The organism is Streptomyces sp. NPDC005494, assembly GCF_042872025.1.
Lineage (GTDB): Bacteria > Actinomycetota > Actinomycetes > Streptomycetales > Streptomycetaceae > Streptomyces.
On the sequence record NZ_JBIAJR010000002.1, the window covers coordinates 453,892 to 510,602 of the forward strand.

The 56,711-nt window shown below is 70.4% G+C and carries 51 protein-coding genes and 1 pseudogene (2 of these 52 only partly in view); 25 read left to right on the forward strand and 27 right to left on the reverse strand.

The features are described 5' to 3' along the window. The 3 genes from ACFYQ6_RS07805 to ACFYQ6_RS07815 form a co-directional block, all read left to right on the forward strand. Positions 1 to 269, forward strand: the end of a protein-coding gene (locus tag ACFYQ6_RS07805) for a glycosyl hydrolase family 18 protein (protein WP_361572596.1). It extends 841 nt beyond the left edge of the window; 269 of the gene's 1,110 nt are visible here — the last part of the coding sequence; its start codon lies beyond the left edge, outside the window; it ends in the stop codon at positions 267 to 269. Positions 270 to 334: 65 nt separating this feature from the next. Continuing rightward, positions 335 to 1,363 (forward strand): LacI family DNA-binding transcriptional regulator, encoded by a 1,029-nt coding sequence (locus ACFYQ6_RS07810; RefSeq protein WP_361572594.1) that lies wholly within the window; start codon positions 335 to 337, stop codon positions 1,361 to 1,363. Positions 1,364 to 1,422: 59 nt separating this feature from the next. After that, complete coding sequence (locus ACFYQ6_RS07815) at positions 1,423 to 1,836, forward strand: hypothetical protein (RefSeq protein ID WP_361572592.1); 414 nt, start codon at positions 1,423 to 1,425, stop codon at positions 1,834 to 1,836. 107 nt (positions 1,837 to 1,943) lie between these two features. Here the strand turns inward: ACFYQ6_RS07815 and trxA are convergent, their stop codons facing one another. Next, a complete protein-coding gene (gene trxA, locus ACFYQ6_RS07820; protein ID WP_361572590.1) occupies positions 1,944 to 2,336 on the reverse strand; it encodes a thioredoxin in 393 nt (130 codons plus the stop codon). 115 nt (positions 2,337 to 2,451) lie between these two features. Between trxA and ACFYQ6_RS07825 the strand changes: the two genes are divergently transcribed. After that, the gene (locus ACFYQ6_RS07825; RefSeq protein WP_388761483.1) at positions 2,452 to 3,897 is read left to right on the forward strand and encodes a dihydrolipoyl dehydrogenase family protein; all 1,446 of its coding nucleotides are present in this window, start codon (positions 2,452 to 2,454) and stop codon (positions 3,895 to 3,897) included. Between the two features lie 348 nt (positions 3,898 to 4,245). Here ACFYQ6_RS07825 and ACFYQ6_RS07830 read toward each other — a convergent pair whose 3' ends face one another. Then, on the reverse strand, positions 4,246 to 5,676 hold the full coding sequence (locus ACFYQ6_RS07830; RefSeq protein ID WP_361572586.1) for an endo-1,4-beta-xylanase: 1,431 nt from the start codon (positions 5,674 to 5,676) through the stop codon (positions 4,246 to 4,248). 973 nt (positions 5,677 to 6,649) lie between these two features. Between ACFYQ6_RS07830 and ACFYQ6_RS07835 the strand changes: the two genes are divergently transcribed. Then, positions 6,650 to 8,071, forward strand: coding sequence for a non-reducing end alpha-L-arabinofuranosidase family hydrolase (locus ACFYQ6_RS07835; protein ID WP_361572584.1), 1,422 nt, complete (start codon positions 6,650 to 6,652; stop codon positions 8,069 to 8,071). A gap of 319 nt (positions 8,072 to 8,390) precedes the next feature. After that, positions 8,391 to 8,807 (forward strand): GNAT family N-acetyltransferase, encoded by a 417-nt coding sequence (locus ACFYQ6_RS07840; RefSeq protein WP_361572582.1) that lies wholly within the window; start codon positions 8,391 to 8,393, stop codon positions 8,805 to 8,807. Positions 8,808 to 8,868: 61 nt separating this feature from the next. Here the strand turns inward: ACFYQ6_RS07840 and ACFYQ6_RS07845 are convergent, their stop codons facing one another. From ACFYQ6_RS07845 to ACFYQ6_RS07915, 15 genes are all read right to left on the reverse strand, one after another. Further along, positions 8,869 to 10,191 carry an MFS transporter gene (locus ACFYQ6_RS07845; protein ID WP_361572580.1) on the reverse strand — a complete coding sequence of 441 codons (1,323 nt, stop codon included), beginning with the start codon at positions 10,189 to 10,191 and terminating at the stop codon, positions 8,869 to 8,871. A 245-nt stretch (positions 10,192 to 10,436) separates the two neighbouring features. Then, a complete protein-coding gene (locus tag ACFYQ6_RS07850; RefSeq protein WP_361572578.1) occupies positions 10,437 to 11,252 on the reverse strand; it encodes an IclR family transcriptional regulator in 816 nt (271 codons plus the stop codon). Between the two features lie 113 nt (positions 11,253 to 11,365). Then, a complete protein-coding gene (locus ACFYQ6_RS07855; RefSeq protein ID WP_361572576.1) occupies positions 11,366 to 11,815 on the reverse strand; it encodes a MarR family transcriptional regulator in 450 nt (149 codons plus the stop codon). 100 nt (positions 11,816 to 11,915) lie between these two features. Then, entirely contained in the window at positions 11,916 to 12,782 is an 867-nt protein-coding gene (locus ACFYQ6_RS07860) for a fumarylacetoacetate hydrolase family protein (protein WP_388761489.1), read from the reverse strand. A 35-nt stretch (positions 12,783 to 12,817) separates the two neighbouring features. Further along, on the reverse strand, positions 12,818 to 13,858 hold the full coding sequence (locus ACFYQ6_RS07865) for a cupin domain-containing protein (protein ID WP_361572572.1): 1,041 nt from the start codon (positions 13,856 to 13,858) through the stop codon (positions 12,818 to 12,820). Positions 13,859 to 13,881: 23 nt separating this feature from the next. Continuing rightward, on the reverse strand, positions 13,882 to 15,096 hold the full coding sequence (locus tag ACFYQ6_RS07870; RefSeq protein ID WP_361572570.1) for an FAD-dependent oxidoreductase: 1,215 nt from the start codon (positions 15,094 to 15,096) through the stop codon (positions 13,882 to 13,884). Between the two features lie 170 nt (positions 15,097 to 15,266). Beyond that, positions 15,267 to 15,917 carry a CoA transferase subunit B gene (locus ACFYQ6_RS07875; RefSeq protein WP_361572568.1) on the reverse strand — a complete coding sequence of 217 codons (651 nt, stop codon included), beginning with the start codon at positions 15,915 to 15,917 and terminating at the stop codon, positions 15,267 to 15,269. Continuing rightward, positions 15,917 to 16,675: a CoA transferase subunit A gene (locus ACFYQ6_RS07880; RefSeq protein WP_361572566.1), complete on the reverse strand. Its 759-nt coding sequence runs from the start codon at positions 16,673 to 16,675 to the stop codon at positions 15,917 to 15,919. The genes ACFYQ6_RS07875 and ACFYQ6_RS07880 overlap by 1 nt, the downstream gene beginning before the upstream one ends. Positions 16,676 to 16,853: 178 nt before the next feature. Continuing rightward, a complete protein-coding gene (locus tag ACFYQ6_RS07885; RefSeq protein WP_361572564.1) occupies positions 16,854 to 17,597 on the reverse strand; it encodes an SDR family oxidoreductase in 744 nt (247 codons plus the stop codon). Further along, a complete protein-coding gene (locus ACFYQ6_RS07890) occupies positions 17,594 to 18,565 on the reverse strand; it encodes a fumarylacetoacetate hydrolase family protein (protein ID WP_361572562.1) in 972 nt (323 codons plus the stop codon). Before ACFYQ6_RS07890 ends, ACFYQ6_RS07885 begins: the two co-directional genes overlap by 4 nt. Positions 18,566 to 18,858: 293 nt before the next feature. Further along, positions 18,859 to 19,797: a VOC family protein gene (locus ACFYQ6_RS07895; RefSeq protein ID WP_361572560.1), complete on the reverse strand. Its 939-nt coding sequence runs from the start codon at positions 19,795 to 19,797 to the stop codon at positions 18,859 to 18,861. 13 nt (positions 19,798 to 19,810) lie between these two features. Continuing rightward, on the reverse strand, positions 19,811 to 20,866 hold the full coding sequence (locus tag ACFYQ6_RS07900) for an amidohydrolase family protein (protein WP_388761494.1): 1,056 nt from the start codon (positions 20,864 to 20,866) through the stop codon (positions 19,811 to 19,813). Further along, on the reverse strand, positions 20,863 to 21,993 hold the full coding sequence (locus ACFYQ6_RS07905) for an FAD-dependent oxidoreductase (protein ID WP_361572556.1): 1,131 nt from the start codon (positions 21,991 to 21,993) through the stop codon (positions 20,863 to 20,865). Before ACFYQ6_RS07905 ends, ACFYQ6_RS07900 begins: the two co-directional genes overlap by 4 nt. Positions 21,994 to 22,017: 24 nt before the next feature. Continuing rightward, a complete protein-coding gene (locus ACFYQ6_RS07910; RefSeq protein ID WP_388761497.1) occupies positions 22,018 to 22,980 on the reverse strand; it encodes a cyclase family protein in 963 nt (320 codons plus the stop codon). Next, positions 22,977 to 23,975 (reverse strand): fumarylacetoacetate hydrolase family protein, encoded by a 999-nt coding sequence (locus ACFYQ6_RS07915; protein WP_388761500.1) that lies wholly within the window; start codon positions 23,973 to 23,975, stop codon positions 22,977 to 22,979. Before ACFYQ6_RS07915 ends, ACFYQ6_RS07910 begins: the two co-directional genes overlap by 4 nt. Before the next feature lie 128 nt (positions 23,976 to 24,103). On the opposite strand from ACFYQ6_RS07915, the gene ACFYQ6_RS07920 reads away from it, so the two are divergent. Beyond that, positions 24,104 to 25,036 (forward strand): LysR family transcriptional regulator, encoded by a 933-nt coding sequence (locus ACFYQ6_RS07920; protein ID WP_361572550.1) that lies wholly within the window; start codon positions 24,104 to 24,106, stop codon positions 25,034 to 25,036. 223 nt (positions 25,037 to 25,259) lie between these two features. Next, the gene (locus ACFYQ6_RS07925; protein WP_388761503.1) at positions 25,260 to 26,507 is read left to right on the forward strand and encodes an MFS transporter; all 1,248 of its coding nucleotides are present in this window, start codon (positions 25,260 to 25,262) and stop codon (positions 26,505 to 26,507) included. Positions 26,508 to 26,517: 10 nt separating this feature from the next. Here ACFYQ6_RS07925 and ACFYQ6_RS07930 read toward each other — a convergent pair whose 3' ends face one another. Next, the gene (locus ACFYQ6_RS07930; protein ID WP_388761506.1) at positions 26,518 to 27,555 is read right to left on the reverse strand and encodes a LacI family DNA-binding transcriptional regulator; all 1,038 of its coding nucleotides are present in this window, start codon (positions 27,553 to 27,555) and stop codon (positions 26,518 to 26,520) included. Between the two features lie 72 nt (positions 27,556 to 27,627). Then, the gene (locus ACFYQ6_RS07935; RefSeq protein ID WP_388761509.1) at positions 27,628 to 28,638 is read right to left on the reverse strand and encodes a LacI family DNA-binding transcriptional regulator; all 1,011 of its coding nucleotides are present in this window, start codon (positions 28,636 to 28,638) and stop codon (positions 27,628 to 27,630) included. A 289-nt stretch (positions 28,639 to 28,927) separates the two neighbouring features. On the opposite strand from ACFYQ6_RS07935, the gene ACFYQ6_RS07940 reads away from it, so the two are divergent. From ACFYQ6_RS07940 to ACFYQ6_RS07980, 9 genes are all read left to right on the forward strand, one after another. Then, positions 28,928 to 30,247, forward strand: a complete 1,320-nt coding sequence (locus ACFYQ6_RS07940; protein WP_361572544.1) for an extracellular solute-binding protein — start codon at positions 28,928 to 28,930, stop codon at positions 30,245 to 30,247. Between the two features lie 100 nt (positions 30,248 to 30,347). Next, complete coding sequence (locus ACFYQ6_RS07945) at positions 30,348 to 31,232, forward strand: carbohydrate ABC transporter permease (protein WP_388761513.1); 885 nt, start codon at positions 30,348 to 30,350, stop codon at positions 31,230 to 31,232. 5 nt (positions 31,233 to 31,237) lie between these two features. Beyond that, the gene (locus ACFYQ6_RS07950) at positions 31,238 to 32,137 is read left to right on the forward strand and encodes a carbohydrate ABC transporter permease (RefSeq protein ID WP_388761516.1); all 900 of its coding nucleotides are present in this window, start codon (positions 31,238 to 31,240) and stop codon (positions 32,135 to 32,137) included. A 79-nt stretch (positions 32,138 to 32,216) separates the two neighbouring features. Further along, a complete protein-coding gene (locus ACFYQ6_RS07955; RefSeq protein ID WP_388761518.1) occupies positions 32,217 to 34,787 on the forward strand; it encodes a family 78 glycoside hydrolase catalytic domain in 2,571 nt (856 codons plus the stop codon). Positions 34,788 to 35,370: 583 nt separating this feature from the next. Next, complete coding sequence (locus tag ACFYQ6_RS07960) at positions 35,371 to 36,627, forward strand: ABC transporter substrate-binding protein (protein WP_388761521.1); 1,257 nt, start codon at positions 35,371 to 35,373, stop codon at positions 36,625 to 36,627. Between the two features lie 132 nt (positions 36,628 to 36,759). After that, positions 36,760 to 39,234 (forward strand): glycoside hydrolase family 3 protein, encoded by a 2,475-nt coding sequence (locus tag ACFYQ6_RS07965; protein WP_388761524.1) that lies wholly within the window; start codon positions 36,760 to 36,762, stop codon positions 39,232 to 39,234. A 365-nt stretch (positions 39,235 to 39,599) separates the two neighbouring features. Next, positions 39,600 to 40,055 (forward strand): hypothetical protein, encoded by a 456-nt coding sequence (locus ACFYQ6_RS07970; RefSeq protein ID WP_388761527.1) that lies wholly within the window; start codon positions 39,600 to 39,602, stop codon positions 40,053 to 40,055. Positions 40,056 to 40,532: 477 nt separating this feature from the next. Beyond that, entirely contained in the window at positions 40,533 to 40,943 is a 411-nt protein-coding gene (locus ACFYQ6_RS07975) for a VOC family protein (protein WP_361572530.1), read from the forward strand. Positions 40,944 to 41,166: 223 nt separating this feature from the next. Further along, a complete protein-coding gene (locus tag ACFYQ6_RS07980) occupies positions 41,167 to 41,886 on the forward strand; it encodes a DinB family protein (protein ID WP_361572528.1) in 720 nt (239 codons plus the stop codon). A 186-nt stretch (positions 41,887 to 42,072) separates the two neighbouring features. On the opposite strand, the gene ACFYQ6_RS07985 is transcribed toward ACFYQ6_RS07980, so the two are convergent. The 5 genes from ACFYQ6_RS07985 to ACFYQ6_RS08005 form a co-directional block, all read right to left on the reverse strand. Beyond that, positions 42,073 to 42,621, reverse strand: a complete 549-nt coding sequence (locus tag ACFYQ6_RS07985; protein ID WP_388761530.1) for a DoxX family membrane protein — start codon at positions 42,619 to 42,621, stop codon at positions 42,073 to 42,075. Between the two features lie 179 nt (positions 42,622 to 42,800). Continuing rightward, a complete protein-coding gene (locus ACFYQ6_RS07990) occupies positions 42,801 to 43,958 on the reverse strand; it encodes an oxygenase MpaB family protein (RefSeq protein WP_388761533.1) in 1,158 nt (385 codons plus the stop codon). Positions 43,959 to 44,131: 173 nt separating this feature from the next. Next, complete coding sequence (locus tag ACFYQ6_RS07995; RefSeq protein WP_388761536.1) at positions 44,132 to 45,187, reverse strand: polyprenyl synthetase family protein; 1,056 nt, start codon at positions 45,185 to 45,187, stop codon at positions 44,132 to 44,134. Next, a complete protein-coding gene (locus tag ACFYQ6_RS08000) occupies positions 45,177 to 45,455 on the reverse strand; it encodes a polyprenyl synthetase (protein ID WP_361572521.1) in 279 nt (92 codons plus the stop codon). The genes ACFYQ6_RS07995 and ACFYQ6_RS08000 overlap by 11 nt, the downstream gene beginning before the upstream one ends. A gap of 334 nt (positions 45,456 to 45,789) precedes the next feature. Then, positions 45,790 to 46,374, reverse strand: coding sequence for an XRE family transcriptional regulator (locus ACFYQ6_RS08005; protein ID WP_361572518.1), 585 nt, complete (start codon positions 46,372 to 46,374; stop codon positions 45,790 to 45,792). Positions 46,375 to 46,491: 117 nt separating this feature from the next. Here ACFYQ6_RS08005 and ACFYQ6_RS08010 point away from each other — a divergent pair, with 117 nt between their 5' ends. Together ACFYQ6_RS08010 and ACFYQ6_RS08015 are read left to right on the forward strand one after the other, a co-directional pair. Then, positions 46,492 to 47,328 (forward strand): EamA family transporter, encoded by an 837-nt coding sequence (locus ACFYQ6_RS08010; protein ID WP_388761540.1) that lies wholly within the window; start codon positions 46,492 to 46,494, stop codon positions 47,326 to 47,328. Between the two features lie 289 nt (positions 47,329 to 47,617). Further along, positions 47,618 to 48,322 (forward strand): B3/4 domain-containing protein, encoded by a 705-nt coding sequence (locus ACFYQ6_RS08015; protein WP_388761543.1) that lies wholly within the window; start codon positions 47,618 to 47,620, stop codon positions 48,320 to 48,322. Between the two features lie 428 nt (positions 48,323 to 48,750). Here ACFYQ6_RS08015 and ACFYQ6_RS08020 read toward each other — a convergent pair whose 3' ends face one another. From ACFYQ6_RS08020 to ACFYQ6_RS08030, 3 genes are all read right to left on the reverse strand, one after another. After that, positions 48,751 to 49,386 carry a hypothetical protein gene (locus ACFYQ6_RS08020; RefSeq protein ID WP_361572509.1) on the reverse strand — a complete coding sequence of 212 codons (636 nt, stop codon included), beginning with the start codon at positions 49,384 to 49,386 and terminating at the stop codon, positions 48,751 to 48,753. Positions 49,387 to 49,520: 134 nt separating this feature from the next. Next, the gene (locus ACFYQ6_RS08025) at positions 49,521 to 50,105 is read right to left on the reverse strand and encodes a hypothetical protein (RefSeq protein ID WP_361572506.1); all 585 of its coding nucleotides are present in this window, start codon (positions 50,103 to 50,105) and stop codon (positions 49,521 to 49,523) included. Then, positions 50,098 to 50,670, reverse strand: coding sequence for a SigE family RNA polymerase sigma factor (locus tag ACFYQ6_RS08030; RefSeq protein WP_361572503.1), 573 nt, complete (start codon positions 50,668 to 50,670; stop codon positions 50,098 to 50,100). Before ACFYQ6_RS08030 ends, ACFYQ6_RS08025 begins: the two co-directional genes overlap by 8 nt. Before the next feature lie 367 nt (positions 50,671 to 51,037). Between ACFYQ6_RS08030 and ACFYQ6_RS08035 the strand changes: the two genes are divergently transcribed. From ACFYQ6_RS08035 to ACFYQ6_RS08060, 6 genes and pseudogenes are all read left to right on the forward strand, one after another. Further along, positions 51,038 to 52,330: a YeeE/YedE family protein gene (locus ACFYQ6_RS08035; RefSeq protein WP_388761547.1), complete on the forward strand. Its 1,293-nt coding sequence runs from the start codon at positions 51,038 to 51,040 to the stop codon at positions 52,328 to 52,330. Positions 52,331 to 52,420: 90 nt separating this feature from the next. Then, positions 52,421 to 52,749: pseudogene (locus ACFYQ6_RS08040) on the forward strand (glycoside hydrolase domain-containing protein); the annotation flags it as partial. Positions 52,750 to 52,862: 113 nt separating this feature from the next. After that, positions 52,863 to 53,585, forward strand: coding sequence for a response regulator transcription factor (locus ACFYQ6_RS08045; protein WP_361572497.1), 723 nt, complete (start codon positions 52,863 to 52,865; stop codon positions 53,583 to 53,585). A 46-nt stretch (positions 53,586 to 53,631) separates the two neighbouring features. Next, complete coding sequence (locus tag ACFYQ6_RS08050; RefSeq protein WP_388762223.1) at positions 53,632 to 55,599, forward strand: ATP-binding protein; 1,968 nt, start codon at positions 53,632 to 53,634, stop codon at positions 55,597 to 55,599. 101 nt (positions 55,600 to 55,700) lie between these two features. Further along, on the forward strand, positions 55,701 to 56,045 hold the full coding sequence (locus ACFYQ6_RS08055; protein ID WP_388761550.1) for a hypothetical protein: 345 nt from the start codon (positions 55,701 to 55,703) through the stop codon (positions 56,043 to 56,045). 192 nt (positions 56,046 to 56,237) lie between these two features. Continuing rightward, positions 56,238 to 56,711, forward strand: partial view of a class F sortase gene (locus ACFYQ6_RS08060; protein WP_361572488.1) — the 5' portion only. It continues 126 nt past the right edge of the window; 474 of the gene's 600 nt are visible here — the first part of the coding sequence; it begins with the start codon at positions 56,238 to 56,240; its stop codon lies beyond the right edge, outside the window.

Below are 56,711 nucleotides of genomic sequence, written 5' to 3' on the forward strand. Positions count from 1 at the left end.
TGGACAAGACCCGCGCCAAGCACGTCACCTGGAAGGAGGCCGAAGCGCTGCGCGTCGAACAGGGCGCTCCCTACGGCTTCGACGAGGTCTCCGGCACCCCGCATTTCACCTACGCCGACGGCACGAAGACCCGCGAGGTCTGGTACCAGGACGCCCGGGGGGTCGCCACCCATCTGCCTGTCCTGCGCAAGCACGGTGTGACCCGCACCGTGCTCTGGGCACTCGGATTCGAGGACCCACGGATCTGGCCGGTACTGGCCGACCGCTGACACGACCCGCAACGGCCCCCCGGGCAGCCGACGTCACCGAGGGGTCTGGAAGACTGCCGGACGCCATGAGCCAGTTACCCGAGCAGCCCGCCGGCACCTCCGTACCGACCAGCGCCGACGTGGCGCGGCTCGCCGGAGTCTCCCGGGCCACCGTGTCCTACGTACTGAACAACAACACGACCGTACGCATCAGTGAATCCACCCGGCTCCGGGTCAGGGAAGCCGCAGCCGATCTCGGTTACGTCCCCCACGCGGCGGCCCGGAGTCTGCGCGCCGGACACACCCGCATGGTGCTGCTCCCCGCCGCGCACGCCCCGGCCGGCCGGCCCTACCAGCGGTTCTTCGGCGGCCTGGAGGCGGACCTGCGCCGTCTCGACTACACCGTCGTGCAGTACGGCAGCGTCGGCCTCGGAGCGGACGAGGCGGCCAGGGCGTGGGCGGAGCTCCGCCCCGTGGCCGTCGTCTCGCCCAGCGGCATCGCCCTGACCCCGCGCGGCATAGGCGTCCTCACCCGCTCCGGCGCGAAGGCGGTGATCACACTGGGCCCGCAGCCCGTCGACGGGGCGCACGCCCTCGTCATGGACCAGGGGGAGATCGGCGGATGCGCGGTCCGTCACCTGCTGTCCCGCGGACGGCGCCGGATCGGTGTGGTCGTGCCTCAGGAGCCCGGGCTCGTCCCGTACGCCGAGCCGCGCCTGGCCGGGGCGGTGCGGGCCGCCGAGGAATCGGGCTCCGGCGCCCGGATCCGGCCGCTGCCGCTGCGCTTCGACGAGGCATCGGCCCAGGACCTCGCGGGCCGCTGGCGCACACTCGGCCTGGACGCGGTGTTCGCGTACGACGACGAGTACGCCATGCTCCTGATGAGAGCGCTCCAGGACGCCCACGTCGCGGTCCCCGCCGAAACGGCCGTGATCGGCGCCGGCGACCTGATGCTCGGCCGCCTCCTGCGGCCCAGGCTCAGCAGCGTCAGCACGGAGCTGGCGACGGCGCAGCCCCTGGCCGAGATGATCGACCGGCTGGTGCAGAACCCCGGCGGGACGCCCGAGCGCCACTACCTGCTGCGGGCGGCAGCGGTGGGGCGCGAATCCACCTGAGCGGTCGAGGAGGACGTCACGACATGCGCCACCGGCGGCGGCTGTCTAGCGTCGTCGGCATGAGCCATCCGCAGAGCTACGAGATCCTGCTGTTCCCGGAGCCCGAGGACCCGGACGCCGGAGCCCCCGAGCCGCGTACCGCCATCCGCTCCGCGGTCGTGGCGGCCACCGGCCGCACCGGGAGGTCGGGCTACCCGCGCTACACCGGGGAGGGCCTGGAGGCGGACATCGACCCCGCTTCGCACACGGTGGAGGCCCTGCTCGTGGACGGGCGCGAGCTGGACTACGGCCTCACGGTCAGGATCGCCGAGCACATCGGCGGTACGGAGGAGCCGCCGCAGGACGGCGCAGGCGTAGAGCCGGCACCGGGCGGCGCAGGCGGAGAGCCGGAGGCGGCACAGGCCGAGCGGGCCCGGGAGCCGGAGGCGGCGCGGGGAGAGGACGCCACCCCTGACCGGCCCGGCAGTGGCTGACACCGAGCCCGGCGAACGGGGCGCGGCTGACCCCGCCTGCGCCGTGAGCACGCGAAGGGCCCGGCCGCACGGCCGGGCCCTTCGCGTGTGCCGCAGGTGTGCAGGGACTACTGCTGCTCCTGCTGCTGTGCTTGCTGCGCCCGCTTCTGCTCCTCGACCGACTTGCGCACCTCGTCCATGTCGAGGTTGCGCGCCTGCCCGATGACGTCCTCGAGCGCGGCCTCGGGGAGCGCTCCGGGCTGCGAGAAGACCGCCACGTTGTCACGGACGATCATCAGCGTGGGGATCGACCGGATCTCGAAGGCCGCCGCCAGTTCCTGCTGCGCCTCCGTGTCGACCTTGGCGAATACCAGGTCGGGGTGGCGCTCGGACGCCGAGTCGTAGACCGGGGCGAACTGCCGGCACGGACCACACCAGGAAGCCCAGAAGTCGATCAGGAGGAATTCGTTGTCGCTGACGACCTGATCGAAGTTTTCCTTGGTGAGCTCTACGGTGCTCATACTCTGATACCTCTTCCTGGGACCGTTCGGACCTGTCCGGCACAACGGTGACGTCTCTTGCGCTATTCCGCCTGCCCATGTGGCCCGGGCGCACACCCATGACCACACTGTTCCCATGACTGATGCTGATCGTGCACAGAGCGACGAATACGACGTGGTGGTCATCGGGGCGGGCCCGGTGGGGGAGAACGTGGCGGACCGGGCTCGGGCCGCCGGACTGAGTACGGCCGTGATCGAGTCCGAGCTCATCGGCGGTGAATGTTCCTACTGGGCCTGCATGCCCAGCAAGGCGTTGCTGCGTCCGGTCGTGGCGCGCGCCGACGCGCGCCGGGTGCCGGGGCTGAGCGACGCCGTGCGGGGACCACTGGACGCGGACGCCGTCCTCGCCCACCGCGACGAGCAGACCTCCCACTGGAAGGACGACGGCCAGGTCGGCTGGCTGGACAGCATCGGCGCGGACATCTGGCGCGGCAAGGGCCGGCTGACCGGAGCCCGCCAGGTCTCGGTGACGGCCGAGGACGGGTCGGAGCGCCACCTCACCGCGCGCCACGCCGTGGCCGTCTGCACCGGAAGCCGGGCCGTGGTGCCCGCGTTGCCGGGCATCGCGGACGTACGCCCGTGGAGCAGCCGCGAGGCGACCAGCGCCAAGGAGGTGCCCGGCCGGCTCGTCGTCGTGGGCGGCGGAGTGGTCGGAGTGGAGATGGCGACCGTGTGGCAAGGGCTCGGCGCCGAGGTGACGATACTGGTCCGGGGCAAGCGGCTGCTCCCGAAGATGGAGCCCTTCGCGGGCGAACTGGTCGCCGAGGCGCTGGCCGAGGCGGGCGCACGGATCCTCACAGGAGTCTCGGCCAGGAGCGTGCGCCGGGCGGGCGGCGACGGCCCGGTCACCGTCGAACTGGACAACGGGGAAAGCCTGGAGACCGACGAGATCCTCTTCGCGACCGGCCGGGCCCCGCGCACGGACGACCTCGGCCTCGAGACCGTGGGGCTCACCCCCGGCTCCTGGCTCGCCGTCGACGACAGCTGCCTCGTGGAGGGCAGCGACTGGCTGTACGCGGTCGGCGACGTGAACCACCGCGCGCTCCTGACCCACCAGGGCAAGTACCAGGCCCGCATCGCGGGCGCCGCGATCGCGGCCCGCGCACAGGAGACCTCTCCGCTGGAGACGGACCGCTGGGGCGCGCACGCGGCCACCGCCGACCACGCGGCCGTCCCGCAGGTCGTGTTCACGGACCCGGAGGCCGCTTCGGTCGGCCTGACGCTCGCGGAGGCGGAAGCGGCGGGCCACCGGGTCCGCGCCGTCGACCACGACCTGGCGTCCGTCGCGGGCTCCGGCCTGTACGCGCAGGGATACAAGGGTCGCGCCAGGATGGTCGTCGACCTGGACCGTGAGATCCTGCTGGGCGTCACCTTCGTCGGCCCGGGCATCGGCGAACTGCTGCACTCCGCGACGGTCGCCGTCGCGGGGGAGGTACCGATCGAACGACTCTGGCATGCCGTGCCCGCCTACCCGACGATCAGTGAGGTGTGGCTCAGGCTGCTGGAGGCGTACAGGGGGTAGGAACCGCCGCCGAGGACGGACGGCGGCGTGGGTGTCGTACGGCGGGAAACGTGATCGAACCTGCCTGGGACGGGTACGGACGAGGTTTCGTCGGTGTCCGCCGCCTCTCCCGCGTGTCTGCATCGACGTACGAGACCGGCCATCGGTGCGGCTGTCCGTACCGGTGCCGCAGACGGACGCCTGCGAGCGGATGTCGCGCCGTCGGCGGTGGAGGTGCCGGGCACCTCCACCGCCTCTCAGCTCTTGCGATCGACCAGAACGTACCGGTGTCCGGCGTCATGGGCTCGGCGGGCGCCGGACGCACCGTGGGTCGTCAGTGTGGGGACGTTTCGTTCGCCGCAGGTCGCATCAGGTGCGGGTCCAGCGTTGGTTGCTGCCGTTCGAGCAGGAGTAGAGCTGGATCAAGGTGCCGTTGGCGGTACCGCCTGATACGGCGTCGAGGCAGAGACCGGACTGGACGCCGACGATGGATCCGTCGGAGTTGAGGCGCCATTTCTGGTTGTCGCCGCCCCAGCAGCTGTAGATCTGGACCTTGGAGCCGTTGCCGGTGCCGGCGGCGTCCAGACACTTGCTGCCGTTGACCCTGAGCTCGCCGGCGTCGGTGTACGTCCACTGCTGGTTGGTCCCGCCGTGGCAGTCCCACAGCTGCAGCTGGGTGCCGTCGCCGGCACCGGTGCCGGGCACGTCGAGGCAGCGGCCCGAACCGACGCCCTTGATCGTTCCGGCATCCGAAGGAGGCGTGGTGGAGCCGCCGTTGAGCGCGTTGAGGACTGCGGTGTAGGCGGACTTCTTGCTGCCGTCGCCGTTGAACAGCAGCGGCGTGTCCTGCGATCGCCAGGAGTCGGTGTCGCGGACACCCCAGACGGTGATGCCGAGGCAGCGCGGGACGGCCAGGCAGTCGTTGGTCACATTGGCGTAGGTCGTGGCCGGGGCGCCCTGGATGTCGAGTTCGGTGATCGCCACGTCCACGCCGAGGGCGGCGAAGTTCTGGAGCGTCGTGCGGAAGTTGCTGTTGTAGGGACTGCCGCTGTTGAAGTGCGACTGGAAGCCGACGCAGTCGATCGGCACGCCACGCTGCTTGAAGTCCCGGACCATGGAGTACATGGCCTGCGTCTTGGCCCAGGTCCAGTTCTCGACGTTGTAGTCGTTGTAGCAGAGCTTGGCCGCCGGGTCGGCGGCGCGCGCGGCGCGGAAGGCGACCTCGATCCAGTCGTTGCCACTGCGCTGCAGGTTGGAGTCCCGCCGGGCCCCCGAACTGCCGTCGGCGAACGCCTCGTTCACCACGTCCCACTGGGCGATCTTGCCCTTGTAGTGGGACATCACGCCGTTGATGTGGCCGGTCATCGCCTGGCGCAGTGCGCTGCCGCTGAGGTTTTGCATCCAGCCGGGCTGCTGGGAGTGCCAGGCCAGGGTGTGGCCGCGCACCTGCTTGCCGTTCTGCACCGCCCAGTTGAAGACGCGATCGGCGTTGGTGAAGTTGAACTGGCCCTGCTGCGGTTCGGTGGCGTCGATCTTCATCTCGTTCTCGGCAGTCACCGAGTTGAACTCGCGGCCCGCGATCGTCGTGTAGGCCGAGTCGCCCAGCTTGCCGGAGGCGATGGCGGTGCCGAAGTAGCGGCCGCTCTGCGCCGCCGCCGCACCGAGCGTGCTCTCGGCGGCGTGTGCGGCCGGCGGCGCGACCACTGCGGCGGCCGTGACGAGAGCGCCGATGACCGGCGTCAACAGCAGGCCGCGGATCCTGCGGCGGACAACGGATCTGGTATGGGCATATGAGCTCATGGCTGTGCCTCCTAGGCAGAGATCGGGGAACGGCAGAAGCGCAGAGGATGACGTCGTCCGCTCCCGAGACTGAGAGGGGGGCGGATCGGAGTCCGTGCGGCGCGGGCCCTCCGGGGCGCCGCTGGCACAGACGGAACGCTCTCGAGGCGGGCACGGAGGACTCCGTCGCGGCTCAGCCGGGGGCTGCCACGGCGGCGTCGCACACCTCTCCCACTGCGCGGAAAGCCCGGATTCGCTGGTGCCGGTCTCACAGGGACGAAACGGGGGTGGGGTAGCTGCTGTTCGGTGCGTGGTTTCTGCAGTCGGGTTGTGCGTGGATACGCCGTGCGGTACGGACTTCTCCACGTCAGGACGGTTCGAGATGTGAGCTGGGACCGGCTTCCCAGACAGGAATGATTGAGGCTTGATGATGCATCGTCAAGCCTTCACGCACGAAAATATTCTGCTTTTCCTTCGAAACTTTCGAAAGCGTGGCGGGCGTGACGGCGGGCCCCGGTATCGCACGCAGCGGATGTCTCGCCGGAGTCGGCACGTGGGGCATGCCCATTGCCCGCGTGACGTGTGAGGGTCTCTACTCAGGCTTGGGCAAACGTTTCGGTGTCGACAGCGATACATGCTGGAGGTGTTGACGCCTCCCGCTGGTTCCCTATCATTCAGGTTGCCCGACACTTCGACCCTCGTTCGACATGTCGAACACCTCAAGGTTGCCGCGTCGCGCAGGAACGCGGCGCCAGGCCGAACCGTCCGGTCGCTGTATGACATGCGCGCGTCATTACGTGGGTCGTCGTCCTGTGGGACGGGGGTCCTCACCGGTCCAAGGGGAGGCGGCGAAGGGCCGGGAAGTCACAAGCGGTCTGCCGTGACGCACATGGGCCGCTGCACGCACACCGCACTGCACTGCACTGCACCGACAGTCCGGACGTCCACCTGTGAGGCCGACCGGAACCGCACGCTCAAGGTTGAGGAAGTCGCCATGTACAGAGGAAGTTTCAGCCGCAGACATCCGTCTGCGTTGCTCGCCGCAGCAGTTGCGGTCCTGGCCGCGTTGGCGGCGCTGATCGTTGCCGTCCCTGCTCACGCTGCCTCGACCGGCGCCCTGCGCGGTGTCGGCTCGAACCGGTGTCTGGACGTTGTGGGTGCCGGGGAGACCAACGGCACCTACGTGCAGATTCATGACTGCTGGAGCGGAGCCAATCAGCAGTGGACTCTGACGGACAGCAACCAGCTGACCGTGTACGGCAGTAAGTGCCTGGATGTTCCGGGCCATGCCACCACGTCCGGTACGCGGGTGCAGATCTGGGCCTGTTCCGGCGGTGCGAACCAGCAGTGGAGGGTGAACGCCGACGGTACGGTCGTCGGGGTGGAGTCCGGGCTCTGCCTGGAAGTCGCGGGCGCGGGTACAGCCAACGGCGCGGCGGTGCAGATCGGGACGTGCAACGGGGGCGGCAACCAGAAGTGGACCGGCCTGACCGGGACGCCGCCGACCGGTTCGTGCACCCTTCCGTCGTCGTACCGGTGGACGTCGACCGGTGCGTTGGCGCAGCCGGCAAACGGGTGGGCCGCGGTGAAGGACTTCACCACCGTGACTCACAACGGCAAGCACCTGGTCTACGCGTCGAACGTGTCGGGATCGTCGTACGGCTCGATGATGTTCAGTCCCTTCACGAACTGGTCGGACATGGCGTCGGCCGGCCAGACCGGGATGAGCCAGGCCGCGGTGGCGCCCACGCTGTTCTACTTCGCGCCGAAGAACATCTGGGTGCTGGCGTACCAATGGGGCGCGTCGGCCTTCGTCTACCGCACGTCGAGCGACCCCACCAATGCCAACGGCTGGTCCTCACCGCAGTCTCTGTTCACCGGCAGCATCTCCGGCTCGGACACCGGACCGATCGACCAGACCCTCATCGCCGACGGCCAGAACATGTACCTGTTCTTCGCCGGCGACAACGGGAAGATCTACCGGGCGAGCATGCCGATCGGGAACTTCCCGGGGAACTTCGGCTCGTCGTACACGACGATCATGAGCGACACCAAGGCCAACCTGTTCGAGGGCGTGCAGGTCTACAAGGTGCAGGGCCAGAGCCAGTACCTCATGATCGTCGAGGCCATGGGTGCGAACGGACGCTACTTCCGCTCCTTCACGGCGACCAGCCTGAGCGGGGCGTGGACCGCGCAGGCCGCGAGTGAGAGCAACCCCTTCGCGGGCAAGGCCAACAGCGGGGCGACCTGGACCAACGACATCAGTCACGGTGACCTGGTCCGCAACAACCCCGACCAGACCATGACCGTCGACCCGTGCAATCTGCAGTTTCTCTACCAGGGCAAGTCCCCCACCGCGGGCGGCCCCTACGACCAACTGCCGTGGCGGCCGGGTGTCCTCACCCTGCAGCGCTGATCTCCCCGGTCTCCGGTTCGCGGTGGCCGTGATGTGAGACGGTCCGCAGGTGCGTGGCCGAGCGCTTCGGGATGCAGGCCGTTTCGCCCGCTGACCGACGCTCGATGCCGTGGGGAACCCCAGCCGTGCCGCGGCTGGGGTTCCCCACCGGCCTCTGGTGGAGTTGTCCTGGAGGGGGCCGGGACGGAGCTCCGTGACGACGGTCGCCGGCGTTCCGCCAAGGTGACCTGCCGTCACCTTCGGTCGCGATGCGGTGTGATGGCTTCATGAAGGGGCGGCCTGGATCGCGGAAGTCGACGGCGAGCGGGCGGACTGCGTCATGCTGGTGGCCGACGGCCAGCCGGGAACGGCCAAACTGCGTGTCCTGCTCGTCACCCCGAGCGCCCGCGGCCTCGGCATGGGCACCCACCTGGTCGAGGAGGCCCTGGCTTTCGCCCGCGCAGCCGACTACCGGTGCGTGACGCTGTGGACGACCGACAACCTGACCTCCGCGCGCAAGATCTACCAGCGCTTCGGGTTCGTCCTCACCGACGAGAAGCCTCACCGGGGTTCGGCCGCGATCTCGTCGGCCAGACCTGGAGCCTCGGCCTCCCGGCAGCCCAGCAGGACGAAGAAGAACGGCCTCCGGCCCCGGCGACGAAGCGGCCCTGATTTCGACGCCTGCGCAGCCACGCGGGGCCGATGTGCTCCCCGCGTGGTCCGAGCGGAGGCCGGCAAGTCCGCCACGCCCCACTGACCTCACACTCGGTCAGCCCTCACGAAGGGTGAGCCGGAGGCACGCTTCGTGGGCAGAGCCGTCATGCGATCGCATGACCGTCTTCGCGGATGCGGGAGCCCGGAGGCAGGGCATCGGATGCCGGTTCGGTGGTACGCATCGCGAAGAGGAGCAACCCCGCAGCGGCGAATACGACGCCCGTTGCCACGTAGAGCGCCAACGGTGTCCAGTTCGCGTCCAACAGCCAGCCTGCCGCCGAGGGGGCGATGATGGCTCCTGCCCGGCCGACGCTGATGGCTGCTCCCACGCCTGTGGCGCGCGACTCGGTCGGATAGATGCTCGGTGTGAGCGCGTAGAGGCCGGCGATGCACCCGTTCACGGCGACACCGATGACCGCGCCGACACAGAAGGCCAGGACGAGGGTGCCGGTGGAAGCCGCGAACGCTACGACCAGTGCGGCGGCCACGAAGAGGTAGGTGCGCAGCACGCTGATGAGCGCGTAGCGCGCGGCCAGCGCACCCAGGAGAGCGGTGCCGAAGATGCCGCCCAGGTTGAGGAGCGTGCCGCCGGTCAGGCTCTGCTGCGACGACATGCCGGCTTCCACCAGCAAAGTCGGCGTCCAGCTCGTGACGAAGTAGAAGGCAGCCATGACCAGGAAGAACGATCCCCACAGCACCAGCGTGGGGCGCCGCAGGCCCGGCGCGAGGAGGCTGCGGAATCCACTCGCGGCGGAGAGCCCCGGCCTGCCCATGTCGGGAAGTGAGGTGAGTTCGGACTGTCGCATGCGGCGGGCGAGTGCGTTGACCCTGTGCAGGGCGTTCTTGGGCTTTCTGGTGATGAGGAAGTCCAGGGACTCCGGCAGGAGCCAGAACGCGAGCGGAATGACGGCCAGGGTGGCCGATCCGCCGACCAGGAACACCGACCGCCATCCGTGATGGTCGATGAGCGCGACCGACGAGATACCGCCGACCGTCGCCCCCACCGCGTAGCCGGTGGAGTTGAGGCTGACGGCCAGACCGCGCCAACGCCGTGAGGCGAACTCCCCGGCGATGACGTTGCTGCAGGCCAGCACCGCGCCGATGCCGACGCCGGTCAGGAGCCGAAGCGCGCCGAGTTGCTGCCAGTTCTGGCTGGCCGACGAAAGCATCATGCCACCGGCTGCGATGGCCAGACCTGCCAGGATGACCGGTCTCCTGCCGATCCGGTCGGCCCAGGGTGCGACGAGAAGTGCCCCCAGGGCCATGCCGGCCAAGCCGCTGCTGAGCAGAAGACCCAGAGTTCCGGAGTCGAGATGCCATTCGCCGGAGATCGTCTTTCCGGTGAAGGACATGACGAGGACATCGAAGCCGTCGAGGGCGTTGAGGAGTACGCACATGGCGATCGCACTCCACTGAAAACGGCTCATGGGCCCGTCGTCCAAGGCCTCCTTGAGGCGGGCGCTCATCGTGCGGCTCGCTGCTGGGCGGGGCGTGCGGGGTACATGTGCATGGCAGCACTCCGTTGTCGACTGCGGTGTGCCGACTGAACCCCGGAGCGATGCGTGACGTCCGGCCGGTCGGCTGTCGGTGCAGTCATATTGGGAGCAGCGGCGTTCGGCGGACAGGTCTCTTTCCGGATGGCGGGAAGGTAATTGTCACGAGCGGAAGACGCTCAGGGGACGGGCGGGTGAAGTGCCCGCGAAATGGCCCGGCCGGCGGAGCGGACGAGATCCGCGAGAGGTCCCACACGCGTGGACCCGTGCCGGACGACGACGGAAACAGCTGCTGCCACCTCTCCGTCCGGGCCGGTGACGGGGGCAGCGACCGACAGCGTGTCCGCGGACAGCTGCCGGTCACTCACTGCGTATCCGCACACCCGTATCTGGGCGAGAACTCGTCGGAGCTCGACATGGTCGGTCAGCGTGAACGGGGTGTGCCGCTGGACCGGCCGGGCCATCGCTTCGGCCTGCACCCGGGCCGGGGCATGGGCGAGCAGCACGAGTCCCGCGCCCGTGGCGGTGATGGCGAGCCGTCCTCCCACCCGTGTCAGAGTGGGCACGGCGCCGTCGGCGCCGATGCGCTCCACGAAGACGACCTCCGCGTCGTCCCGGACCGCGAGTTGCACGTTCTCGCGGGTGAGAGCGGAGAGGGCGTGCAGGTGAGGCAGCGCGAGTTCGCGTATCCCTTGGCTGCGGGGCGCGAGGGATCCGACCTCCCACAGCCGCAGTCCGACGCGGTAGCGTCCCTGCGTGTCCCGCTCCAGGGCTCCCCAGGCGAGGAGTTCTCCCAGCATGCGGTGAACGGTCGAGACGGGCAGGCTCGCTCGCCGGGCCAGGTCACTCAGGGAGAGGTACGGATGCTCGGCGGTGAAGGCGCCGAGGATCTGCAGGGCGCGGCCGATGACCGGGCCCGTGCCGGTGGCCGGCGCGGGCTTCTGATCGGGCCGTCGGCTCGGCGAGGCGGCGGTCTCGAGGCGGTCGTAGGTCAATGTGTGACGCCTTCCTCGCCCGTGTTGCGGTCGTCCGGCAGCCTCCGTTCCTCACTGAAGAGTGCGGTCCGGGCGCATGGCGGGTCCCCGTCCGAAGGACCTCCGGCCGGATCTCATGCTCCGCCGGGGAGAGATTCCTCGTCCAGCGAAGCGAGTCTGCTGAGAATGTCGACGGCTATGGCCCGCTCGCTCTCGGGAAGTGATCTCAGAAGCAGTTCGTTGATCCGTTCCGCCGGAGCGATCAGGGAGTCGAGCAGTGCGGCCCCCTCGTCGGTGAGACTCAGCAGGGTTCGCCTGCGGTCCTCCTCGTCGCGGACCTGGCTCACGAGGGCCTGGTCGACCAGCCGGCGGATCATCAGGTTGACCGTGGAGCGGTCCAGCGAGGTGAGGCGCCCGAGAGTCCGCTGGTCCACGCCGGGATCCCGGCTGAGCGCGTTGAGGATGGCGAACTTCTGGGAGGTGATCTCCCGGGACACGTGCTGGGTCCAGAGAGCCGTGTGCACCTGCTCGGCACGCCGGATCAGATGGCCGATGTAATTGGGCAGCTCCAGTGCGCGCGCCACGGTGCTCCCTCCGTTCGTCGTCCAGGTGGTGCCGGCCGGGAGACAGCCGGTCTGGATGGAGTCTAGAAGTGCGCGGCACCACCCTTCGCGCGACCTTCCGTCAGCGGTCCCGGCGTCCGGGGCGCTGCTCGTACGGGGTGGCCCGGGAGCCGTCGACACCCACTTCGAGACGGCCGACCCGGTCGATCTCCAGGACGACGCGGTCCCCGTGGCTGAGGGGCCCCACCCCAGCGGGCGTGCCTGTCGCGATCACGTCGCCGGGGTGGAGTGTCATGACGGACGAGGTGTAGGCGATCAGCTCCGCGACCCCGAAGATCAGATCGGCCGTGTTGGTGCGCTGCCGGGTGGCGCCACCGACATCGCAGCGCAGGTCGAGGGAGTTGGGGTCCGGGATCTCGTCCGCGGTGACGATCCAGGGCCCGATCGGCGTGAACGTGTCGAACGACTTGCGTGTGGAGCGGTCCTCGCCGGACCGCACGGTGATGTCCAGCACGCAGGTGTATCCGAAGACGTGGTCCAGCGCGTCGCTCACGGCGACATGGCTGGCGGTGCGTCCGATGACGACGCCCAGTTCACCTTCCTGGTCGGTGCGCTTGTCGGTGTAGGGCAGGACGATGTCCTGGCCCGGACCGATGACGGAGGAGTTGGCCTTGAGGAAGACGCCGAGGTCGGCGACCGAGGTGGTGTACGACATCTCGGCCTTGTGGTCGAGGTAGTTGACCGGCGCGCCGACGACCTTTCCAGGCCGGGGCAGGGGTGCTTCGAGGACTGCCTCGTCGAGCGGAACACGTGCGCGGCCGGCGAGGTCGACCTGTACCGCTCCGCCGCGGGCAACGGCCTCGATGTGCTGGTGCAGCGCACCGGCCGCACTCGGGCCGCCCGTTCCCGTGAGTTGTTCGGTGACGTCGACGAGGTCGTCGCCGTCGACGATTCCGAGGCGTCCCTTGTTGAACAGGGCCAGACGCATGCGTGGCCTCCTTGCTGAGTGTCGGGTGGGGGAGATCAGGCGCCGGGGTCGGCGTCTTCGGTGCGGTAGAGGCCGAGGGAGCGCATGACAGGCTCGTCGCTGTACGAGAACAGGACCGCGTCGGCGGAGGCGGAGGCGTTCAGATGACGGTAGGAGGCCCAGCCGGGCACGGCGAAGGTGTCGTGCTCGGCCCACTCCAGTCGTACGCCGTCCACGATCGTGGCGCCTTCACCGCGGACGACGTTGAAGACGGTGGAGGCCGTGTGCCGACGGCCCGCTCCCTGGAACCCGGGGCGCAGACGCTGGACGCGGCAGCCGATGGTGGGCATGACCGGGCCGCCCGTCCACGGGTTGGTGTACTCCAGGACGATTCCGTCGACGTCGCTTCCCTCGGCCGTGTCGGCGATGCCCTCCAGCGACCGCTGGGTCTCCTGCCAGGTGTAACGGGTGACGGGGGAGTGGGGCCCGTCCTGCGAGAGCCAGACGGGATTGAGCCTGCCGTGGAGGAACTGCCTGCTCCCCGCGTCGTCGGCTCGGGTGACGGGCTGGAGGCGCTGGTGGAACTTCTCGTAGAAGCCGGCTTCCAGGGCGTTGACCAGGGGGTAGTCGAGTGCGTCGAGCCAGATCATGGGCGCGTCGCCCTCGTGGGTGTGGTCGTGCCAGTGCCATCCCGGGGTGAGCAGCAGATCGCCGGGGGACATGAAGACGCGCTCCCCTTCGACCGTCGTCCACGCGCCGCTGCCCTCCAGGATGTAGCGGAAGGCGTTGGAGGTGTGCCGGTGGGCCTGCGCGGTCTCGCCGGGCAGGATGACCTGCAGTCCGGCGTAGAGCGTGTTGACGGTGGCCGGGGGATCGGTCAGTCCGGGGTTGACGAGCATGAGGACCCGGCGTTCTGCCTCCTCCAGCGAGAGGGTCCGGGAGAAGTGCAGCAGGAGGGGCCGCAGTTCCTGCCAGCTCCAGCGGTAGGGAACCGCGCGGCTCTTCGGCTGAGCGGGGAACAGGTTCCCGTAGAAGCGCCAGAGCGGAGCAGCGCCCAGGCCCGGCAGGGCCTCGTAGGCGAGTTCGTCGGTCGTCATGGTGTCCTCCTGCGGTTGCCGGATCACGGGATGGGGACGGTGGCCGGGGACGGCGTCCACACCCAGGAGACGTCGTCGAAGTCCTCGGGCCTGCGTGACGCGAAGAGCTGGTTGCGCAGGGTGGCCCCCATGCCCTCCAGGTGGCAGATCTCGCCGAAGCGGCGGGCGTTGGTCTGGATCAGGGCCGCGCGCTCACGGCGCTGATCGGCGTACGCCGCGAAGGCGTCGGCAGGGTCGGTGAACCGGCCGAGAGCCCCTCCGAGGGCGACCGCGTCCTCCAGCGCCTGGCAGGCGCCTTGGGCCAGGTACTGCAGCATCGGGTGCGCGGCGTCACCGAGCAGTGCGATCCGGCCGTGGACCCAGTTGTCGATGGGGAGACGGTCGAACAGGGGCCATCGGCGGTCCCGCGCTATCAGGGGCAGGGCGTCACGCACGGCCTGGCAGGTTCCCGCGAAGCGTTCCTCGAGCTCGGCCTCGGTGCCCCAGGCGTCGGAGTCCGGTGTGTAGTGGTCGCTCTCGAACACCGCGACCTGGTTGTAGAGCTCGCCGCGCCGTACCGGGTACTGCACCAGGTGCATGCGCGGTCCGGCCCAGACCATCACCGCGTCCGTAGCGGCGTGTTGTGACATCCGGCCGGTCATCCTGTCTGCGGGCAGGGCTCCGCGGAACGCCACGTAGCGCGAGCAGACAGGCTCGCCGTCACCGACCAGGGCCTGGCGCAGCCGCGAGTGCAGACCGTCCGCCGCCACGACCGCGTCGGCCGTCAGTTCCGTCGCCGTCTCGGCGAAACGCAGGCGCACCGCGGAGGCGTCCTGTTCGGCGTGCGTGACGGTGTGCCCGGTGCGCAACGTGATGGCCGGGTGTTCCTGACAGGCGGCGAGGAGCGCGGCATGCAGGTCCGTGCGGTGCGTGACCAGGTAGGGGTGGCTGAAGCGCTCGGTGTACGCCGGGCTGCGGAGATCGAGAGAGGTGACCTGATCTCCGCTGAGGGCGTCCATCATCACGAGCCGGGGCGGGGCGACCGCAGTGCGCTGGACCGCCTTGAGCACCCCCAGTTCTTCGAGGGCGCGAGAAGCGTTCGGGGCGAGTTGCAGGCCGGCTCCGATCTCCCCGAACCGGTCAGCGCGTTCGACCAGGGTCACGTGGTGACCGGCGCGGGCGGCGGACAGCGCTGCGGCCAGACCGCCGATGCCACCGCCGACCACGGCGATGCGGAGTGGAACAGGGGTCGCGGACATATGACCTCCTTGGCAGGGGAGTGGAGGACACCGATGGAAGGCGACGAGAGGCGCCCGAAATGATCCGTACATCAATCATTGGTGTACGGATCATATTGCGAGGGTGTTACCCCGGTGTCAACGGTTTCGCTGAGAAAGGTCAGCAGGGGGTGCGGCTCAGGGGCGTGGGCTCAGCATGCGGCCGTGCGGCTGTCCGCGTGCACGGGCGCGTCGGTGTACGCGATGATGTCCGCGAAGGTGACGCCCGGGGCCGTTTCGACGAGGGCGAGGCCGCGGGCGGTCACATCCAGCACACCGAGATCAGTGATGACGCGGTGCACGCATTGCCGTCCGGTGAGGGGCAGGGTGCACTCCCGCACGATCTTGGGGCTGCCGTCCTTGGCGGTGTGTTCCATGAGCACGACGACACGGCGGGCGCCGTGGACCAGGTCCATCGCGCCGCCCATGCCCTTGACCATCTTGCCGGGGATCATCCAGTTGGCGAGGTCGCCGTGGGCCGACACCTGCATGGCGCCGAGAACGGCGGTGTCGATGTGGCCGCCCCGGATCATGCCGAAGGAGAGTGCGGAGTCGAAGAAGGAGGCACCGGGCAGGACGGTGACCGTCTCCTTCCCGGCGTTGATGAGATCCGGGTCGACCTCGTCCTCGGTGGGGTAGGGGCCGGTGCCGAGGATGCCGTTCTCGGAGTGCAGCACGACGTCGACCCCGGGCGGGAGGTAGCCGGGTATGAGGGTGGGGAGGCCGATGCCCAGGTTGACGTAGGAGCCGTCAGCGAGCTCCTCGGCTGCGCGGGAGGCCATCTGTTCACGGGTCCAGGGCATCAGATGCGCACCGTCCTCTTCTCGACAGGTTTGTCAGCGGCTTGGCCGGGGGTGAGTTCCACGAGTCTCTGCACATAGATGCCGGGCAGGTGGACCTCGTCGGGTTCCAGCTCGCCGGGTTCGACCAGTTCCTCGACTTCCGCGATGGTGACGCGGCCGGCCGTGGCGGCGAGCGGGTTGAAGTTCGCGGCGGCCCGGCGGAAGACGAGGTTGCCGTGCCGGTCGCCACGCCAGGCCCGGACGAGGGCGAAGTCCGTGGTGATGCCGTGCTCCAGGAGGTACGGCCGCCCCGAGAAGTCCCGGATCTCCTTGGGCGGTGAGGCTACGGCGACCGAGCCTCCCCCCGGTGCGTAGCGCCAGGGCAGGCCGCCCTCAGCCACCTGGGTGCCGACGCCGGCTGCCGTGTAGAAGGCGGGAATGCCCGCGCCGCCCGCCCGCAGACGCTCGGCGAGCGTGCCCTGCGGGGTCAGCTCCACCTCGAGCTCTCCACCGAGGTACTGCCGGGCGAACTCCTTGTTCTCGCCCACATAGGAGCCGGTGACCCGGGCGATGCGCCCCGCGGCAAGCAGGACGCCCAGGCCGCGGCCGTCCACGCCACAGTTGTTGGAGACGACCTCCAGTCCGGTTGCCCCCTGGTCGTACAGGGCGTTGATGAGGACGTCCGGAATTCCGGAGAGTCCGAATCCGCCGACGGCGAGTGAGGCGCCGTCAGGGATGTCGGCAACCGCCTCGGCGGCACTGCCGCTGATTTTGTTCACGTGCGTGATTCCTTGTGTGTGAGGGCACCGGGCGGGACCGTGGACGAGCCACCGTCGCCGACGGAGGCCGACGCCCGTGCGCCGGTGCGTGAGGGAGGCGCTCAGCCCGGCCGCCGAGCCGACGGGGATCGGAGCCACCCGTCGTCTAGCGAGCCCGGCATGATCCGAACGAGAGGCCCTAGGGACGCAGGGCGTCGGATACGGACTTGACGCCGCCGTGCGCGGTGAGGCCTCCGTCGACGGGTATCTCGGCTCCCGTGATGAACGACGCCTGGTCGGACATCAGGAACACCACGAGCGGAGCCACCTCGTCGACGCCTCCGGTGCGCCCCAGCGGGGTCTCACGGATGTTGGCCTCGCGGAAGGCCGGGGCGGCGGAGGCGGTCATCTCGGTCTCGATGTAGCCGGGGTGCACCGTGTTGACCCGGATGCCGCGGGGGCCGAGCTCCAGCGCAGCCGTCCTCGACAGGCCCCGCAGCGCCCACTTACTGGTCGTGTACGCGACCGGGTAATGGGCGGTGAGGGCCGCGGAGGAGCCGACGTTCACGATGGAGGAGCCCGGGGGCATCAGGGGCATGAGGTGCTGGATGCCGAGGAGAGGGCCGGTCACGTTGACCGCGTGGACGCGCGCCATGTCCTCGGGGCGCACGTCGCCGACGCGGGCGCGCCAGGTGATGCCGGCGTTGTTGACCAGGCCGTGCACCTGCCCGTACGTCTCCCGCAGTTCGGCGGCGAGTTCGTCCCACTCGTGCTCGCTGGTGACGTCCAGCCTGCGGCACCCGCCCACCGGCTCGACATCGGTGGCGATGACGTGGGCGCCCTCGTGCGCGAGGGCGGCGGCTTCGGCGGCGCCCTGACCGCGGGCCGCGCCGGTGACGACCACCACCTTGCCGCGCAGTCCCGTGGGGCGCGGGAGGGTCACGGCCGCTCCCGGTCCCGGCGCCGGCCGGCCGGCAGGGGAAGGGGATCAGCACCGGGCACCACGGTGTTGGTGAGGGTGCCCACGCCCTCGACGGTCAGGCTGACGGTGTCACCGGGCCGAAGGGGCGGAGGGGTCTGCTCACCCCGTCGGCCCCAGAGCTCGGCGAGGCAGCCCCCGTTGCCGCAGGTGCCGGAGCCGAGCACGTCACCGGGGACGACCCGGGTGCCGCGAGAGGCGTAGGCGGTCATCTCCTCGAAGGTCCAGCTCATGTTGGACAGGAGGTCCTCGCCGACGGTCTCCCCGTTGACCGTGGCGGTGAGGGCCAGCCGCAGGAAACCTTCGGAGTCGCGGTAGGGCTCCAGTTCGTCCGCGGTGACCAGGTAGGGGCCGAGGGTGGTCGCGGTGTCCTTGCCCTTGCAAGGGCCGAGCCCCACCTTCATCTCCGCCGACTGGAGATCGCGGGCGGACCAGTCGTTGAAGACGGTGTAGCCGACGATGTGGTCACGGGCCCGTTCCGGGGTGAGGTCGCGGCCCTCACGGCCGATGACAGCGCCCACCTCGAGTTCGAAATCCAGGACGCTCGACCCGGGCGGTACAGGCACGCCCTGATCAGGTCCGTAGACCGCGTGCGGGTTGGTGAAGTAGAAGGTCGGCGCCGCGTACCACTGCTCGGGCACGCCCGCTACTCCGTCGACGGATCGGCGTACGCCTTCGACGTGTTCCTCGAACGTGACGAAGTCGCGTATGGAGGAGGGTTGAAAAGGGGGAAGCAAGCGCACTTGGGACACATGGGGCCCCGGCGGCACATCGAGTGCCGCGGCACCAGCGGCGAGGAGACCCGGCAGACCGTCGGTCTCCGCCAGAAGCGTGGTGAGCGAGGAGACGCCCGGCAGAGGACAGAGCGTGCCGTCCTCCTCGACGACGGCTACGCGGTGGCGGTGCTGATGCTCGTAAGCGGCGAAACGCATGGTACGGCTCCTGGTGGGGAGGGGTCAGTCGAGAGGAATGCGCATGAGGTCGTGGCCCACGGTGACGCGGCCTCAGCGGCCCGCCGCCCGAGCGGAAGCACGTGCATCCGCTCGGACGGCGGCTGTCCCGGCGAGCGGTGCCGAACCGGAGGGCGAGGCGGGCCACATGGTGCGGCCCTCCGGTCGCCGTGGGGGAAGCAGAGCACCAGCGAGAGTGCGCGGCGTCGGACCGGGGGGCGGCAGCGTGGGGCGGAAGACCGCACGCTGCCGAACCACCGGGGGACGCGAGCTGGTCAGACGGGCGGGGCGATGAACACGCCGCGGTCGGGGTCGTTGAAGGACTCCTTGGCGATGAGTTCGTTCATCGCGTTGGCGGTGCCCCACTGGTCGGTGACCTCGGGCTTGGAGAAGTCGTAGACGTGGGGGTGCCAGGTGTCCTCGTCGAGATTCTCCAGCTCGGTCGTGTACTCGACGGTGTTGCCGTGCGGGTCGAGGAAGTAGGTGAACGTGTTGTCGCCCGCCATGTGCCGCCCGGGGCCCCAGATCTTGCGGAAGCCTGCCCGCATGACGCGGCCGGAGCCGCGCATGTACTCGTCGATGCCACGCATCTCGAAGGAGACGTGGTGCAACGCGGTGTGCGGGCCCTGCGCGATGGCCATGGAGTGGTGCTGGTTGCTGATCCGCATGAAGTGCATGACCTCACCCATGTGCGGGGAGCTGAGCGTGTCGGAGAGGGCGAAGCCGAGGTGGCGCTCGTACCACTCCCTGGTGCGGTTCAGGTCGGGGGAGTTGAGGACGACGTGGGAGAGCTTGACCGGGATGGCCTCCTTCTCCTCGATCTTCCGGTGCTGCCGGACCTCGACATCGGCGGAGACCTCGATGGTGCGGCCGTCGACGTCGAAGAAGCGGAAGCCGTATCCGCCGCCCGGGGTGTCCACGGCGCCGGGCCGCGAGATCAGCTGGACTCCGCCGGCCAGGAGCCGCTCGGCGAGGGTGTCCACGCCGGCCGGGTCCGCCGCGCCGTAGGAGACGAGGTCGAGGCGCTTCTCCTCGGCCTTGCGCAGCCGTACGACGTACTGCTCGGGGGAACCCTCGGCGGCCAGGAAGGAGATCCCGGAGTCCTCGGAGACCTTGGTGAGGCCCCAGACACCGGCGTAGAAGTCGAGCTGCTTGTCGTAGTCCGGCACCGCCAGGTCGACGTGGCGCAGGTGGGTGAGCAGGCGTGCGCTCATGGTGGGTTCCTCCTCAGGCAAGGGTGAGATCGAGCAGGGTTGAGGCGTTCCGGCCGCGTACGGCTTCGAGATCGGCCTCGGACAGCCGGGCCGCGCGCAGGGCGGCGACGGGGTCGTCGGCGCCCATGTCGAAGGGGAAGTCGGAACCGAGCAGGACGCGGTCGGGGCCGGCGGCCCGGATCAGTTCGCGCAGGACGTGCGGATCATGGACGAGTGAGTCGAAGTAGAGCCGCTTGAGATAGCTGCTGGGCAGGTGGGAGCAGCCGGCACCGGCGTCCGAGCGCGCGGTCCAGGCGTGGTCGGAGCGGCCGATGTGGGTGGGGAGGTAGCCGCCGCCGTGTGCGGCGATCAGCTTCAGGCCGGGGTGGCGGTCGAGTACCCCCGAGAAGATGAGGTGGGAGAGGGCGACGGCGTTCTCGGTGGGCTGCCCGACCGTGTTGGACAGGTACCAGCGGTCGAGGCGCTCGTCGAGCGTGCATCCGAAGGGATGCAGGAAGAGCACCGCGCCGCTCTCCTCCGCCCGGGCCCACAGGGCTTCGTACGCGGGGTCGGACAGCTCCCGACCCGGTGCGTGGCTGGAGATCTCCACACCCAGGAGACCGTGCCCCAGGGCGTCGTCGAGGGCGTCGACCGCCATGTCCGGGTGCTGGAGCGGTACGAGCCCGAGCCCGCGCAGCCGCTTCGGGGCCGCCGCGCAGTGCGCTGCGGTGGCCTCGTTGGCCAGCCGGTACACCTCCTCGGCCGTCTCCTCGCCGGCCCAGTAGTGGTAGTGCGAGGGGGACGGGCTGACCAGCTGGATGTCGACGCCCTGCTGGTCCATCGCCGCGAGGCGCACGGCGACGTCGGTCAGCTTCGGGATGCGCTCGCCCACCATGGGCCCGCTCACCGCGAGAGCCTCGGCGCCGTTGCGCCGGGCGTCCAGAGCCTTTGCCGCGGCGTGGCCGGGCAGTCCGGCCACGAGGGCCTCGACCTCGGGCAGCAGGACGTGGGCGTGTACGTCCACGGTGGGGGAGAGGCGCGCGGGAACGCTCGACGAGGAGCGGTGGCCGGGCGAGGGGCGAGAAGTCACGGCAGCTCCCGGAGCATCGTCATGGTGCGGCCCATCAGACCCGGGACATCGGCGTCACGTACGCCGTCGAGCTGCCACTGCCCGATCTGTACGGACGCTTCCACCACCGGCCGGACCCGTGCGATCCGCCGCTCGTAGTACGCCTGGAACAGGGCGTCGTCCCAGGTGTCGGAGCCGGTCAGCATCTGCGTCAGCACCCAGGCGTCCTCCAGGGACAGAGCGGCGCCCTGCGCGAGGGTGGGCGGGCAGCAGTGGGCGGCGTCGCCGACGAGGACCACGCGGCCGCGGTGCCAGGAACCCTCGACCAGCATGCGGTCGAACCAGGTGTAGTTGACCTGCGCGGGGTCGGTGATGTGCTCGGTGATCTCCGGCCAGTTGCCGCCGTAGGCGGAGGCCAGGCGCCGCATCTCGTCGGCGTACGATTCGGCCGGGATCGTGGCGCGGTCGCGGTTGGCCTCGACGACGTACGCGTAGAGCGTGCTGTCGCTCGTGGGGCAGTAACCGGCGATGAAGGCCGGGCCCCCGTAGGCGAGGTCGGTGCGCTCCACGCCCGTCGGGCGGGGGGCGGCGACGCGCCAGATGGCCATGCCGGTCGGCTCGGGCTTCGCCGTGATGCCGATGGCGGCCCGCGTCGTGGAGCCGAGGCCGTCGGCGGCGATCACCAGGTCGTAGCGGCCCTCGGAGCCGTCGCTGAAGCGGACCGAGACGCCGTCGGCGTCCTGGTCCACGATCTCCGCGGTGACCCCCAGGCGGACGGAGGCGCCGCTGGCGCGCACGGCCTCGATCAGGATGCGCTGGAGCTGCGGCCGCTGCATGCCGACGGTGGCGGGGAGGTCGTCGCCACCGCTGCGGATGTCGTCCTGCGCGTGCAGGACGGTCCCGTCAGGGGCGGTGATGCCGACCGACCCGAAGCCGAAGCCGGAAGCCTCGACCTGCTCCCACACGCCCAGCTCGCGCAGCACGCGCAGGGCGTTGCCCTGGAGGGTGATGCCGGAGCCGGCGGTGGCGTTCCAGTCGTCCTTGGCCTCGATGAGGTGCACGTCGACACCGGCGCGACGCAGCAGGAGGGTCGCGGCGTTTCCGGCCGCACCGCCACCGATCACCAGGACCGTACGAGCTTCATTCATGGGGGAACTCCCTTGTTCCTGGGACTACTTGACGGCGATCGGGTTGATGGGGGAGCCGACTGCGCCGGTGATGGGCAGGGGCGCGGCGGTGAGCCAGAACGCGTACACGCCGTCAGCCGCACAGTCCTCGGCGAGGGCGTCCAAGTCCCACATCTCCCCGATGAGCAGGCCGATGTTGGGGATGGCGACCTGATGCAGGGGCTGGAAGGCGACGTCGAACTCGTTGGGCCGCACCTCGAAGCCCCAGGTGTCGGTCGCGATCGCGGCGATCTCGGTGCCGTGCAGCCAGCCGGCGCTGGTGAAGGACAGACCAGGGGCCGGGCCGCCCGCGTAGTCGCCCCAGCCGTCGCGGCGGGCGCGGGCCAGCTGGCCGGTACGCACCAGGACGATGTCGCCGCGGCCGACGCTCACGCCCTGGGCCTCGGCGGTCGCCGTCAGGTGTTCCTCGGTGATCGCGAAGCCGTCGGGCAGCTCTCCGTCCTCGCCGATCGTCCGGCCGACGTCCAGGAGCACACCGCGCCCGGCGACGTGCGGGGCCATGTGCTCGATGCCGGTGACCAGGTCGCCTTCGGAGGTGACGGTCTTCGCCGCGTCCCTGCCGTTCCACGTCTTGCCGTGGTCGAAGATGTGGCCGAGCCCGTCCCATTGGGTCGAACACTGCAACGGCATCGCGATGACGTCGTCGGCACCGCCGAGGCCGTGCGGGAAGCCCTGCAGGCCGAGTGCCGCGTCGGTGCCGGTGTCGAGCATGGTGTGCACCGGATTGGTGCGACGACGCCAGCCCTTCTGCGGGCCGTTCATGTCGAAGCTCTGGGCGAGCGAGAAACTGGCACCCCGGCGGATGAGTGCGGCGGCCTCCCGCCGCTTCGCCTCGTCCAGGAAGTTCAGGGTGCCGAGCACGTCGTCCTCACCCCAACGTCCCCAGTTGGAGTACGCCTTCACAGCCTCGGCGATCGAGCCCTCGGGATCGGTGCGGTCCAGGCTCATGACGTCTCCGCGACACAGCGGGTGCGCTGAGCGCCGAGGCCGGTGATGGAGCCGTCCATGACGTCGCCGTCGCGCAGCAGCCGCCCCCAGTGCATGCCGTTGCCGGCCGGGGAGCCGGTCAGCACCAGGTCACCGGGCAGAAGCTGGGCCGTCTGCGAGGCGTAGGACACCATGCGCGCGACGTCGAAGATCATGTCCTCGGTGGACTCGTCCTGCATGGTCTCGCCGTTCAGCTTCAGCACGAGGCGCAGGTCGTCAGGGTTCGCGATCGACTCGGCGGGCACGATCCACGGGCCGAGCGGGGTGAAACCGGGCGCGTTCTTGCTGCGCAGCCAGTCCGTACCGATCTGCGGCATGTCCCGCCGGAAGACGGTGGCACGGTCGGTCAGGTCGTTGGCGATCGTGTAACCGGCGACGTGGCCGAGAGCCTCCTCCACGGACACCTGGTGGGCCGGACGGCCGATGACGGCCACCAGCTCCAGCTCCCAGTCGGGCTTCGCGGCCCATGCGGGGAGTACGACGTCGTCGTACGGCCCGGTGATCGCGCTCGGCAGGCCGATGAAGACGTACGGCAGGTCCTCGGTCGCCCGGCGGTCCATGATCTCTGCGGCCTCGGCGCGGCGCTCCTCGTCGGGGCGGTCGTCGGCCGGGTCCCGGTGGGCTACATGCAGGTCGATGACGTGCTGCCGGTAGTTGGCGCCCGACTGGAACACCTGGCGGGGCTCGACTGGGGCGTGCACGCGGAAGTCCGCCAGCGGCCTGCGCTCCTGAGCGGTGTCGCCGGCCAGCGCCGTGAGCCGCTCCACGGCCGTGTCCCAGCTCTCCAGGAGATCACGGACGGACAAGGACTCCTCACCGAGGGCAATGCGCAGGTCGACCACCTGGGCGTCCGACGTGACAAGCGCGGGGAAGGCCGGTCCGTCCGGTGCCGAGAGCGTGGCCAGAGCGAACGGCCCGGCGAACAGCGCGGACGCGGATGCAGATTTCACGAACATGTCCTCCTGATTGCGGTGTGACTAATCTGGACCCAGCACCCGGGATCAGGGAAATCAATTCTGTGGATGGCCGCCATCCACCGTGTTTATTCCTGCCTGGTCGGCGCCTTACCGCAAGGGGAAATCTCGTGAATCTGGCCCGTCTCGACCTCAACCTCGTCGTCGCCCTGCGTGCCCTGCTGGAGGAACGCAACGTCACCCGCGCCGGAGAGCGCGTAGGGCTCAGCCAGCCCGCGATGAGTGCTTCCCTGGCCCGCCTGCGCCGGCATTTCGGCGACGACCTGCTCGCACGGGTCGGCGGCCACTACGAACTCACCGCCCTCGGCCAGGTACTCCTGCACCGCACTTCCACCGCCTACGAAGTGGTGGAACGCCTCTTCGCCAGTCAGGCCGACTTCGACCCGGGCAGCGAGAAGCGCGAGTTCAAACTCGTGGCGTCCGACTACGCGGTCGCCGTGTTCGGTGCCGAGCTCGCCCGGGTGGTCCACGCGGAGGCGCCCGGCATCCGTCTGCGCTTCGTCCAGACCCCGCCCACCGTCGTCGACGACACGGGCACCCTGCTGAGCACCACCGACGGTCTGCTCATGCCGCACGGCGTCATCAGCGACTTCCCTGCCACCGACCTCTACGAGGACAGATGGGTCTTCCTCGTCGCGGACGACCACCCGAGCATCGGCGACCGGCTCAACCGGAACGATCTGGGGCGGTTGCCCTGGGTCACCTACCAGCGGACCTACGACGCCCCCGCCGTGCGCCAGCTCGGCATGCTCGGCATCGAGCCGCGCGTCGAAGTGTCCGTCGACAGCTTCCAGCTGCTGCCGCTGCTGGTGGCGGGCACCCGGCGCATCGCCCTGATCCAGGCCCGCCTCGCCCGGCTCCTCGCACCGCTCGCCGCCGTGCACGTGGTGGAGCCGCCCTACGAAGCGGTCCCGCTGCGGGAGGCGATGTGGTGGCACCCGGTGCACACCCACGACGCGGCACACATCTGGCTGCGTGAAACGACTGCCCGCGTAGGCAGGCGCATGGCCGACGTGTCCGAGGTGCCGACCGCGGACCGATGAGCGCGCGCCCCCGCGGCCACCGGTGAAACGCGACCGGAAGTGAGCGCGCCATCCACGGCGTGGATCGACGTCATCCGAAACTCGGATCGCGTGGGGGGTGGGCAGTGCGGCGCCCGGACCGCATAGTCATGGCACATCACGCGCCCATGCGCGGCGATGTCCGACCACCGGACTCGCCCGCCTTTCGGTGCGACCTCCCCCTCTCGCATTCTGGAGTGCCGCCATGCCGGTTTCCGCTGACCCGCCTGCCCGTGAGCACGATGACCACCCGGCCGTCGCCGGCAGGCTGCCGGCAACTCTGCTGATGGCCGGCAGCTGTCTGCCCATCCTCGGCGCGGTGCTGCTCGCTCCGGTTCTGCCGCGTATGCAGGACCACTTCGAGGACGTACCGGGCAACGCCGCGCTGGTCCCCCTGGTGCTGACGGTCCCGGCGCTGTCACTGGCTCTCCTCGCCCCGTTCGCGGGTGTCATCGTCGACCGGCTCGGCCGTAAACGCCTGCTGGTCGTGGCGACGATCCTGTACACGTTGTTCGGCACCGTGCCGCTGTGGCTGGACTCCCTGCACGGCATCGTGGTCAGCCGTGTGCTGCTGGGCATCGCGGAGGCCGCCATCATGACCTGCTGCACCACCCTGATCGGTGACTACTACACCGGTAAGATCCGCGACCGCTATCTCGCTCTGCAGACGATGTGCGCGTCGGCGTCCGCCACCGTCTTCTTCGTGTTCGGAGGGGCTCTCGGGGCGATCAGCTGGCGTGCGCCCTTCTGGCTGTACGCGGTGGGTCTGCTGCTCGCCCCCGTCATGGCCCGGGCACTGCCGGCCCCGGCGCCCGGCGCCGAGCGTGCCGCGGGGGAGGAGTTCGTCGAGGCCGAGCGGCGGCCCTTTCCCGTACGCCGCATGGCCGGCCTCTGCCTGCTGACCGTGTTCGGCGCGGTTGTCTTCTACGCCGTCCCCGTGGAGATGTCCTACCTCCTGGACGACCTGGGAGTGGATTCCACCGGCGTCATCGGAGCGGTCACGGCGATCGCCAGCGCCGCCACCGTCGTCGGCTCCATCGTCTTCACCCGGCTCACCGACCGGCCGCGACGCCGACTGCCGGCACTCTTCTTGTTGTGCGGCGCCGGCTTCCTCGTCATGGGGACCGCCGACAGCCTCCCCTTGTTGATCGCGGGCGCCGTCGTGAACTGCGTGGGGACGGGGCTGCTTCTTCCCTCGCTGCTGACGCTGGCGATGTCCCGGCTCGACTTCGCCGACCGAGGGCGTGGTACGGGCCTGTGGACGGCGGCGTTCTTCCTCGGGGAGTTCTTCTGCCCACTGGTCCTCCTGGGGGGCAAGGAAGTTCTGGGCGATCTGGCATCGGCAGTCGGACTCCTCGGACTGGCCGCTCTGCTGGTCTCGGCGGTCCTGGTGCCCTTCACGCGCCGTACGCCGCGGCGGGAGCTGCACCACCATGCTCCTGGCCGGCCCTGACCGATCCGGGTCACCGCGCCGGCACGGCCAGGGTCGACCGGCGCACGACCAGTTCCGGCTGCAGTACGACGTGGGTGTGGTCGTGGCCGGCGCCGCGGGCCGTCTCCTCGACGAGCAGGCGGCCGGCCTGCCGGCCCATCGCCACGGCGGGCCGTCGCACCGAGGTGAGCGGGACGACGGCGGACGCGGCGAACTCGATGTCGTCGTAACCGACCACCGCAAGGTCCTCCGGCACCTTCAGCCCGGCTTCGTACAGCGCCTGGAGTACGCCCAGGGCAAGCAGGTCGTCGGCGCAGAAGATGGCGGTGGGGCGGTGGGGGAGCCCGAGGAGGCGGTGCCCGGCGTCCTTGCCCGCGCCCACGGTGAGGTCCGCACAGGCGAGTTCCCTGAGGGCTGTGAGCTGGAGTCCGGCCTGGGTGACCGCGCTCACGGCTCCCCTGCGGCGGTCCCGTACCTGCTGGAGGTCCGGACCGCTGACATAAGCGATGGAGCGGTGTCCCTGGTCGATCAGGTGGCGTACCGCGGCGTGCCCGCCCGCCACGTCGTCGATGCCGACGGAGCAGGCGCCGGGCTGGGGGTCGCACCGGTCGGCGACGACGAAGGGAACAGCATTCCGCCTGAAGGCAGCCGCTGTGCGCCCGACGGCCTCTCCGGAGGTCAGCACGGCACCTCGGATGCGGTGCGAGGTGATCAGGGAGAGGTGGCGCGCCTCCTCCGCGACGTCGCGGGTGCCGGTGCAGACCATCACACCGAGGTCGGCCTCGCGGGCGGCCTGTTCCACGCCCGTGGCCAGGGCGGTGAAGAACGGGTGGGCCAGATCCGGCACGAGAACTGCGAGGACACGGGCGGACCATCCATGCAGCTGCCGGGCTCCTTCCGTCCTCACGTAGCCCAACGAGCCGATTGCTGCCAGCACGCGGGCCCGCGTGGGTCCGGCCACGAGTTCCGGGCGGTTGAGCACGTTGGAAACGGTGCCGAGAGAGACGCCGGCCTCCCGCGCCACGTCCTTCATGCCCACTCCGGGGCGTGCGGAACTCTCCTGGTTCATCAGAATCCTCTGTACGAGCCTTGGTCCAGGACACATCGGACAGGGGGCGGCAGGCCCGCTCCCGTCCGCGGGCTAGCCACTCAGGGCGGCGGTGCTGCCCCGGACGACCAGACGCGGTGTCATGGAGGCCTGCATCGCCCTGTCGCGCCGGCCCTCCACGCGCTCGATCAGCATGCGGGCGGCGGAGGAACCCATCGTCTGCCCGGCCTGGTCGACGCTGGTGAGCTGTACGGGAGCCAGCGCGGCGAGGGCGGTGTTGTTGTAACCGGCGAGCGAGAGGTCGTCCGGGATGCGCAGACCGAGTTCGTGGGCCGCCCGGTAGATGCCCAGAGCCGCGACGTCGGCGCCGGCCATGACGGCGGTCGGCCGCCGGTCGGCCGTCAGCAGGGTCATGCCGGCCTTGAAGCCGCCTTCGTCGGAGTACGCGGCGTGATGGACGCGCACGTGCTCGGCGAGGCCGTGCCGTTCCATGGCCGCGCGGTAGCCGTCGGCCAGGACGGCCTCAGGTGTGCGCTTCCACTGGTTGGCCTTGGTGCCGGGGGCGGAGACCAGGGCGATGTCCCGGTGCCCGAGCGCCACGAGATGGTCCACCACCAGTTCGGCGCCCGTGTCGTCGGCATCGACCACCGAGTCGTGGGTGTCGGTGCTGTCGTGGTGACCGATGACCACGGTCGGTGTGGCCGTCGCCGTCGCCAGCACCTCGGCGCGCGAGGTCCCCGGCGCGATGAGGATCAAGCCGTCCATCTGCCGGTCGACCATCGAACGGATCGTCTTCGCCTGCTCGTCCGGCTCGAAGCCGGCCGCCCCGATCAGCACCGTGTACTCGCTGGTGCGGAGCTCCTCCTGGATGCCGTCGAGGATGTCCGCGAAGAAGGCGTTGCGGACGTTGTCCAGCAGCACACCGATCGTGTACGTCCGCCCCCGCATCCCGCGGGCCGCCGCCTGCGGGCGGTAGTCCAGCTCGGCGATGCTCGCCCGCACACGCTGCTGCATGGCCGGGCTCACGCCGTAGGCGTTACGCAACACCTTGGACACCGCGGCGACGGACACGCCCGCGTGCCGCGCGACATCGGTGATGGTCACACGCTTGTTCTGCTTCGGTGCGGCGGGCCCACCCATCGTCAGCACTCCGGATTTCCTAGGCGTCGGTGTAACGGTCTACATAATGACGCCTGGATGACGACATGGCTACCGTCCAGTGTCCCGGCGTTACAGCTCCGTGTCTTGACGGATCCATCGGTGCGGTGCAGGGTGTTGCTCACTTCGTGGTGGAGAACGTTACACGCAGCCTTCTGCGCGGTCGGACCGTCTGCCTTCCTCAGCGCCGCTCGCCGTTCCTCGCCCCTCTCGCACAGACCTCTGGGAGTCCTCCGTGTCCCTTCGCATGCCCCGCGTCCGTCGTGCGCGTCTGAGCCTGTTCACGGCCGGCACCGCCTCACTGGCACTGCTCACCACCGCCTGCGGCGGTGGCGGCGGCGCCGGATCCTCTGCCGCGCCCAAGGAGTTCAGCTACCTGAGCGTCACCGAGAACACCACCGTCAAGACCGCCCTGACCACGCTGTCCAAGGGGGCGTGCAAGTCGGCGAACGACGCGCTGCCACTGAAGGTGGAGACCGTCCCGCAGGCGAGCCTGGACCAGAAGCTGCAGCTGCTGGCCGGCCAGGACGCCCTGCCGGTGCAGTTCGCTGCGGGCAACGCGCCTGCGCTGACGCAGCAGTTGGCGAAGTCGGGCAAGGTCGCCGACCTGGAGAAGGAGCTCAAGGCCCTCGGTGTCCTCGACCAGTTGGAGCCTGCCGCCGTCTCCACGATCAAGGCGCTGTACGGCGGCAAGGTCGAGGTGCTGCCGTACGAGTACAACATCGAGGGCATCTTCTACAACAAGAAGCTCTTCCAGGAGAACGGCATAGCCGTGCCGGGCACCTGGGACGAGCTGGTGGCGGGCGCTGCGAAGCTGGACGCCAAGAACATCCAGCCCTTCTCCGCTTCCGGTCAGCAGGGGTGGCCCATCACCCGCCTGGTGAGCACCTACCTCTACCGCAGCCTGGGTCCCGACGCCCTCCAGAAGGTCGCCGACGGCAAGGCGAAGCTCACCGACCCGGAGTACGTGAAGGCGGCGGAAGAGGTCGCAGCCCTGGGCGAGAAGGGGTACTTCGGCAAGGGCGTCGGCTCGATCGACTACGACACCGCGATGAACCAGTTCCTCAACGGCAAGGCCGCCATGTTCTACATGGGCAGCTGGGCGCTGGCCAACGTCTCCGACGCGAAGCAGAACAAGGTGGGTGCGGAGAACGTCGGCTTCATGCCCTTCCCCGCCGTCGCCGGCGGCAAGGGTTCCATCGACCAGTACCCCTCCAACGTCGGTCTCGGCATCACCCTCGGCGCGAAGTCCTTCGACAAGAAGACCGGCGCGTGGGCGTCCTGCATCGCCGACAACTACGGCAGCACCGCGCTCGAGGACCACGGCTCGATCTCCGGCTTCAAGGTGAACACCGAGGTGAAGGACGCCAACGAGGTCACCACTCAGGTCCGCGACACGATCAGCACGTCCAAGCAGAACGTCCTGTGGTTCGAGGCCCTGTTCAGCACCAAGGCCACCACCGTGAGCCAGACCAACGCCGCCGGCCTGGTGGCCGGGAGCATGAAGCCCGAGCAGTTCATGCAGACCGTCCAGGACGCGCTGGCCGCCCAGTGATCAACCGGGGGCGGCCCGTCGGCCTCCTCGCGCCATGTGCGTGGGCCGCCCCCGGTTCCGTTCGGCAGTTTCTTCAACGGAAGCGAAGTGGACACCATCCATGCACCGCGTACTCGGTGACCGCAGGGCCATCGCAATCCTTCTCGGTCCCGCCCTTCTGGTCTACTCATTGATCATGCTGGTCCCGATCGTGTGGTCGCTCGGGTATTCCTTCACCAAGGGCAACACCATCGACGGCTTCACCGGAAACGGGGTCGCGAATTTCTCCCGCCTTCTCGATGACCCGTCCGTTCATGAATCCCTCTGGTTCACCCTCACATACGCCGCCGTCGTCACGGTGGGACAGGTCGTCGCCGGCTATCTGCTGGCCCTGCTGTACGTCTTCTTCCTGAAGAAGTCCTCCGCGCTGATCAGGACGCTGGCGTTCTTCCCGGTCGTGCTGCCCACGGTCGCCGTGGGCCTGCTCTTCCAGAAGTTCTTCCAGGTCGCTCCGCAGACAGGACCGGTCAATTCGCTGCTCAACGCGGTCGGACTCGAATCCATCGATTTCTTCGGCAGTGCGGGAAGCGCGTTCTGGGTCCTCATCGTCATGGACATCTGGCGCTCCATGGGCTTCTACGCCGTCCTGCTCTTCGCGGGCTTGGTGGACATTCCGGACGAGGTCCTGGAATCGGCCCGCCTGGACGGCGCTTCGGGGCTGAGGCTGATCCGGCACATCGTGCTGCCGCTGTCCCTGCCGGTGTTGATGTCGTCACTGATCTTCAGCATCAACGGCACCCTGAAGGTGTTCGACTCCGTCGTCGCCTTGACCAACGGTGGCCCCGGCAACGGCACCACGCCCCTGACCTTGTACATGTTCCAGACGTCGTTCACCTACAGCGACTACGGCTACGGCAGCACCATCGCCCTGCTGCTGACCGTGGTGTGCCTGCTGGTGAGCCTTGTCGTCTACCGCGTCTCGCGTCGCGACATCACGGAGGGCTGAACGCCATGGCCATCGACACACCTGTGAAGACCGCCGCGGACCGCCGGCCGTCCGGTACCACCGGGTCGCCCCGCAGAGCCCGGCCGTCGCGCCGCCCGTGGGTGAAGATCGTCGTCACCCTGCTGCTGGTCGTCGAGATCTATCCGCTGATCTGGATGTTCCTGACGTCCCTGAAGTCCAACGACGACTACCTGAACAACTCCACCTGGAGCCTGCCGACGACGTGGGAGTGGGGCAACTACTCGGAGGCCTGGACCACCGGCCACCTGGGCCTGTACGTCCAGAACAGTCTGCTCGCCGTCCTGCCCGCCCTGGCGCTCATGCTGCTCCTGGGAACGGCCGCGGGATTCGCCCTGCAGATCATGGTGTGGAAGGGCCGCAGCCTCACCCTTCTCGTCTTCCTGGCGGGCATGATGGTGCCCCCGCAGATGATCCTCCTGCCGCTGTTCACCGTGTACTTCCAGGCCGGTCTGTCCGGCACCCTGTGGCCGCTGGTCCTCACCTACACCGGCACCGGCCTGCCGCTGACCGTCTTCATGATGGCCACGTACTACCGCACCGTCCCCCGCGAACTCTTCGAGGCCGCCACCATCGACGGCGCCGGCATCCTGCGCGCCTTCTGGACCATCAGCGTGCCCCTGGTCCGCAACGCCCTGCTCACGGTCGGCCTGGTGCAGTTCTTCTTCATCTGGAACGACCTGCTCATCGCGCTGACCTTCACCAACAACCAGGACCTGCGCACCATCCAGGTCGGCCTGCTCAACTTCACCGGTGACTTCGGCGCCACCCAGTACGGGCCCTTGTTCGCCGCCATCTGCATCAACGTCTTCGGCACCCTCCTGATCTATCTCTTCCTCAACCAGAAGGTCATGAAGGGCCTCACCTCGGGAGCGGTCAAGGGCTGAGCCACGCCCGCGACCCCGCTCGCCCTGCTCCCGTGCACGTGACGAAAGGCTTTCCTTGCTCCCCCCTCAGCCCTCACCGGTGTCCTTCGAGCATCTCCCGGACGCTCTCGGCATCGGCGTTCCCTCCCCCCGACTGACCTGGAGGCTGCCGGCAGGCGGCCGTTCCCAGGAGGCGTACGAGCTCGAACTCACCCGCGGCGGACGCGTCGAGCGCACCGGCCGTCTCGCCGGCCGGGACCAGGTGCTCGTCGCCTGGCCCGGCGCACCGCTGACCTCACGCGAGCGCGTAACCGTCCGTGTCCGCGTCTGGACGGACGACGCCGATGCCCCCTCGGACTGGAGCGGACCGAGTGTGGCCGAAGCGGGCCTGCTCGACGCGGCCGACTGGCACGCGGTCCCGGTCGGAGCGACCTGGGACGAGGACCCGGAAGCAGACCGCCGCCCGGCGCGTGTCCGCAAGGACTTCCATCTCGACCGGCCCGTCACGCGCGCCCGCCTCTACATCACGGCGCACGGCCTGTACGAGGCCGAGATCAACGGGCGACGGGTCGGCGACGAGACCCTCGCCCCTGGCTGGACGGTCTACCCGCACCGCCTGCGCTACCGCACCCACGACGTCACCGGCCACCTCACCGAAGGCGCCAACACCATCGGTGCCTGGCTCGGCGACGGCTGGTACCGCGGCAAGTACGGCTTCGACGGCGGAACCCGCAACATCTACGGCACCGACCAGTCCCTCATCGCCCAGCTCGAGGTGACGTACGAGGACGGCACCACGGCCTCGTTCGCCACGGACGGCACCTGGAGTGCCGCCCCCGGACCGATCCTGACCAGCGGCCTCTACGAGGGCGAGACGTTCGACGCCCGGCTGCACGACCCCGGCTGGGCCACTCCGCCCGGTGCGGTTGCGGGGGAATGGGCCCCCGTGCGCACCAACAGCCGTGACCTCGGCACCCTCGTCGCCCCGACGGGCCCACCGGTGCGCTGCACCGAGGAGATCGCACCCGTCGAGGTGACCCGCACCGGCGACGACCGTCACCTGCTCGACTTCGGCCAGAACCTCGTCGGCCGCCTCCGCGTCACACTCGACGGCCCGGCCGGCACCGCCGTCACCCTCCGGCACGCCGAGGTCCTTGAGGAGGGCGAACTCGCCACGCGGCCGCTGCGCGAGGCGTACGCCACCGACACCCTGATCCTCTCCGGCCGGGGCCCGCTCACCTGGGAACCGCGCTTCACCCTCCACGGCTTCCGTTACGCCGAAGTCAGCGGCTGGCCGGCGGACCTGACGGCCGACATGGTGACGGCCCGGGTGTACCACACCGACATGCGGCGAACCGGCTGGTTCGAGTGCAGCGATCCGCTGGTCAACCGTCTGCACGAGAACGTCGTGTGGAGCATGCGCGGCAACTTCGTCGACATCCCCACCGACTGCCCCCAGCGCGACGAACGCCTCGGCTGGACGGGCGACATCCAGGTCTTCGCCCCCACCGCCGGCTTCCTCTACGACTGCGCGGGCATGCTCGACTCCTGGCTCACCGACGTCGGTCTCGAGCAGCTGCCCGACGGCACGATCCCCTGGTACGTACCCGTCATCCCGGGCGAGCCCATGTGGACGCCGATCCACCCGGGGGCCGCATGGGGAGACGTGGCCACCCTCACCCCCTGGACTCTCCACCAGAGGTCCGGAGACCTCGACCTGCTCCGCCGCCACTACCCGATGGCCAAGAAGTGGGTCGACCTCGTCGAAAACCTCGCCGGCCCGACCCGACTGTGGGACACCGGCTTCCAGCTGGGGGACTGGCTCGACCCGGCCGCCCCGCCCGACGACCCGGCCGCGGGCCGCACCGACCGCTATCTCGTCGCCACCGCCTACTTCGCCCACTCCGCCCGTCACCTCGCCCTGACGGCAGCGGCGCTGGGGAACGACACGGATGCCGAGCGGTACGGCGCACTCGCCGACGAGGTGGCCGAAGCCTTCCGCCACCGGTACGTCCTCCCCTCGGGCCGCATGACGAGCGACAGCCCCACCGCCTACGCCGTCGCGCTCGCCTTCGGCCTGCTGACCCCGTCGCAGAGGCAGCCGGCCGGAGACCGACTGGCCGAGCTGGTCGTCGAGGACGACGCCCGCATCGCCACCGGCTTCGTCGGCACCCCGCTGATCTGTGACGCGCTCACCGACACCGGGCACCTCGACATCGCCTACCGCCTGCTCCTGCAGACCGGATGCCCGTCCTGGCTGTACACCGTGACCATGGGTGCCACGACGATCTGGGAACGCTGGGACAGCCTCCGGCCCGACGGCTCCCTCAACCCCGGGGGCATGACGTCGTTCAACCACTACGCCCTCGGAGCCGTCGCGGACTGGCTCCACCGTGTGGTCGGCGGCATCACCGCCGCGGCCCCCGGATACCGGAAGATCACCTTCCGGCCGCGCCCCGGCGGCGGCATCACATCGGCCCGCACCCGGCACGAAACCCCCTACGGAACGGTGTCCATCTCCTGGGAGCAGACCGCCACGGGGCTGACGGCCGACGTCGTCGTACCGGAGGGCTGTGAGGCGACCGCAGATCTGCCCGGCTGCCCGCCGGTCGCCCTGGGACCAGGCGAGCATGTCCTCGACACGGCGAAACTCGCCATGAAGGCTGCCTGAAAAAAACCCCTCGCACATCAGCTGCAGAAAGCCCGGCGCATGCTCGCATGCGCCGGGCTCTGCCATGCCCAAGGTTCGTCGGACTCTCCGGTATTCGTCGCGTCGATGCTTGCCATCCAGTGCGCTGATAAAGGGCGGTGTCGTGAAGCCTTTCAATTGAAATTTCAGATCGATTTTTCAAGTGAAAGGGGATGTCTCGGCGGTTGCGGTATTTCATTGAGGTACATGCTTCCCGAGGGTTGACCTGAAGCTGCGGGAGGCCATAGTTTCCCCTTTGCCAGCTGAAACGGTTCACGACCGGCCGGTCGCCGGACACCGCAATTGGTGCCGTGGGAAGCGGCGGCAATTGTCTCCGAAGAGCTGCAAAATGCGTTTCGCCGACAAGGGATGTTCGTAAGAAATCCTCCTCGAGCTGGGGCCGGCCGAGCACCTGACCGCTCGGTCGGCCCCGCCCTCGACGGTGGCCCGTCGCGCGGTTGGCCGCTTCGTCCGGGCCGTCCGGGAGAACCGCTCCCGTCGGATAGCCCGGCATCCCAGCTGCACCGCACATCGCAACCTCCCCTTCTCCCGCACGGAGCCCGTCATGAGAACCTCCCGCCGCGTCCTTGTCTCCGTCATGGTCACGAGCCTCGCCATGAGCCTGAGCGCGTGCGGTGGGTCCGGCGCGGCAGCCACCGACGCACTGAAGATCACCGCCAACATCACCGACCGCTCAGCCATGGAGACTGTCGTGGCGGCCTTCGGGCGGGAGAATCCGCAGGTGAAGGTCGACGTGACCTACGCCGACACCGACCGTCTCCAGAGCACCCTCCCCGCCCGACTGGCCTCGGGCACGGCGCCTGACGTCTTCACCGTCTGGCCCGGATACGGCAATCCCGCCGCTCTGCGGACGCTGGAGCCCGCCGGCCGACTCGCCGATCTGTCCGGTCTGAAGTTCGCGCGCAGGGTCCCGGAGGACACCAAGTGGGTGACCCGGGTCGGGGACGCCACCTATGCCGTCCCGGCCAACTACAGCGGTATCGGTGCGATCTACAGCAAGAAGGCCATGCGTGACATAGGCGGGACCGCCCCACAGACGTGGGACGAGCTGCTGCAGCTGTGCGACAAGGCGAAGGCCGGCGGCAAGGTGCTGTTCGCGCTCGGCATCGAGACACCGTGGGTGACCCAGCTCGCCGACTACGCGCTGGCCGCCACCACGGTCTACGCCGTCCATCCCGAGTTCGCGACGGAGATGGGCAGCGGCCGGGCCACCTTCGCCGAGTCCGGCTGGAGAACAGCGTTGGAGAAGTACGTCGAGCTCGACGAGCGGGGCTGCTTCAGCAGTGATCCCTTGAGGACGAGCTACGAGACGTCCGTCCAGGACGTCGCCGAAGGCAGGGCGGTGGGTTTCATACAGGTCGCCAGCAGCATCTCGGCCATCACCGCGGCAGCTCCGGAACTGCAACTGGCCATGTTCGCCCTGCCCGCGACCAACAACGCGGCACAGACCCACATGCCCGGCGCCGTGTCGGCCGCCTACGGAGTCAACGCCGACAGTGACAACAAGGAGTCGGCCATGAAGTTCGCCGAGTTCCTCGGGTCCGACACCGGCCAGAACCTCTACAACCAGGACAGCGGCACCCTGCCTGCCATCCCCAACGACCACTTCACCGCCGACCCCGTCCTCCGGGAACTGGTCGCGCATCAGAAAGCCGGCACCACCGTGCCCTTCATGGATCAGCTGTGGCCCGACCCGCAGGTCCAGCAGGAGCACTTCACCCAGATCCAGAACCTGTTCTCCGGACGCACTGATGTCGACGGCGTCCTTGCCGCCCTCGATGACGCCTACCAGGAGGGATGAGCCGCAGGTGCCGTGCCCGGGCGGCGCGCGCCGGTGAGCGACCCCTGAACCCTGCACAGCGCAGCGTCCCGCTGCTCGCGCCTACCGAGGCGCTGTTCTGTCCTGCCCCCGATTCCTCATGGAAGAGCCGCCATGAATCGTCGTACGTTCCTCTCAGCCGCCGTTCTCACCGCTCTGGCCTCCGGCATCGCACCAGCCGCCGCAGCGCCCCGCCGCATCGCGAGTGCGGCCCCGGACAGCAGGGCCGTCGCCCTCCTGGCCAGGATGACCGCCGCACAGAAGGAGGCCCTCGTCCGCTGCGACTTCGCCGCTCTCAGCTCCCTCGGTATTCCGGCCCTGACCATGGTGGACGCCTCAGCCGGACTGCGCGGGGAGACCGGCGTCACCGCGTTCCCCGTCCCCCTCGCGCAGGCCGCCACGTTCGATGCCGACCTCGCCGGCCGGCTCGGCCAGGCGCTGGGCGCCGAAGGGCGCGCCAAGGGTTACAACAACCTCCTGGGCCCCACCGTCGACACCGCCCGCACCTGGCACTTCGGCCGGCAGGCCGAGAGCATGGGGGAGGACCCGTTCCTCTCCGGCACCCTCGGCGCGGCGCTCACCCGGCGCATCCAGGAACAACACGTCGTCGCCACCGTCAAGCACTTCAGCGCCTACACCCAGGAGGTCAACCGCTTCTTCGTCGACGCGCAGATCTCCGACCGGGCACTGCACGAGATCTACCACGCGGCCTTCGAGCGCATCATCGCCGCCGCACCCGTCACCTCGGTGATGATGGCCTACCCGAAGATCAACGGAACGTTCGCCACCCAGAGTCCCGCGCTGTTCGACGACCTCAAGAAGACCATCGGCCTCGAGGGCTACACCGTCCCCGACTTCTGGGCCGGCGACGACCCCGTAGGAGCCGTGAAGGCAGGCATGGACCTCGGCGGACTCGGCCCCGGTGGCGTGAAGATACCTGCCGGCGGCCTCACCGACGGCAGCGTCCCCGCGGCCCGCCTGGACGACGCCGTCCTGCGCATCCTCAACACCATGTATGTCAACGGCCTGTTCGACCACCCCGTGCCGGCACCTGCCGCGAACGTCAGTACACAGGGACACAAGGACCTCGCCCACGAACTCGCCGTCAACTCCACGGTCCTGCTCACCAACCGCAGCGGCGCCCTCCCACTGAGCTCCACCGTCAAGTCGCTCGCCGTGATCGGCCCGGCCCAGGACACGGCCCTGACAGGAGTATCCGGCTCCACCTACGTCGACCCCGGCACCTGGACCACCCCTCTGGCGGCCATCAAGGACCGGGCCGGCAGCGGGGTCACCGTCACCTACCGGCAGGGAACCGTCGGAGACATCCCCCTCACCGCCGTCCCGGAGACGGTGCTGCGCACGGCTTCCGGAGCGACGGGGCTGACCGGCAGCTTCTACGCCGCGGCCCAGCCGTCCGGCACTCCCGTCGCCACACAGGTCAGTGCCGGCATCGACTTCACCAGTGCGCCCGTGGCCGGTCTGCCCGCCGTGTGGTCGGCCCGCTGGAGCGGCACCCTCACCCCGACCACCACGGGCCCGCACCGTTTCTCGCTGCTTCCCGCAGGCACCACCAAGCTCGTCATCGACGGCAGGACGGTCATCTCCGGCACCCGCCACAGCCGCCGGTTCTTCCTCGGGCCGTACGACTATCCGCTCCAGGGCACCATCGACCTCACGGCCGGGAAGCCGGTCAGCATCAGCGTCGAGTACAGCAACACCACGGCCGACACCGGCACCTGCGGTCTCACGCTCGGCTGGCAGCCGAAGTCCCTCATACCCGACGCGGTCGCCGCAGCGCGGACCAGCGACGCCGCCGTCGTCATCGTCAACCGGGTCGCGGGCGAGGACATGGACCACGGCTCCCTCGGTCTGCCGGGCGACCAGGACGAACTCATCGCCCAGGTCGCAGCGGCCAACTCCCGCACCGTCGTCGTCCTGAACACCGACGGCCCCGTCGCCATGCCGTGGATCAACGATGTCGAAGCGGTCGTCCAGCTCTGGTACGCCGGGCGCGCCACGGGCACCGCGTTGGCAGCCGTCCTCTTCGGGGACGCAGACCCTTCGGGCCGTCTTCCGGTCACCTTCCCCGTCACGGCGTCCCAGGGACCCGGCGCCACACAGGCCACCTACCCGGGCAACGGCCCCACGGTCTCCCACAGCGAGGGTCACCTGGTCGGCTACCGCTACTACGACGCCATGAACCAGAGCCCGTTGTTCCCCTTCGGGCACGGCCTGTCCTACACCACCTTCAGCCTCGGCTCCTTGGAAGCGTCCTACAGCACAGCGACCAAGACGCTGACCGCCACCCTCAACCTCACCAACTCCGGATCCCGAAAAGGCACTGAAGTCGTGCAGCTCTACGCGGCCCTGCCTGCCGGCGCCCAGGCCGAGCCTCGGCGACTGATCGGCTTCCGCAAGGTCGAGCTCGCCCCCGGTGCAAGCACCCGGATCACCTTCAGCGTCTCTGCCCGCGACCTGTCGGTGTGGACCGGTGGCGCCTGGAAACTCACCCCCGGCTCGTACACCGTCCACGCCGGCCGGTCCTCACGCAGCCTGTCCGTGCAGCGCCTCGTCACCGTCAGCTGAGCCCGGAGAACCCTGCCGCGGGCGACGGACTCCGCAGAGGCACAAACCCGTCCGGATCCTGACGGCGGGTCCTGCCGGTGAGCGTCACGTCGGCCTTCACGTCCATTCTCGTCGTGAGGGCCGGCGTCGTGCCGGACGGGTTACGCGTGACCACTCGGAATGTCTGGCCGCGGCCGCGTACGACATTGCCCGGTCACGGCGGCCACGGGGGACGCGCCTGCGCAACGGCCGCTCCCGGAGGGCTGAGCGGCGGGGCGCGGTACGGGTGGACGGAAGGCCGTTCAGGCGCGCGAGTTGCGGAGCGCGGGGTGCTGCCTGGTCACCGGTCAGATCATCGCGATGCTCGCCGTGCGAAACTGAGAGCCATGACGCCTTCGACGGTCCGTGGACTGGACCTGCCCACCCGGCTGCTGTCTCTCATGGAACGTGGCCTGTGGCGTCACCCGGGCGATGCCGAGCTGATGGAGATCATTCCCTGGTTCGAGGACGAGCTCGACTTCCTGTCGGGGCCGGAACGGATGGAACGACAGTCCCGCTCGATGGACATGTTCGCCGACGACCCGCACAGCGACTTCTTCCGTGAGGCACGCGGGACCCGATCCCCCGCTCCGCTCGAACTGCCGTGGCTGGACGTCGAACAGGCGGTGCTGATCGCCGTCAACCGCGTCCCTGGTCATGACTGCGGCCTGGCGCTCGACTACCGCACCGATCCGTCGGATCCTCGTGTGGTGGGCAGTGACTTCTGGTCGGACCCCGTGCTCTGCGAATGGCGGGTCGTGGCGCCGACGTTCTCGGCCTTCGCCACGAGCCTGGGCATGTGACCCCGGGAGGCGAGCGCCGATGCCTTCGGGATGAGCGTGCGCCCCACCGAGGTGAGGCGCATCGTCGGAGTGCAGCGCTTCCGGCCGGGCGGCCCCGTCCCCGCCCCCTGCCCCGACTGCCTGCCGCCTGGACCCGGGCCGGCCGCGTCGCCCCGTCAGGATCACCGGCAGCGTCCCCAGGCCGAGACATGCGGAGCCCTCGCCAGATCGACTCGTCCGGCTCCACGGCGGACAGACGGCGGCCGACCTCCCGGGGCGCAGTGCCTGGACCGTGTGGCGACCGCTCCGGCGCGGTCCACGACGAGCACCGGGACCAGCCGGGCGTGGACCGGGTTCCTCTCCGCCGTACGCCGGACTCGTCCGCCCGGTCCCCGACGCATCGTCCGGGCGGGCGACCGGGGCCTGCGGTTCGTCCGTTTTCTCCTGTGGCGCGCGTAGGCTTCCGACGCCGATCAACCGTCATGAAAGGGGAATACCGTGGCATCTCGCCTCAACCCGTACCTCAGCTTCGCCGGTGACGCACGGCAGGCCATGGAGTTCTACAAGACCGTCCTGGGTGGTGACCTGACACTCCACACCTTCGGTGACATGGGGGGAGGCGCCGGGCAGAGCGACAAGATCATGCACGGCACGCTCGAGACCCCCGCCGGGTTCACGCTGATGGGTGCGGACAATCCGCCGGGGACGGAGCACCAGGCCGGGAACAATTTCGCGGTCAGTCTGAGCGGCGACGACCCCGACGAGTTGCGCGGCTACTGGGAGAGGCTGAGCGACGGCGGCAACGTGTCCGTGCCCCTGGAGAAGCAGATGTGGGGCGATGTGTTCGGGATGTGCACGGACAGGTTCGGCATCGCGTGGATGGTCAACATCAGCGGTCAGCAGGCCTGATGCGGCCGGCGGTGTGCGGGTGGGCGCGCCGGCGGGCCGCCCCCGCGCACCCATGGAGCGGGTGGCCGCCTCCGGGGCGTACGGCCGGCCGCCGATGGGCGGGAGCGAGCCCATGGCGTGGTCTGCGTGGTCCACGCGGGGAAATCGGTCGCGCCCCCGCCACGTGGGCGGTTGACTTGCGTCCGGGCGCGACGAGATGGAGCGCCACGGCGGGAGGGCGCACATGGAGACCGAGGGACCACGGACCGACCGGCTGGGTGTGCTCCTCCACCAGTTCGACCAGGCCAGGGAGATGGCCCACGTGCGTCTGAAGGGACTCGGTGACGCGGAGTACCTCTGGGAGCCGGCGCCCGGTTCATGGTCCGTCCGGCGCCGTGACGAGGCGCTCACGCCACGGGCGTACGGGCCGGGGGAGTGGGTGATCGACAAGGGAGCCGCCGACATCCCGGCGAACGAGTACGCCGAGATCGCGCGGCAGGCCGCCGGTGGTATGACGGTCGCCAAGATCGCCGAGGACTGGAGCGTGAGCGTCGAGCGGGTCGAGCAGGTCCTTGCCCACACGGGGGAGCCGGAGCCCGATGAAGTGCCGCTCACCACCATCGCGTGGCGGCTGGGGCACCTCCACTCGTGCTTCGCAGGCCAATGGGAGTGGACCTTCGGCGAACGACGGCACGACCCGCACCTGCTCGTCGACTTCACCCCCTCCGCCGCCCTGGAACTCGACCGGTTCTGGGCACTTGTCGACCGCTGGCGCGAAAGCGTGGGCACCGTCACCGAGGAACAGCTCGACACGGTCGGCTTCTCGCAGTACCCCTACGGCTCCGATCCCGACGACCCCTTCATCACGGTGCTTGCGGGGGCCAACCTCGAATTCATCCACCACATGGCCGAGATCGCGCTCCTGCGCGACCTGTGGCGGGCCCGCTCCGGGGCCCGGAGGTAGTCGCGTCAGGCGCCGTACGGGCTGACGTCTCCCGGTGGAGGTGAGCCGGAGGCGTGTGAGGCGACGGAGTCACTGTCGCCTTCGCCGTGCGGCGCGCTCCGGCGCCCGATCGGCGGGCCCGCCCCGCATCGCCCTGCCTGGCGAGGCGAGCGGCCCGGCCGCCGGTGTGTTCGAGGACGCTCGTGCTCAGTTACGGATGAGGAGGACGAGTCCCGCGGACACCGCTCCGAGAGCCACGGCGGCCACCCCGTATCCGAGACGGTGTGCGCGCAGCCCCGGCAGGAAGCGGTCCACTGCGAGCCGGCCGGGCCCGGTGAGTGCCAGCGCGGCCGCGCCCGCCGCCAGCAGGATCTCGTACTCGACGCCTTCAGGGGCGAAGAAGCCACCGCCCCACTTCACCGCGAGCGCGTTGATCATCGTGCCGAAGACGGCGGCGCCTGCGAGCGGAGTGAGCAGCCCGAGGGCGAGGGTGAGCCCGCCGAGGGTCTCGCTCAGCCCCGCGATGAGCGCCATCGTCTCGCCGGCCGGATAGCCGCTCATCTCGAAGAACTGCCCGGTGCCTTCGAGCCCGCCGCCACCGAACCAGCCGAAGAGCTTCTGCACGCCGTGTGCGGCGACGGTCAGGCCGAGGGCCAGGCGCAGCAGCAGCAGACCGCCGTCGTAGGCGTGGGGCGAGGTGCTGTCGAGCTGTGCGGTGCCGGAGGACGGGTCGGTCGTTCGCAGGGTGGCAGTCATGCGCGCAGGTCTCTCTGTAGCGGACGGGGAAAGCTTGAATGTTCAAGCTATTCGTCGAACGTACCAGACTGCGTGAAACTTCAACAAAACCTTCCGCGTCCCGTCGGTCGTGACACGCGACCTCCTCCCGTCCGGGTAGCTGCCCCCCCCCAGTCGTCCGGAGGAGGTGACAGCCGCCGTCAGACCGTGGCGGCCGGGGGTACCCACCGGCGCGTGCGGGGCACCGCGGCCGGGACGTCGTAGTCCTTGCGGAGCTGCTCGGGGATGGCGTAGTGCATGACACGCCCACGGGTGAGCGACGACAGCTCGAAGAGAGTGGTCAGATGGCCGATCCGGTCCAGCGCCCAGGCGCCCAGGGGTGAGCGGTCCTCGACGGACTCCATCACGCCGAGGAGATGCGGCACGGCGCGGACGACGGTGTCCCACGTGGTCCTCGGGACCTGTAGCCAGTCGGCGCAGGTGTCTCCGACGAGATGGCGGATCAGCGCGGAGACGACCGGGTCGAAGAAGGTCCCGGGAACGACCTCCTCGTAGAGGTCGATGAGCTGGCGGGTCAGGTGCGCGCCCTCCGGGGAGGGACCCATGTGCCGGACCATGTACAGGTCGAGGAACTGCCTGGCCTCGTCGAGGTTCTTCGGTACCGCGTCCTGGTCGACACCGAGCATCGCGCCGACCACACGCCAGGCGTAGTAGTAGGCGTCGGCGCCCTCTGCCGACATGTGGACGCCGAGGCGATGCAGACTGTCCAGCACGAGGAGCGAGAAGAACATCTGGCCGCCGATCATGTCCTCCTGGCAGATCGGCGTACCGAGTGCTTCGGTGTCCCAGTGACCGTCGCGCTCCAGGTGGTGGCGGATGGAGGCGTGCAGGAGCCGTACCTTCTGTGCCGCCGGGATGAAGCGGCTGCCGGCCTCGAACGCGTCCGGCTGCATCAGATGGACGGTGAACTGGCCCGTCTCCGCCATCCGCTTCGAGGGGTACGCGAGCCCGTGGGAGGCCGACAGCAGCTTCGCCACGTGGGGGACGACGTAGCAGGCGGGCATGGAGGCGAAGGACAGAGCGGTGGCGATGTGCACGTTGTTGTCGGTGAAGAAGAGCCGGGCCCTCTCCATCTCGTCCCAGTCCACCCAGTCCGGCGGTGCGGCCGTCGTCCGCAGGTACTCCCGCGCGACGTCGGGCAGGCCGTCCGGCAGCGGAGCGCCGGCGGTCGAGACATGGCGCATCAGGGTGTTGAACTTTCCCACCTCCCCTCGCTCGAAGAGCGCGGCGACGGTGGCGTCCGCGAGCTCGTCGCCGCTTCGGCGCAGGGCGTTCGCCGATGCCTCGGTGTAGGTCATGTCAGGCTCCTTCTGCAGCGCGATGATCGGAAGAGGCTGGGCAGGACAGTGGGTGGTACGCGGCCGTGCACGGGCGGGGGCGGGCCGGCGGTGCGTACGCGTCAGCCCACGGTCGGGACGCGCGTCCTGCGCGGGTGAGGACGGGCCGGCAGGTGCGCACATCCGCGCGCCGGTCAGGACGTACGGGCTGTCACCGAATGCGCCAGGGTGGTCAGGGCCTCGGCCGCGGGCGCGGGTATGTTCAGCCCCTGCAGAGCGCCGAGGGCATCCGCCGTGCGCGCGGCGATCATGTCCTCCACGCGGCCGGGCGCGCCGAGGCGGAGCATCACCTCGCGTACGGCGTGCAGACCGTCCTCGTCCATGCCGCGCCGGCCCAGCAGCCTGCGCAACTGCCGTCGCTCGTCCGCGCCGGCCGCCCGCCAGGTCTCGGCGAGCAGCGCGGTCGGCCGGGTGCCGCACAGATCGTCGGTCCCGGCCTTACCGGTGCGTTCGGGGCTTCCGAACAGGCCGAGGAGATCGTCCCGCAGCTGGAACGCCTCGCCCAGCGGAACCCCGTACGCAGAGAAGCCCTCGCGCAGCCGATCCCCGGCGCCGGCCAGCGCGCCACCGATCAGCAAGGGATGCTCGACGGTGTACTTGGCGGTCTTGTACCGGATCACCTTCAGCGAGTCCGCGGTGTCGGGCTTCGTGCCGGTGCGCAGGATCTCCAGGCACTCACCCGCGATCAGCTCCCGCGCCAGCACCGACCACAGCGGCCGGGCCCGCGCGAGATACGCCGCGGGCAGACCGCTGGTGGCGAACAGCTCTCCGGCCAGGCCCATCAGCAGGTCGCCGACCAGCATGGCCAGCGACCCGGCGGCAGCCGCCGCTCGCGGCCGCCGCCGGACGGCATCGCGCAGCGCGACGTGCGCGGTGGGCCGGCCGTGGCGCAGCGCACTGTCGTCGATGAGGTCGTCGTGCACCACCGCGGCGGCGTGCACCAGTTCCATGGACGCCGCGGCCCGTACCAGCGCGTGACTGTCGGGCTGCCCCACCGCGCGCCAGCCCCAGTAGCAGAAGGCCGCCCGCAGCCGTTTCCCGTCCGCCACCGCCAGCTCCAGCTGCTCGGCGACCGGTCCCAGGGCCGGATCGATGGCGGTGAACCGCTCGGCCTCCTCGGAGACGAACAGGCGCAGTACGTCGTCGACGCGGGCCTTGAACGCGGCCGGCTCCCACCGGTCAGACGCCATCGGCTGCCCGCCGGTCCATGGCTTCCCGGGCGAGGATCTCCAGATGGGCCGGGGGAGGAGTGGCGTACCGGTCCAGCACCAGGCGCCCACGAGCCATCAGGTCCTGCTCCGCCTCGGCCGCCAGTTCGCCGGCGTCCGACCGGCGGAGCAATCCCCGTAACGCGCCCAGTGCCGAACCCGCCGTGCTCACCGCGAGATCCGCCAACCCGGCCACCAGCAGCACCGCCTGCCCGTCCGGGCCCCCGGGCTTCCGTGATTCCTGCGTCATGCCGTCTCCCCGCACCCCACGCACATCCGGACGGCGTCGGTCGAGCGCCGTCCTGCTCAGGATCGCGTCGCCCGGAGCACCGGAACGGAGGAAGTCACCATCGAGTGAGTGCCTCGTCCGGCCGTGCGGATCGCGGCGGAACCGCATCCCGGGCAGTCAAACGCCGAGGTGGCAGAACGGCCGGACGCCGAACCCGGTGGCTCCGATCGGCGGGCCGGAACCCGTGGCGGACGCCCCGGATCGCGCGCGGGCGAGAGCCCCCCGCCGGAGCGCGTGGGCGGGTACCGGCATCCGGGCCGGCGGGGTCAGGTGGCGGAGGAGGGACACGGCGGGGTCAGGTGGCGGAGGAGGGGCCCGGCGGGAGATGGACGGTCATGATCAGGTGGCAGGTGCCGGTGCCCGCGCCACGGTAGGTGTGCGAGGCGTCCCCGTCGAAGGTGGCGGTCTGGCCGGCCTCGACGGGGTGCTCCGAGCCGTCGACGATCAGGGTCATCCGGCCCGAGGTCACGCTGACGGTCTCGACGACGCCCGCCTGATGGGGGTGGCTCGGGTACTCCTCGCCCGGTTCGAGGCGCCAGCGCCATACCTCGGTGGGTGCCGAGCCCGAGGTCGTGAGCATGAGCCGGGCCTCGCTGCCCTGCTCACCTGTCCACAGCGGCATCACCGTCTCGGCGGACACCACGCGGACGTGGCCCTCGGTCCGCCCTTCCGTGAGGGCGGACACGGAGACGCCGAGGGTGTCGGCCAGCCGGACCAGGGTCGCGAAATTCGGGTTCCCCTGGGCCTTCTCCAGGGCGACAAGGGCGCCCTTGCTGACCTTGGCGCGCCGGCCGAGTTCGTCCAGGGAGAGGCCGGCGCGGGTGCGGGCTCCCCTCACGTTGTGTGCGAGCGCCCGCAGTGCTGCGTCGGTCTCGGCCATCCCCTCACCCTTCCTCGCATCGGAACACTTCAATGAACCATGCGGTCGTTCGGTTGACAACCGTCGGTCGGTCCACTGTATGGTTCAGTCGTTCCATTGCATAGTAAGGGATGTACCGTGATCGCTCTGCTGCTGGCCCTGGGCAGCTCTCTCGCCTACGGGTGCGCCGACTTCCTCGGCGGCCTCGGCGCTCGCAAGGCCCACGTCCTGCGCACCGTGATGATCGCCGCCCCGGCCTCCCTGGCGGTCGAGCTGCTGCTGTGGCCGTTCCTCGGTGCCTCCTTCGATGAGCAGACGCTGGCCTGGGGCGCCGCGTCGGGTGTCGCGTCGGCCGCGGCGTTCGCCCTGCTCTACAGGACCCTGGCCATCGGCCCGATGAACGTGCTCTCCCCGGTGACCGCGCTGGTCTCGGCGGTGCTGCCCGTCGGTGTGGGCCTGCTCCAGGGTGAGCACCTGGGAACAGCCGGGCTGATCGGTCTGCCCCTCGCCCTGGTGGCTGTGGTGCTGGTCAGCGCCGGACACGGCTCAGGTGCGCGACGGCCCTCCCGTACGGCGCTGCTGCTGGCCTTCGGTGCGGGAGCGGCAATCGCACTTCAGCTGATCTTCCTGCAGCAGGCCCCGTCCGGGAGCGGTGTCGGCCCGTTGATCGTGGGCCGGGCGGTCTCCTCGCTGGTCACTCTGACGGCGGCCGGCCTGATGTACCGCCGCCTCGGCTCGGAGAGACCCGCGTACGCGATGTCGGCGACCGCCGGCGTGCTGGACTCGGTGGCGAACCTGCTGTTCCTGCTTGCCGTCCGCAGCGGGGACCTCGCCGTCGTGGCCGTCGTGACGGCCCTCTATCCGGCAGGCACCGTTCTGCTCGCCCGTAGCGTGCTGGCCGAACGCATCCACCGGGGGCAGCTCATCGGGCTCGGCACCGCAGCAGCCGCTGTCAGCCTCCTGGCCCTCACCTGACGGCCCCCGACCCGACCCGGCCTCGGCCGCGAGGGGCGGCATGCGCAGCCCTGGCACACCGCTCTCGACGCAGCCGAACGACAGACCTGCATGCCGAGCACCACGACTTCGGAAAGCTGACCAAGCGTCAGCAGCTGCGGGCCGCGTCTCGGTCGCCTTCTTCGCACCGCCCCACGGCCAGGTGCTGTCCGGCATCCGCGGCCTGCCCCTGGACCGCATCGGCCCGGAAGCCCTGACACCGCCTTTCGCACGCACCTTTCGCACGCAACACCGAGGAGTAAAGACCTACATGACCACCTTCCGTATCGCACCCGACGTCACCAACGCCTTTCCCGGCACCCTCATCGCCGTGGTCACCGCCACCGGCCTGCGCGGCCAGGAACCCTGGCCCGGGACCGTCTCCGCCCTGGAGGACATGGAGAAGCAGCTCATCGACGGCATCTGGCAGCCCGCCGACGAGTCCGACCCCAGGATCGAGGCGTGGCACAACGCCTACCGGTCCTTCGGCACGAATCCCCGCCGCATCCGCCCCAGCGTCGACGCTCTCGGCCGCCGGTTCGCGAAGAAGGGGACCATGCCGCGGATCAACCCGGCCGTGGACTCCTACAACGCCGTCTCCGTACGGCACGGGCTGCCCGCCGGCGCGTTCGATCTGGACCACGTCAGCGGCGACGTCGACATCCGGTACGCCGACGGCACCGAGGAGTTCACCCCGCTCGGCGAACCCGACAGCATCGAGAACCCCAAGCCCGGCGAGATCATCTACACGGACACCGCCGGCGTCCTGACCCGTCACTGGAACCACCGGGACGCCCACCGCACCCGCGTCACCGAAGACTCCACCCATGTCGCCTTCCTCCTCGAAACCGTCCACGCCTCCCGCGACGGCCACCTCGTCGAGACCGCCGCGCACGACCTGCGGGGCCTTCTCGAACCGCACGCCGACGGGGTCGCCGTGCACTACCTGAGCCCGGACCCTTCCGGAACCAGGTGACCCCTGCGAGGCGGTCTCCCGTCATGGCCCGTGGACGGTCGGCCGACCGCACGGCGCCCGCGCCCGCCGCGAACATCGAGGGACCTCTTTCGCCCACGGGGTCATGAAAGGCTCCTGCTCGGGGAGCAGGAGCCTGCGCAGGACGATCAGGTGGGCACGCCCTGCGATCCGGGATCTGACGGCGAGTCCCGTTCTTCTCGCGATTGCCGCCGGCGAGAACCGACGACGAGACCCGCCGCCGTCGCTCCGAGGCGGTGATCCGTCACGACGATCGGCTCGGACCGCACAGTCGCTCCCGCCCGGCAGCGGCCTCGACTCCGTCGCGAGGGTGGGCCGGTGGCCTCGACGCGGTCGTCGCCGTTCCGCGTCGAGAACCTTCGTGTGCACGGGCATCCCCAGCTGCCCCGGGGCGAGCCCCGTCCGAGTGCTCAGGGCGTGTACAGCGACTGCAGCCTGGTCACCCGTCCCTCTCCGTCGAAGCTCAGGTCGAATCCGAAAAGTGCGGGCGCCGAGGGCGACCGGGTCGCCAGGCGGGTGACGAAGTCGGCCTGGGAGTACGACGCGGGGTGCTTCGCGTCGCCGAGGGGGACGGACAGCAGGACCTTGGCGTCCTTCGCCATGGGCACCTCGGTGTAGGGCCCCTCGCCCGGGACGATCACCCATGCCTCGAATTGCGGATGCGCCTTCTTCTGCGCGGGCCGCACCGACAGGTACGTCACGCCGCCGCTGGTCCGGGCGTCGTCGATCTGCACGAACTGCTTGGTACCGGCCCAGGGGGCGACACCGGCCGAGGGCGTCACCTCCGGCGCCGCACCGGCAGAGGACGGCGTGGCGCCGGAGGTCGCCCCGGTCGGAGCCGACGTCGCTCCCTCCGGAGTCGCGCCGCCGCTCCGCGCGGTGACCGGGGACGCTTCGGCGGCCGGCGTGGCGGTCGTCGCCGATGTCCCGGACGCGGCGGTGTCCGCCTGCCCGTCACCCTGCCCGCCGCACCCGGTCAAGGTCGCGAGGCCGAGAGCGAGAGCGGCGAGGCAGCGCACGGTGGTACGGCGATGTGAGACGTACATGGTCAAGGTCCCCCACGGATCAGGTGCGTTACTGGATACATGACCTCTACGCGCTGCCCCGCCCTTCAGGTTGCACCTGGATCCGATCCGTTTTCCCACCGCCCGCGGCGGAGTTCGCGGAGCCCCCGGAGGACTCACCCGTCGAGCCAGTACGCCTCCCGCAGTGAGTGCACCCGGCCCTCGCCGTCGTAGTCGATCGCGAACACCCACCGTGGCCCGCCGGCCAGCGGGTCAACCAGCCCTCCCAGCTCCACGTCCGCCGGCTCCCCGTCGCCGAGCCGGCGTGTCTCCACCGGCAGCCCACGCGGCAGCGTCAGCGTGTGCACCACGCCGGTGGGCGCCGTGGTTCCCCCTACGCTACGGAGCCGCTCGACGGTGACCCGTACCGTGTCCCCCTCGGCCACCGCGCCGTACACATGGCCCAGCTCGGTGGCGTACTCCTCACCTGGTGCGGGTGCCGGCGCAACGAACGGCGAAGCGGTCGGCGTGGGGGCGACGGCCGGCGGTTCCGGACCGCGAGGAGCGCCGGTCAGTGACAGCCCACCCACCGCCACAGCGGCGACGAGCAGTACCCCACCGGACGTCAGAGCGGCCCGCCTGCGGCGCACGCGCTGCTCGCCGCGCGCCCGGATGCGATCCGCGGCGAGCGGCGCCGCCTGCCGCCGGCCGGACGCGGCGAGGTCGGCCAGGTAGGTCTCCAGCACGGTCTCGTCAGCCATGACGCACCTCCGGCAGGCGGGTCGTCCGCGGCAGCCGGGCCGTCCGCGGATCCAGGTCGGTGTCGGCGAGGAGCCGCGCCAGCGCGGTCCTTCCCCGGCTCAGATGTGCCTTGACCGTACCGATGGGACAGTCGGCCTCGGCAGCCACCTGTTCGACCGTCAGGTCACACAGGTGATGGAGCACCACGGCCCGGCGCTGGGCCTCGGGGATCTGCCGCAGCGCCTCGACCAGCAGCACATGGTGCGGTTCCGGTGGCGGTACCGAGGCCGGCGGGCCCTGTCTTCGGTCGAAGGCGAGCGCGGTGCGCACCCGCCGCCACCGGCTGACCGCGAGCCGCCAGGCCACCGTGCGCACCCACGCCTCGGGGGCGCCGTTCAGGTCCAGCTCCGCCCGGCGTTCCCAGGCCCGGACGAATGCCTCCTGGACCACGTCCTGCGCCTCGGCGAGGTCGCCCGTCATCGCGTACAGCTGGCCGATGAGCCGACCGACGCTCGCGGCGTAGAAAGCGTCGAACTCGTGCTCGTGCGCCTCCCGGGCGCGGCGCGATTCATCTGATGGTCGCATGATTCTCGTGTCACGCTCCGCGGTGCCGTCCGGTTCCCGCGCCGCACGAGAAGCCGGCGATTCGGCGGCGGTGCCGGCCGTGGTGCCGGCCGTGGTCACCAGGTGGGCCGCGGTGCGGTGCGGCCGGAGGCGCAAGGTGGTCGTCTCAGCGATGCATCCGCATGGCGAGACGGATCGGCAAGCGGAGCAAGCCCGTCCGTATATTCGTACGCATGTCTGTATCCGCTCTGTCGTTGTGCCACGCGCTGTTCGCGCAGTCGACGTGGTGCGTCGACGACGGTCTCTGTCGCAGCTGAGCCCTCCGGCGCGTGTCCGCGCCGTCGACAGCCAGTGCCACCGTCCGCCGTGCATCACCTCGGAGACCTTCGTGACCACCGCGCCTCCCGCCGGGCCCGCCGCGCCGCCGCGCGCTCTGCCCGCCCTGTTCGTTCCCTCTCCCACCTCCGTGCCGAGGCCCGAGGCACCGCCGCTGCCTCCCGTACGCCGGGCCCCTCTCGTCGTGTCCGGTCTGCTCGCCGTGGCGCTGACCGCCTATGTGTGGAGCGCGCACGGCGCCAAGCCCGGCGTGCTGCTCCTGGTCGGGCTCGGTCTCGGGGTGGCCCTGTTCCACTCCCGGTTCGGCTTCACGTCCGCCTGGCGGCAGCTCATGGCGGTCGGCAACGGCAGCGGGCTGCGGGCGCACGCCCTGCTGCTCGGCACCACGGCGACCTTGTTCGCCCTGATCATCGGCACGGGCACCGGTCTCTTCGGCTCGCAGCCCGCACCCTCGGCCGGACCGCTCGGCGCCGGCCTGGTGCTCGGCTCGCTGCTCTTCGCCATCGGCATGCAGCTCGGCGGGGCGTGCGCCTCGGGCACGCTGTTCGCCGTCGGTTCGGGGCAGAGCTCGGTGCTGCTGACCCTCGGCGGGTTCATCGCGGGTGCCACGCTGGCCGCCTGGCAGTTCGACCTGTGGAAGGACCTTCCCGCATGGGAGCCCGTCGTCCTCTCCGATCACGTCGGGTGGTTCGGCTCGTGGGCCGTGACGATCGCCGCGCTGCTCGTGGTGGTCGCGGTCACGCGGCGCGTCCAGGCTCGTCGTAATCCGCCGCCCCTCGGGCCGGTTCCCTCGGCTCGCACCGCCGCCGTCCGTGCCCTCCGGGGCTCCTGGCCGCTTGCCGCCGGCGCACTCGTACTGGCGGTTCTCGGCGCGGCCGTGCTGCTGGTCTCCGGCGGCGCCTGGGGCATCACGAGCGCGTTCAGCCTGTGGGGTTCCGAGCTCGTGGGGGCCCTCGGTGGCAACCCGGAGAACTGGACCTGGTGGAAGCAGCCCGGCAATGCCGAGATGCTGGCGGGACCGGTCCTGGCCGACAAGAACAGCCTGACCGACATCGGCATCATGATCGGTGCTGCCGTGGCCGCCGCGCTCGGCGGCACCTGGGCCCTGCACCGGGGCATCCCCTGGCGCACCGCCGTCGCGTCGGTGCTCGGCGGCGTACTCATGGGCATCGGGGCCCGGCTGGCCGGCGGCTGCAACATCGGCGCCTACCTGGCGGGCATCGCCTCCGGCAGCCTGAGCGGCTGGGTGTGGGGCGCCTTCGCGCTGGCCGGCACCTGGGTGGGGCTCAAGCTGCGCCCGATGTTCGGCCTGGGCAACCCGAAGCCGGGAGACGGCGTCTGCTGAACGCCTCCGGCCCGTACGCCGGATCGCCGACCCCGCCCGGACCCGCCACGCACTTCCCGAGTCGTGGCGGGTCCGGGCGTCTGTCCGCGGGGGCTGCCACGCGCCTGCAACGTCCGGTCGTCGACCGGGATCTTCCCGGACCGGCCCGGCACGGACACATGGGGGCTGTCGACGCCCGTCTTCGAGCGCGTGGGCCTGACCCTCGACCACCGCTACCACCCCGAGGACAAGCTGACCGCGAAGGCGCCCGGACCGCCGGCTCCGCGCGGTACATCCGATCCGCGCGGACCGACGGGACCGCCTACGGAAAGACCTACCTGACCACCGACGACATCCGTGGCACCCGTGAGCTCTCGTTCGAGTCCGGCGCGGAGCCCTCGGAGTGGGGCACGTCGGCGGACGCGGCGGCCCCGCCCTGAAGTGACCAGCTGATCCCGCCCGGACGCGAGGACCCGTCCCCCGGGGCGGGTCCTCGCGCTGTGCGGCGGGAGCGAGCGAGGCCGCTGACGAGGGCTCCTCTACGATCACCCCTGTGTGCGCCCACGTCATAGTCGCGGAAGACGACGCGAAGCAAGCCGAGTTGGTACGCCGTTATCTGGAACGCGAAGGACACGCCGTCACCGTGGTGCCGGACGGCCTCTCCGCGCTGGAGCAGGCCCGTCAGGGGGAGCCCGACCTGCTCGTCCTCGACGTGATGATGCCGCGCGCCGACGGACTGGACGTCGTCCGTATCCTGCGCGCCGAGGGCAGGGAGACGGCGGTGCTCATGTTGACCGCCCGCGCCACGGAGGACGATCTGCTCCTCGGGCTCGACCTGGGCGCGGACGACTACATGACCAAGCCGTACAGCCCACGCGAACTGATGGCACGTGTGCGCACGCTCCTGCGGCGCACGCGGCGGGACGCCGGCCGAGAGGAAGGCCCTGTGCTGCGGGTGGGCACGCTCGTCGTCGATCCCCTGCGGCACGAGGTGGCCGTGGACGGCGCGCGGGTCGAGTGCACACCCGGCGAGTTCCGGCTCCTGGCGGCGATGGCGGCCGAGCCCGAACGCGTGTTCACCCGCGAGCAGCTGCTCGCCGAACTGCACGGCTTCGACCGCTACATCAGCAGCCGTACGGTCGACGTGCACATCATGAACCTCCGCAAGAAGATCGAACGGGCACCCCGGCGCCCGGCCAGGCTGCTCACCGTCTTCGGCATCGGCTACAAGCTCATGGACCCGCTGAAGGGAGCAGGGCGTGCCGCGGCGCGCTGAGCGGCCACGGCGGCGACCGCCGCTGCGCAAGAGCCTCCTCGGCAGGATGCTCGCCGTGTCGGCTCTCGTAGCGGCGTGTTCGGTCGCGGCGACCGCGTGGCTCGCCGTGCAGACCACGTCCGGTGCGATCGAGCAGGAGCAGGGCCAGAACCTCGCCGCCGACACCCGGGTCCTCGACACCCTGCTCGCCCATGCCGCCGCACACCCCACCTGGGACGCGGTGGGGGAGACCGTGGACGAGCTGGCCGGGACGTCCGGCCGGCGCATCACACTGACCACCCCGGGCCGCCGGATCATCGCCGACTCGGCGCACGCCTCCGAGGCATCCCCGCCGCCCGGTCTGCCGCCCCAGGCGTCCGCCGTCGTCGACCCGCTCTCGGTCACCGCGGTGCAGGCCGGGACCGGAACCGGGGCGGAGTCGGCGTCGGTGACCGTCGCGGCGCCCGGCGCCGAGGGCGCGAGGAGCCCGGGCGACGACCGGATCGACGCGCGGGCCGTCGGCCCGTTCCGGCTGCCCGCCGCCGAACGCACGTCGTTGCGGCGTGCGGCCGAGGAAGCGGTGGACTGCCTCGGCCGGTCCGGGATCGCCTCGGACGTCGTCGAGGCCCCCAGCGGGCGGGCCCGCGTCCAGGTCGTGGGCAACGATCCGGACCGGCTGCGCGGCAGCCGGTGTTCCACGGACGCGCTGGACACCCCCACCCCGACCGAGGAGAAGGCGCTGACTGCGCTCAACGAGCTCGTCAACGCCTGCCTCGACCGCCAGGGGCGCGAAGCGGTGCGGCTCGCTCTCGACCTGTCGTGGAGCACGTCCGAGGGCCCCGCCGCCACCGCCGTCCCCGAGCCCGTGGCCGTACCCGAGCCCAGCATCAGCGTCCCCCGGGAGGCGCGGCCGACGCCCTTCGCCACTCCCTCGCCCCTGGACAGCGAGAACGACCGCGACATCGCGTCCTGCGTCGGCATCGCCCGCCAGGAACAGCTCAGTTCGTACGTGGCCTCACCGGCGCTGCTGTTCATCAGCGACCCCGGCGGCGGAGCGGTCCCCGGCTTCGAACTGTCCTCGGCGAACACGGCGAAGATCGTCGGGGTCGCGGCCCTCGTTCTCGCGCTCACCGTCGGCGCCTCGGTCCTGGCCGGAGTCCGGCTCGTACGCCCGCTGCACGCGCTCACCGGGGCGGCCCAGCGCATGCGGGACGGCGCGGACCCACCGCAGGTGGTGGTCACCGCCGACAACGAGATCGGCCGGCTCGCCGCGGCCTTCAACGACATGTCGGCACACCGCGCCCGGCTGGAGGAACAGCGCAAGGTGATGGTCAGTGACGTCGCACACGAACTGCGTACACCGCTGAGCAACATCCGGGGGTGGCTGGAGGGGGCACAGGACGGTGTCGCCGAGGCCGACGCCACGTTCGTCTCCTCGCTCCTGGAGGAGGCGGTGCAGCTGCAGCACATCATCGACGACCTCCAGGACCTGTCGGCGGCCGACGCGGGTGCACTGCGGCTGCACCCCGAGCCCGTACGGATCGGGGAGCTGCTCGCCCATGTGGCGGCGGCCCACCAGGCGCAGGCCGACGCGGCGGAGGTCCGCCTCACCGTCGACGAACCCGCCGGGAAGGAGCCGGCCCCCGCGCTCGACGCCGACCCGGTCCGGCTGCGGCAGGCCATCGGCAACCTGGTGGCCAACGCCGTCCGGCACACACCGGCGGGAGGGCGGGTGACGCTGCGCGCGTACGCGGCCCGGACCGGGGACGGGCGCGACGAGGTGGTGGTGGAGGTCGAGGACACCGGCAGCGGGATCGCGCCTGAGGACCTGCCGTACGTGTTCGACCGCTTCTGGCGCGCGGAGAAGTCGCGCAGCCGCCGCACCGGAGGCAGCGGCCTGGGGCTCGCGATCGTCCGCAAGCTCGTGGAGGCGCACGGCGGGACGACCGCCTTGGCCAGCACGGTGGGCCGGGGCTCGGTCTTCACCCTGCGGCTCCCACCGGCCGGCCCTGATCCGATGGACACGGCGGTCTGACAGCTTCCTCACAACTTCACTCCAGGCTGAGGGCATGCCCGGCGCCCGACGCGCATCCGTGCGCGGGCACCACCAACGCCGAGCTGGAATCGGAGTCAGCCATGTCCCTTCGTCCCACCCTGCGCACCGCGGTGCTCACCGCCGTCGCCATGGGCGCCGTCCTCCTCCCGACCGCCGCGGCCGTCGCCGACGGCACCCCCACACCGGCGCCCGCCGAGCGCACCGCGACCCCCGTCCCCACGCCGTCGGAGCCCTCCGAGGTCTCCACCCCGGTACCGGCCGAGTCCGTTCCCGCCGGCACGATGCCGCGCGGCGGAGTCGACGCCGGGGAGCGTACGGCGCGGGGCGCCGGCGACACCGCTCTGTACGGCACGGCGGCGGGGGTGGTGGCGCTCGCAGGCGCCGGCGCCTACGTGATCCGCCGCAGGTCGGCCGCCCAGCGCTGATCCCGTGCCGTGGCGCCGTTCCCTGCTCGGGGGGCGGCGCCACCAGCGGTTTGCCCGCGACTGGGCGGCGCCACCAGCAGTTTGCCCGCGACTGGGCGGCGCCACCAGCCGTTCCCTGCTCGGGGGGCGGGCGCGCCATCAGCCGTTCCTCTCTCCGCCTCTCGTTCTCGTTCATCACGCACCGGAGTTCTCATGCCCCTCACCCCGAACCCGTTCCGGCGGGCCGCCGTGACCTTCACGGCGACCGCACTGCTGCTCGCCCCCCTCGCGGGCTGCGGCGCGACGGACGCCCCGGCGCCCTCGGGCAGCGCTTCCTCGGCGGCAACCCGGTCCGCCGATGCGCCCAAGGCCCCCGCCCCGGCCCGGCTGACGGTCCCGTCACTCGGCATAGACAGCTCGCTGCTGCGGCTGGGACTCAACGAGGACGGCACGGTCGAGGTCCCACCGGCCGAGGAAGGCATGACGGCGGGCTGGTACGCGGGCGGTGCCGTCCCTGGTGAGAAGGGCGCCGCGGTCCTCATAGGCCACAACGACACCCGCTTCGGCAAGGCCGTCTTCCACGACCTGCACGCGATCGAGAAAGGGGCGGACATCGTGGTGGCCGACGGGAACGGCGAGGAATCGCACTTCACGGTCACCGGCACGGAGACCGTCCGGAAGATGGCC

Bases quoted from the DNA above. Each gene is read 5' to 3' on its own strand.
- ACFYQ6_RS07810 (WP_361572594.1), top strand. From the start codon at position 335: ATGAGCCAGTTACCCGAGCAGCCCGCCGGCACCTCCGTACCGACCAGC.
- ACFYQ6_RS07815 (WP_361572592.1), top strand. From the start codon at position 1,423: ATGAGCCATCCGCAGAGCTACGAGATCCTGCTGTTCCCGGAGCCCGAG.
- trxA (WP_361572590.1), bottom strand. From the start codon at position 2,336: ATGAGCACCGTAGAGCTCACCAAGGAAAACTTCGATCAGGTCGTCAGC.
- ACFYQ6_RS07825 (WP_388761483.1), top strand. From the start codon at position 2,452: ATGACTGATGCTGATCGTGCACAGAGCGACGAATACGACGTGGTGGTC.
- ACFYQ6_RS07830 (WP_361572586.1), bottom strand. From the start codon at position 5,676: ATGAGCTCATATGCCCATACCAGATCCGTTGTCCGCCGCAGGATCCGC.
- ACFYQ6_RS07835 (WP_361572584.1), top strand. From the start codon at position 6,650: ATGTACAGAGGAAGTTTCAGCCGCAGACATCCGTCTGCGTTGCTCGCC.
- ACFYQ6_RS07840 (WP_361572582.1), top strand. From the start codon at position 8,391: ATGCTGGTGGCCGACGGCCAGCCGGGAACGGCCAAACTGCGTGTCCTG.
- ACFYQ6_RS07845 (WP_361572580.1), bottom strand. From the start codon at position 10,191: ATGAGCCGTTTTCAGTGGAGTGCGATCGCCATGTGCGTACTCCTCAAC.
- ACFYQ6_RS07860 (WP_388761489.1), bottom strand. From the start codon at position 12,782: ATGCGTCTGGCCCTGTTCAACAAGGGACGCCTCGGAATCGTCGACGGC.
- ACFYQ6_RS07865 (WP_361572572.1), bottom strand. From the start codon at position 13,858: ATGACGACCGACGAACTCGCCTACGAGGCCCTGCCGGGCCTGGGCGCT.
- ACFYQ6_RS07870 (WP_361572570.1), bottom strand. From the start codon at position 15,096: ATGTCCGCGACCCCTGTTCCACTCCGCATCGCCGTGGTCGGCGGTGGC.
- ACFYQ6_RS07875 (WP_361572568.1), bottom strand. From the start codon at position 15,917: ATGCCCTGGACCCGTGAACAGATGGCCTCCCGCGCAGCCGAGGAGCTC.
- ACFYQ6_RS07890 (WP_361572562.1), bottom strand. From the start codon at position 18,565: ATGCGTTTCGCCGCTTACGAGCATCAGCACCGCCACCGCGTAGCCGTC.
- ACFYQ6_RS07895 (WP_361572560.1), bottom strand. From the start codon at position 19,797: ATGAGCGCACGCCTGCTCACCCACCTGCGCCACGTCGACCTGGCGGTG.
- ACFYQ6_RS07905 (WP_361572556.1), bottom strand. From the start codon at position 21,993: ATGAATGAAGCTCGTACGGTCCTGGTGATCGGTGGCGGTGCGGCCGGA.
- ACFYQ6_RS07910 (WP_388761497.1), bottom strand. From the start codon at position 22,980: ATGAGCCTGGACCGCACCGATCCCGAGGGCTCGATCGCCGAGGCTGTG.
- ACFYQ6_RS07915 (WP_388761500.1), bottom strand. From the start codon at position 23,975: ATGTTCGTGAAATCTGCATCCGCGTCCGCGCTGTTCGCCGGGCCGTTC.
- ACFYQ6_RS07925 (WP_388761503.1), top strand. From the start codon at position 25,260: ATGCCGGTTTCCGCTGACCCGCCTGCCCGTGAGCACGATGACCACCCG.
- ACFYQ6_RS07930 (WP_388761506.1), bottom strand. From the start codon at position 27,555: ATGAACCAGGAGAGTTCCGCACGCCCCGGAGTGGGCATGAAGGACGTG.
- ACFYQ6_RS07945 (WP_388761513.1), top strand. From the start codon at position 30,348: ATGCACCGCGTACTCGGTGACCGCAGGGCCATCGCAATCCTTCTCGGT.
- ACFYQ6_RS07950 (WP_388761516.1), top strand. From the start codon at position 31,238: ATGGCCATCGACACACCTGTGAAGACCGCCGCGGACCGCCGGCCGTCC.
- ACFYQ6_RS07960 (WP_388761521.1), top strand. From the start codon at position 35,371: ATGAGAACCTCCCGCCGCGTCCTTGTCTCCGTCATGGTCACGAGCCTC.
- ACFYQ6_RS07965 (WP_388761524.1), top strand. From the start codon at position 36,760: ATGAATCGTCGTACGTTCCTCTCAGCCGCCGTTCTCACCGCTCTGGCC.
- ACFYQ6_RS07970 (WP_388761527.1), top strand. From the start codon at position 39,600: ATGACGCCTTCGACGGTCCGTGGACTGGACCTGCCCACCCGGCTGCTG.
- ACFYQ6_RS07980 (WP_361572528.1), top strand. From the start codon at position 41,167: ATGGAGACCGAGGGACCACGGACCGACCGGCTGGGTGTGCTCCTCCAC.
- ACFYQ6_RS07985 (WP_388761530.1), bottom strand. From the start codon at position 42,621: ATGACTGCCACCCTGCGAACGACCGACCCGTCCTCCGGCACCGCACAG.
- ACFYQ6_RS07990 (WP_388761533.1), bottom strand. From the start codon at position 43,958: ATGACCTACACCGAGGCATCGGCGAACGCCCTGCGCCGAAGCGGCGAC.
- ACFYQ6_RS07995 (WP_388761536.1), bottom strand. From the start codon at position 45,187: ATGGCGTCTGACCGGTGGGAGCCGGCCGCGTTCAAGGCCCGCGTCGAC.
- ACFYQ6_RS08000 (WP_361572521.1), bottom strand. From the start codon at position 45,455: ATGACGCAGGAATCACGGAAGCCCGGGGGCCCGGACGGGCAGGCGGTG.
- ACFYQ6_RS08005 (WP_361572518.1), bottom strand. From the start codon at position 46,374: ATGGCCGAGACCGACGCAGCACTGCGGGCGCTCGCACACAACGTGAGG.
- ACFYQ6_RS08015 (WP_388761543.1), top strand. From the start codon at position 47,618: ATGACCACCTTCCGTATCGCACCCGACGTCACCAACGCCTTTCCCGGC.
- ACFYQ6_RS08020 (WP_361572509.1), bottom strand. From the start codon at position 49,386: ATGTACGTCTCACATCGCCGTACCACCGTGCGCTGCCTCGCCGCTCTC.
- ACFYQ6_RS08025 (WP_361572506.1), bottom strand. From the start codon at position 50,105: ATGGCTGACGAGACCGTGCTGGAGACCTACCTGGCCGACCTCGCCGCG.
- ACFYQ6_RS08030 (WP_361572503.1), bottom strand. From the start codon at position 50,670: ATGCGACCATCAGATGAATCGCGCCGCGCCCGGGAGGCGCACGAGCAC.
- ACFYQ6_RS08050 (WP_388762223.1), top strand. From the start codon at position 53,632: ATGCTCGCCGTGTCGGCTCTCGTAGCGGCGTGTTCGGTCGCGGCGACC.
- ACFYQ6_RS08055 (WP_388761550.1), top strand. From the start codon at position 55,701: ATGTCCCTTCGTCCCACCCTGCGCACCGCGGTGCTCACCGCCGTCGCC.